We start from the raw sequence: 55,854 nt of genomic DNA, 5'->3' as shown, positions 1-55,854 counted from the left end.
TGGGAGTAGCCGCTCTTGATCAGCTGGCGGTCGACGGTGAAGCTGCGCAGTTCCCCGCCGCCGAATGCCTTGGTGAGGTCGGTGACCCCGGATAGCGGGGTTCCGCTCATATCGATCTGCCGGAACAGCTGGATCAGCGCGTCGGACAGCCCGGGGATGGACTGCGCGTGATCGGCCAGGTTCGACACCAGCTTGGTGTAGGGCGTCAGGTTGACCACCGTCGGCGTCGGGGTGTCGATCGGGCGTCCGGAGGCGTCGGCGGGCCGGTAGACATTGCCCTTCAGGACGGTGCCGTCACTCATCGTGATGGGGACGTCCCACTGGATGTGGATATTCGGGTACTGCTGCGGGGCGTCCTGGGTCGCCAGCCAAGCGGCTCCGGCCAGGCCGCCGTCGGGCCCGATCGGCGGCACGGCGGCGGCGCCACTGGTGAGGAAGGGGGCGAGCACGGTGACGGCGAGTGCCGCCACTGTGGCCCGCAACGCGTGCTTCATTGGACGTGATCCACCTCTCGGCTGGTCGAACGGACGAGAGTGTACCGACCTACTTGTCGGTAAGAACAGCGGGTAACACCAACTTTGTGCGGAATGACAATTCACATAACCTGACGAGATGCCGCAGTCCCCGTCTTTTGCGCTGGCCACGGCGATCGCGGCGCACAGCGTGCAGCGGAATCCTGCCTCACCGCAGGAACGGTAGACGTCGCCGCTGCCGACTGGCGTCCACCCTTCCGGCGTGTCGCACGACACTCCTTTCCGGGCGGAAAGCGCCGAAAAGACAACGCGCTGCCACCGGATGGTGGCAGCGCGTTGGGATTCGCGTTTGCGGAGGTTACTTACCGCCCTGGCCCGCGACGGCGGCGGCGCCGGCGGCAGCCGCTTCCGGGTCCAGGTACTCGTGCGGACGCACCGGGCGCAGGTTCTCGTCCAGCTCGTAGCGCAGCGGGATGCCGGTGGGGATGTTCAGGCCCGCGATGTCCTCGTCGGAGATCCGGTCGAGGTGTTTGACCAGTGCGCGCAGCGAGTTGCCGTGTGCGGCGACCAGCACGGTCTTGCCGGCGAGCAGGTCCTTGGAGATGGTCGACTCCCAGTACGGGACCATCCGGTTCACCACGTCGAGCAGGCACTCGGTTTTCGGGACGTCGATACCCGCGTAGCGCGGGTCGCCCTCCTGGCTGTACTCGTTGGCCGGATCGATCGGTGGCGGCGGGGTGTCGTAGCTGCGGCGCCACAGCATGAACTGCTCGTCGCCGTACTTCTCCCGGATCTGCGCCTTGTTCTTGCCCTGCAGTTCGCCGTAGTGACGCTCGTTGAGCCGCCAGTCGCGGACCACCGGAACCCAGTGCCGGTCGGCGGCGTCCAGCGCGATGTTCGCGGTGGAGATCGCGCGGCGCAGCAGCGAGGTGTAGACGATGTCCGGCAGGATGCCGTGCTCGGCCATCAGCTCCCCGGCACGCTTGCCCTCGGCGATGCCCTTGTCGGTCAGGTGCACGTCCACCCAGCCGGTGAACAGGTTCAGGGCGTTCCATTCGCTCTCGCCGTGGCGCAGCAGCACGAGGGTGTACGTCATGCCGTCATCCTCCCATGCGCGCTCGGCCAGGTCGCATCGGTTCCCCGCCACCGCCCGACGGGCCTGGGCGGGGATGCGCGAAGTCAGACCGTTCGGTCCGTGGCGAGCACACCCGCGCCCACCAGCGTGGCGCCGTGGGTGATGCGGGACAGTTCCACGCGCAGTTCCCGCAGGAAGTTCAGCCGGGCGTGCTCGTCAACCGCGGCGCGCAATGGATCCCACAGCGGCGCACCGGATTGCGCGAAGCCGCCGCCGATCACCACCCGGTCGATGTCGAGCAGGGCGGCGGCGGAGGCGATGGCCGTGCCGAGCGCGGTGCCCGCCCGGTGCAGCGCCGCGATGGCGATCCGGTCGCCCGCGTGCGCGTCCTCGGCCAGCCGCGCCCCGGTGACGCCCGGCCACCCCTGCTCGCGCGCCCAGCGCACCGACGACATGCCGCTGGCGACGGCCTCGACGCACCCGACCCCGCCACAGCCGCACGGCGTATCCCAGCCCGGTACGACGATGTGCCCGACATGCCCGGCATTGCCGGTGCGCCCGAGCAGCACTTTGCCGTCCGCGATCAGCCCGCCGCCGATCCCCGACGACACGGTCATCGCCAGGGCATCGGGCACCCCGCGCAGCGCGCCGACGCGGTGCTCGGCCAACGCCAGGCAGGCGCCGTCCATGGCGAATCGAATCGCGGCCGAGGGAAACAGCTCCTGCACGGCGGCGACGATCCGGAACCCCGCTTTCCACTCGGGGATGTTCAACGGCCCGGTGACACCGGTCCGCACGTCTACCGGCCCGGCGGAACCGATCCCCACGGCCACGACCGGCTCCGTACCCGCCACCTCGAGCAGCAGTTCGCGACAGGCGTCCCACACGTCCGTCTGCGGCACGTCCACCCGCCGCACGTCGCGAATCTCATAGCCGGGGTGCACTATCCCGGCCGCGAACTTCGTCGCGCCGATATCCAGAGCGAGTACCGCCAACGCCGTTCCCCTTCGCCGATCCGAGCCACCAGAGATTGTCGCTCAGGGCAGGGACCGGCGCGCCGGATCCGGCGCGCGAGGTACTCAGGGCTGGTCGGCGGAATCGACCAGATGCTCGAAGGCGCGCAGATTCTGCAACGACTCGCCCCGCGAGACACGCCACTTCCATTCGCGCCGAATGGATTCGGCGAAACCGAGTTCCAGCAGCACGTTGAAATCGGCGTCGACCGCCTCGAGGATCTGGCCGAATACCCGATCCAGTTCGTCGGGGGTGACGGCGTGCGCGGCCATCCGGCCGACCAGGTAGATGTCGCCGATCCGGTCCAGCGTGTAGGCCACGGCGTAGAGCCTGCGGTTGCGGCGCAACAGGAACTTGTAGACGCCCTCGAAGTTCTCGTCCGGCTTGCGGCAGACGAACGATTCGATCCGGATCCCGTGCTTGCCCACCGTGAGCATCACTGTGGTCTTGAGCTTGCGCTCGCCGGGCAGAACGACGACGAAGGTCTCCTCGCCGGGCCGGGTGTACTCGATCTCCCTTTCGCGCAGCGTCTCGTCGATGAGCCGCGCGATCGCCTGTACCTCGTTCACCGGCGTACTCCCATCCGGCGCCGCCACAGCGCCCGCGACCTGGCCTGGCTGGTCTCGCCGAGGAGCGCGGCCGTCCGTTCGCCGGCCAGGTCGGTGCGCTCGCCGGAGACGCGGTCGTCGGCGTCGTCGCGCAACACGCTGTGCGCGAGGCCACGACCGCCGAGCAACTCGCGCTCCTCACGGAAACCGGCCAGCGCCGCGGAGTAGCTGGCAAGCAGACCGTCGGCGGTGTGCGCCCAGGAGAAGTTCGCGGCGTGCGCGACGGCTCGCTCGCTCATCCGGTGCAGCCGGTCCGGGTCGTCGAGCAGCAGGCGCAGCGCGTTCGCCCAGTCCGAGGTGCGGTGTCCCGGGACCAGCAGGCCGGAGTCCTCGTGCCGTACGGCCGTGCCGAGACCGCCGACGTCGGCTGCGAGCACCGGGGTGCCGCTGGCCTGCGCCTCGATCGCCACCAAGCCGAAGGACTCGTTGTAGCTCGGCACCGCGACCAGGTCGGCGGCGCGGTAGACCAGCACCAGCCGGTCCGGCGGCTGCGGCGGCAGGAAGCTCACCCGCTCGGCGATGCCCAGTTCGGCGGCCAGCTCGATCAGCGCGTCGGGTCGCTCCAGGCCGCTGCCGGACGGTCCCCCGACGATGAGTACCCGCAGCGAACGCTCCGGAGCGTCGCGCAGCACCTCAGCCGCGGCACGCACCAGCACGTCGGGCGCCTTCAGCGGCTGGATGCGACCGACGAACGCGACGATCTGCTCGTCGGCGGCCAACCCGAGCGCCGCGCGCGCGGCGGCCCGGTCGCCGGGGCGATAGCAGGCCAGGTCCGCGCCGGGAGGCACCACATCGATCCGCTCGGCGTCGGCGCCGTAGAGCTCGACCAACTGGCGGGCCTCCTCGGCGGTGTTGGCGACCAGCCGATCGGACTCCGCGATCACCTGCTTCTCCCCGATCTCGCGGGTCGCCGGTTCCGGGCAGTCGCCTTCGGCCAGTGCGGCGTTCTTCACCGCGGCGAGCGTGTGCGCGGTGTGCACCAGCGGCACCCGCCACCGGTCCCTGGCCAGCCAGCCGACCTGACCGGACAGCCAGTAGTGCGAGTGCACCAGGTCGTAGTAGCCGGGCAGGTGCCTGGCCTCTTGGCGCAGTACCTCCGCCGTGAACGCGCACAGCTGCGTGGGCAGATCGTGCTTGTCCAGCCCTTCGAACGGCCCGGCCACCACGTTGCGCACGAGCACGCCGGGCGCGGCTTCCTGAACCGGCGGGACGTTCGAGGCGGTGGCGCGGGTGAAGATCTCCACCTCGGTGCCGCGTCGAGCCAGCTCAACGGCTGTTTGCAAGACATAGACGTTCATACCGCCCGCGTCGCCGGTCCCTGGCTGGGCGAGTGGTGAGGTGTGCACCGATAGCACGGCGATACGGTTCGGCCGTAGGTCCAGGCGCTGACTCACACTCTCCATAGTGCACGGCGCCGTGCGGGTCTCAGACGCCCTGACCGCACCAAGTGAGAGCTATCACACAGCAGATGCCACGGATCACAGCTCAGCGGCGAACGTGCTCACCTCGGCGACGAACCGGGAGCGATCCTCGATGAACAGGCCGTGCTGGGCGCCGTCCCAGAACGACGCGCGCGCGTCCGGGACGGTATCGGCGATGTAGCGGCCGTTCTCGATCGGAACGATCCGATCATCGGTCCCGTGCATGACGAGCACCGGAATATCCAGCCCGCGTAGCGTTTCGGTGTTGTCGACGGTTCGGTAGAAGAGCGCTTTGCGCACCCTGGGTGCAGTGGCGAGACTGGCACCGAACAGACGCTGGGCATCCGGCCCCTTGTCCGCGCCCGGGCCGGTGTTGGCATCGCCGAACGCACCGAAGGCCCGCACCGCGCGGCCCGCGCTCTCCTCGAAGACGCCTGGAATCGCCTCCCGCATGAGGCTCCCGGTCGCCGCGCCCGGCACACCCGGGCCGATGTTCGCCATCGAGCCGCTGTAGACGACGCCGGCGACGGCATCCGTGCCGTAGGCGGCGAGGTAATCCGACAGCACGATCCCGCCGTAGGACCAGCCCAGCAACACCGCGCCCGTCGCGATGTCCTCGGCGGCCAGGACCGCCGCGACGTCGGCGGCCCAGTTCTTCGGATCGTCGTAGCCCGCGGCGGGCGCGTCGGAGTAGCCGTGGCCGCGCAGGTCGACGGCGACTACCCGGAAGTGTGCGGCGAGGTCGTCCGCGGACGCGCCCCAGCAGAGCAGATTCGCCGACCAGCCGTGCAGCAGCACCAGCGGGCGGGCGTCGTCCGGCCCGCTCACCCGGTAGACGATGGTCGTTCCGTCCGCGCTAACCACATCCCGAATAGGCATGGCACCGAGGCTAACCGTGATCCCGGGCGACGGCTCGGCCCTGGCAAACACCGCGCACTTAGGATCACGAGCATGAGTACTCGCACCGCCGTCGTCACCGGAGCCAGCTCGGGAATCGGAGAAGCCACCGCCAGGGAGCTGGCCGCGCAGGGCTACCACGTCTACGTCGGCGCCCGCAGGCTCGACCGGCTGCACCGCCTCGCCGACGAGATCGGCGGCACCGCACTGGAACTCGACGTCACCTCCGAGGAGTCGGTGCGCTCGTTCACCGACACGGTCGAGCGTGTCGACGTGCTGGTCAACAACGCGGGCGGCGCGAAGGGCCTGGCTCCGGTCGCCGAGGCCGACCTGGACGACTGGCGCTGGATGTGGGAGACCAACGTACTCGGCACGCTGCGCGTCACGAAGGCCCTGCTGCCCAAGCTGATCGATTCCGGCGACGGATTGATCGTCACCGTCACGTCGGTGGCCGCGTTCACCGCCTACGACAACGGCTCCGGCTACACCTCGGCCAAGCACGCGCAGGCCGTGCTGCACCGCACCTTGCGCGGCGAGCTGCTCGGACAGCCGGTGCGGCTGACCGAGATCGCCCCTGGTGCAGTGGAAACCGAGTTCTCCGTGGTGCGCTTCGGCGGCGACGCCGAGCGCGCCGCGAAGGTGTACGAGGGCATCGACCCGCTGGTCGCCCAGGACATCGCGGAGATCATCGGCTTCGTGGCGTCGCGGCCCCCGCACGTGAACCTGGACCAGATCATCGTGAAGCCGCGCGACCAGGCCGACCCGGGCCGATTCGCCCGTCGCGGTTAGGGGCGCCCGTCCTCAGCTGAGCCGTTAGCATCCCAGGGACCGAACGCAGGACATCGGATGGGAGTGGTTCGGCGCATGTTCAAAGGCTTCAAAGAGTTCCTGATGCGCGGGAACGTCATCGACCTCGCGGTCGCCGTCGTCATGGGCACCGCGTTCACCGCCGTGGTGACCTCGGTGACGAAAGGCATCATCAATCCTTTGCTCGCCGTCTTCGGCAGCACCAATGAGCTGGGCCTCGGCGTGCAGCTGATTCCATCCAAACCCGCCACCTTCATCGCCGTCGGCCCGATCATCACGGCGGCCATCGATTTCGCGATGGTCGCGGCGGTGCTGTACTTCGTGCTGATCCTGCCGATGAAGACGATCAAGAACCGCTTCGGCACCACCAAGGCGGCCGAGCCCACCGAGATCGAGCTGCTGATCGAAATCCGCGACCTGCTCGCCGAACGGCACGAGGCGGTCCGCGCCGAACGCGCCGCCGACCACCACATCGAGCAAGAGCAGGAGCCGAACACGGTCGGTGCGCCCAAAGACTTCAGCTGACCGGGCCCCGTGCCGCGGCTACGACCGTGCCTCAGGAGCGCGCAGTGGCCCATGGAAGCGCGGTCGATGAATGCCACGTTTGCTCCCAGCGCCATCAGCATCAGCCCAACCCTCGTTTTCAAGCGGAGCGAGACCGAGCATTGCCCGTTCGCGGCCCGGCTCGCGTCCGAGTGGCCGACGCGCAAGCGACGCAGTCGCAAGCGGCGGTCGCTCGGACGCGAGCCGCGAACACGCAGCGCCGCAGGCGCTGCAAATTGACAGAGCTCAGCGGCCGCCGGCCGGCTGCGGCGGTACCGGCGTGGCCGACACCACCGCCGAGGGCGCGCCCTGCAACGCCGACATGCTCTTCCAGGTGTTCCAGTCGATGGTCCAGTCATAGAGATCGCCGTCTGCGGCGGAGAGCGGGATCGACGTACCGGTCACCTCGACCGGATCGCCGTAGAGCGCGGTGGGGAAATAGGCCTGCGCGTCGGCGGGCGAGAGGTTGATGCAACCGTTGGTGACGTTCGCCGAACCCTGTGCGGAGAGCGATTCCGGATTGGCGTGGATGAATTCGCCATTGTTGGAGATGCGGACCGCCCAGCGTTCGCGGACATTGGTGTAGTACGGCGGATTCGACATCATGAAGTCTTCGTATTTCTCGGTGACCACGTGAACGCCGGACCGGGTGACGTTGCGCGGCTCATTGCCCTCGCCATAGCTGACCCCGAAATCGAACACTGTCTGTCCTTCGCGGACCACCTGCATGCGGTGGCTCGGCGCGTTCGCCTTGACGATCTGGCTGCGGCCGATGCGGAAGTCCGAGGTCAGATCGGAATAGCCGTAATTGCCGCCCCCCAGGTCGAGTCCGTAGAGCCGCGCCGAGACGTGCACGGTGGTGCCCGGCGTCCAGTAGTTCTTCGGACGCCAGTGCACCCGCGAACCGCCGTCGTCCGGAAACCAGGCCCACGCGCCCTCGGTGGGCGGGTCGGTGGTGACCGTGAGCGCCTTCTCCACCGCGGCCTTGTTCGACACGGATGACTTGAACTGCAGCACGATCGGCGCGGCGATGCCGACCTCCTGGTTGTCGCCGATATTGATGGTCGTGGGAACTGTGCTCTTCGGCGCGAGCGTGCGGAACGAACCCTCGATGGGGATCGGCTTGCCATCGGTCCCGACCGCGGTGCCCGACCAGGTGTAGGTGGCGTCGTAGCCGAGCGGCTCGGTGATGGCGTAACCGCGCTTGTCCGGGGCGAGTTCGCCGCGGACCTGCTTGCCCGCGGCGTTGGTCAGCGCGATCTGGTCGATCGTCCCGTCGCTGATCGTCACCGAGACCGGCGCGGTCGGGTTGACGTTCGCGGCGTCGTCGGCGGGAACCAACGTCGCCTCGGCGATCGGACCGGCGTCGCGGCCGCCCGCCGCACCGCGGTCGATCGTGCATCCGGCCACCAGCGCGACGACTGCCAGCAGCACGGCCGACACCGCGGCCACCCGGCGGGGCATCATCGGTCGGTCGCTCATTTCGTCGAATCTACGCGCGGCGCACGGCCGGACACGTCCGCGCAGCGTGTGGCGTCGCTTTCAGTCGATCACGCTGACGATCACAATGTGACGCCGACGGTGACCGGTTCCGGTTCCAATCGGATCCCGAAGCGGTCGGCGACGCCGTCGCGCACCGTTCTCGCCAGGGCCACCAGATCGGCCGCGCTGGCGCTGCCGCGATTGGTCAGCGCCAGAGTATGTTTCGTCGACAGCCGGGCCGGCGCCTCGGCATCGGGGAATCCTTTCGCGAAACCCGCCCGCTCGATCAGCCAGCCGGCGGAGAACTTGACCCCGCCCGCCGCCGGGTAAGTCGGCACCGTGACATCGCCCACCTGGGCGGCGATCGCGGCCCGCACCTGCGCCACCCGGTCCTGGGCGACAACCGGGTTGGTGAAGAACGATCCCGCGCTCCAGGTGTCGTGGTCGGCCGGGTCGAGCACCATGCCCTTGCCCGCGCGCAGCCGCAGCACCGCTTCCCTGACCTGCGGCGCGGGCCGGGACTCCCCCACCTCGGCGCCCAGCGCGGTGGCCAGCTCGCCGTAGCGCAGCGCAACGCTGGAACCGTCCGTGCGCAGCGCGAAATCGACCGCGAGCACCACGGCGTCGTCGCGGTGCTTCAGCACGCTGGTGCGATAACCGAACCCGAGCTCGTCGGGCGCCACCCAGCGGATCTCGCCGCTGGCGCGGTCCAGCAGACGCACTCGGCGCAGCAGGCTGGCCACCTCGGCGCCGTACGCGCCGACGTTCTGCACCGGCGTCGCCCCCGCCGAGCCGGGAATGCCGGACAGACATTCCAGCCCGCCGAATCTGGCGGCGACTGTGGCGTGCACCACGTCGTCCCAGTTTGCTCCGGCCTCCGCGACTACGCCGTCGGCACCGATCTCCACGCCTGTGGTGGCGATGCGGACCACAACGCCGTCGAAACCGTCATCGCCGACAAGCAGATTCGAGCCACCCGCCAGCAACAGCACCGGGACCCCCGCGGCGTCCAGCGCGCGCACCGTCGCGACCAGCGCTTCGGTCGTCGCGCACTCGGCGACCAAGGCGGGTCCGCCGACCCGCAGCGTGGTCAGCTCCGCCAGCCGCACGTCCTCGCGCAGCCGCGCGCCGGTGTCGGCGAGCAGATCCGACAGCACCAAACGTGAAGTTCGCACGCCACACGGTAGCGTGCAGTGCACTGCCCGAGCAGCTCCGATGCCACCACTCGTGTAGTTCGCGCGCCGCACGGTAGCGTGTGGACCCATGGCTACACCGCTGGCGTATACGGCCCGCTACTCGCATTCTCCCGCTACCGTGCGCGCGGCCTTCGCGAACGAGCTGTACTGGAAGGACCGCATCACCGAGGTCGGCGGCCCCAACGCCCGCCTGGAGTCGGTCACCATCAGCGGTGACGAGGTGCGCGTCGAGATGGTGCAGGCCATCGCCGCGGAAAAGCTGCCGCCCGCGATCACCGCGGTACGCCCCGGTGACCTGGTCATTCCCCGCGTCGAGCACTGGAGCGGCGACACCGCCACCTTCGAAGCGCGCGTCGACGGCGCGCCCGCCCAAGTGCGCGGCACCGTCACGCTCTCCGCCGACGGTTCCGGCACCACCGTCGCGGTCGAGGGAACCATCGAGGTGAAGATCCCGCTGTTCGGCGGCAAGATCGAGAAGGCGATCGACGAGCACCTCACCGAACTGCTGAAGAACGAGGCGGAGTTCACCGAGAACTGGATCGCGTCGCACTGATTCGCACCGAAAACGGGCACTGGGTCCGGCCACATCCCCCAATGCCCGCATTTGTGTGACCTCCGCAGACCCCCCGCCCGCCGAAGTACCTGTTACCGGACCCAGTAATCTGTGAGCCCATGGCACGCCGACTGGACTACTCCGCCCGCTATCCGCTGCACACCACAAAAGAGCTGTACGCGGCGCTGTCGAACCGTGACTACTGGGAAGCGCGGATCGAAGAGATGCGGAAGTACACCCCCGGCAACGAGGTGGTCAAGCTGGAGGCGGGCGACGGCGGCATCAACATCGAACTGCACCACATCCTGCCCCGCGAGATGCTGCCGGAGATCGCGCAGACGGTGCTGCGCAAGGACATGGTGATCACCCGCAAGGAGACCTACGGCGCCTACGCGCCGGACGAGATCACGGGTAAGTACTCGGCGTCGATTCCAGCCGGACCGGGCAGCCTGGGCGGCACCATCCGCCTCTTCCCGACCGAAACCGGTTGCACCATGCGCTTCTCCTCGGAAGCGAAGGTCTTCATCCCCATGGTCGGACCGCGACTGGAGCAGCTGATGCTCGTGAACCTGGTCGACCTGTTCCGCGGCGAGGCCGAATTCACGGTTCAGTGGTTGGAAGAACACCACCCCACCCGCTGACCAAACCGGTCGGCACGATCACCCGTGGCACCACCGCCGTCAACCGCCTCCGCCGCAGCGATCGCCGACTGATCAACGACGAGTTCATCGCCGCCCGGCTGCGCGAGGCGGCCGATCCGCTCGTGGTCGACCTCGGGTACGGCGCCAGCCCCTGGACGACGTTCGAGCTGGCCGCGCGGCTGCGCATCGTGCGCGCCGACGTGCGCGTGGTGGGTCTGGAGATCGATCCGCAGCGTGTGGTGCCCGGCCGCGACGGCGTGACCTTCGCCCGTGGCGGATTCGAACTGGCGGGGCTGCGACCGGTCCTGGTGCGGGCGTTCAATGTGTTGCGGCAGTATCCGGAATCCGCCGTACCGGAGGCGTGGTCGACCATCCGTTCCGGGCTGGCGCCGGACGGTCTGCTGGTCGACGGCACCTGCGACGAAGTGGGCAGGCGCTGCGCATGGATCCTGCTCGACCGGGACGGCCCCCGTTCCCTCACCCTGGCCTGGGATCCATTCAGCGTGGAGCGGCCCTCCGCCCTCGCGGAACGGCTGCCGAAGGCGTTGATCCACCGCAACATCCCGGGGGAGCCGATCCACGAGCTGCTCACCGCCGCGGACCGCGCGTGGGCCCGCGCGGCGCCGCTGGCTCCCTATGGTCCCCGGGTCCGCTGGCGCGCCGCCGCGCAGGCGCTGCGCGAGGAAGGTTTCCCGATCCGCCACTACCGTCGCCGCCTGCGCGACAACGTGCTGTCGGTGCCGTGGTCGGCCGTGGCGCCGGTCGGTTGATGCCCGTCAGGCGACGGCGAGCGCGCGATACACCCGTGCCGCGGCGCGGGGCTTCAGCCGCGCGCCGGCCTCGGTGATCTCCTCGCCCGCACAGCGGTCGATGGCGACCGCGTCGGCGACCACCTCGTTCAAGGCGGCCTGTCCGATACCCGCCTCGGCCAGGTCGAGCACCGTGCGCACCGGGGTGGTCACCAGAAACGGCCCGGCCGATTCCACGTCGGCGCCGGTCAGCGAGCGGCGCACGACCACCAACCGGGACGGCGCTGGCGGGTGGCCCGCGCGCACCGACAGATGCAGGAACCGCGGACACAGCCTGCCCAGGCCGTGCAACTCGGCCGCACTGTGATGGGAGACGACCGCCGCGCCGTCGAACCAGGCCGACCACATCGCGTATTCGTCGAGCGGACCTTCCGGCCATCCGGCCAAGCGCAGCAGGCCGCCCGGCGCCGCCCTGGTCACCGAACCATCGCGGAGCCCGTCCCGCACTCGCCCCGCACACCCGATGCGCAGCACCTGCCGGGCGGTGAAGAAACCGGCGTGCCGACCGGCCCATCGGCGCAGGACACGCCATTCTTGTTCCGCGGATCCGTTCGCGCGGCTTGCCGCATCGCCAGCCATGCGAACCAGGCTACGCTCGGCATTTGTGCTGGATGTCACATTCGGACCCCTCAATGCCTCCACAGAAACGGCACAGAAAGGTCGGGAAGAATCGCCACCATGAGTACGAACACGCCGTCCACCTCGACGATCAACCGGCGGCCCCTGCTGATCGCCCTGACCGTGGTAGCGATTCTGCTCGCAACGGTCCTGGTCGGCGGAGAGGCATACGCCAGGCACACGGTGGCGAGCTGTATCAGCTCGCAATTCGAGAAGGAGATGGGGTCGAAGATCGACGTGCGATTCGGTCCCAAGCCGATGCTGATCACCTGGATCGACGGCAAGGTGCCCTCGGTGCGGGTGAACAGCGACGACACCAAATTCGGCCCCGCCGTCGGGATGGTGGTCCATGCCGTCTTCCGCGACGTCGAGCTCGACGACCGCAAGGGGAGCACGATCGGGAGCTCCTCCGCGGACGTCACGTGGAGCAACGAGGGCATCAAGGAGACGCTCGGCGGCCTGGTCACCGGAGTGACCTCGTCGGAGAGCTCGGGCATGCTGACGCTGGCCGTGCTCGGCGGCCTGGCCGAACTTCAGCTGAAGCCGCAGATCCAGAACGGGATGGTCGAGGTGGAGACGATGTCGGCGCAGCTGCTTGGCATCGGTGTGCCCCCCGACCTGGTGCAGAGCATCGTCGATATTCTCACCCGGAGCCTGCAGAGCTACCCGCTCGGCATGTCGGCGACCGAGCTGAAGGTGACCGATTCCGGCGTCGACGTCAAGCTGGCCGGTGGACGCACCCCGCTGGAGTCCGCGAGCAACGGTTCCGGGGCCAGCTGCTGAATTCCCAGTGGCGCAAGACATTCGCCGGGAGGGTCGAATGCCTCCGTCGCGAAACAGCTTTCGGCTGACGGTCAGGCCGGAAAGCCGTCCAGCACGTCGCGGGATTTCGACAGCCCCAGCCGGGTCGCTCCCGCGGCGATCATCTCGGCCGCGGTCTCGGCGGTGCGGATACCGCCACTGGCCTTGACGCCGAGCCGCCCGCCCACCGTCTCCGCCATCAGCCGCACCGCGTGGGCACTGGCGCCACCGGAGGGGTGAAATCCCGTGGAAGTCTTGACGAAATCCGCTCCGGCGCGCTCGGCGACCCGGCACACCTCCACGATCGCCTGATCCGGCAGGGCGGCGGATTCGATGATCACTTTCAGCAGCGCCCGATCCCCGACTGCCTCGCGCACCGTGACGATGTCGGCGAGCACCGCCGTGTAGTCCCCGGCACGCGCCGCGCCGACGTCGATCACCATGTCGACCTCGGCCGCTCCCTGATCCACCGCGAGCCGCGCCTCGGCGCCCTTCACCAGCGAATGATGTTTCCCCGAGGGGAATCCGGCGACCGTCGCGACCACGAGCCCGGGCGCGCGCAGCGGCAACATGGACGGCGACACACAGATCGCGAGTACGCCCAACCCGCGCGCGTCCTCGACCAGCGCGGCGACCTCGGCGGGGGTCGCCTCCGGCGCCAGCAGCGTATGGTCGATCATGGCGGCCACTTCGGACCTGGTCAGCGACGCGGAATCTGCCATGGGGTGAGAGTCTGGCACACCGAACGCCATACCCCGTTCCGTGGGCGAATTCCGTTGCGCACCTGGACGCGCTTCACGCACACTCGTAGCTGATGGCGCATCGGAAAGCGTGACGCCACGGTCGACTGACTAACGTGTGCGGATGGGCCCTACTTCGTTCGGGAGGAGACGACCGTGCTGATCCGTCGCGAACGCGCCGACGACGCCGCTGCGATCGCGGCGGTGCATCGCAGCGCATTCGCACCGCGCTACGCCACCGCCATCGATCCCGACGGCGCCGACGCCGGTGACCGCGGCAGCGCGGATCCACCCGAGGTGGGCCTCGTCGAACGGCTGCGCAGCGACGAGGGCTGGATTCCCACGCTCTCGCTGGTGGCGATCGAGCACGACAGCGTGGTCGGTCACCTGTGCCTGACCAGGGCCACCGTCGGCCCGTTCCCCGTGCTGGCGCTCGGCCCGATCGGTGTGCTCGCCGGCCATCAAGGAGCGGGCGTCGGCTCGGCACTCATGCACGCGGCTCTCGGAGCCGCCGACGCCCTCGACGAACCGCTGGTCGGCCTGCTCGGCAGCCTGGAGTTCTACCCCCGCTTCGGCTTCGTCCCCGCCGCCCGCCTCGGCATCACTCCCGACGAACCCGCCTGGGTCAGTCATTTCCAGGTCCGCTCACTGTCGGCCTACGACTCGCAAATAGCCGGCGAATTCCACTACGCGGACCCGTTTTACGATCTCTGACCCGGTTTTCCATGCCCACAGGTCGATGACCGGCCCTCAGGCAGCCTGGAACGGTGCGGTGTATTTCCGAAGCCGCGGCAAATCCTCCGCAGCACACCTGGGAGGATGGGGCCATGAGTTCCGCTCCACCCGTTCAGGACGACCGTCGCTATGTATTGACTCTGGGGTGCCTGGATCGCCCCGGCATCATCGCGGGAATCACGTCGTTCATCGCCGAATTCGGCGGCTCGATAGTGGAGGCGGGCTACCACTCCGACCTCGACACCGGGTGGTTCTTCACGCGTCAGGCGATCAAGGCCGAGACAGTGCCGTTCTCGATCGAAGAACTGCGTGACCGATTCGCCGCGGTGGCGGCCGATCTCGGTCCGGAAACCGAATGGCAACTGCTGGATTCCCGCGAGCGCCGCCGCGCGGTCCTGCTGGTCAGCAGGGATGGCCACTGCCTGCACGACCTGCTCGGCCGCGCCGCCAGCGGCGAGCTGCCCGCCACCATCGAGGCGGTGATCGGCAACCATCCGGATCTGGCGGCGATGACCGAGGCGCACGGTGTGAAGTTCCATCACGTGCCGTTCCCCAAGGACCCGGCCGAGCGCGGCCCCGCGTTCGAGGAGGTTCGCGCCTTGGTGGACGCGCACGACCCGCACGCGGTGGTGCTCGCCCGGTTCATGCAGGTGCTGCCGGCCGAGCTGTGCGAGCACTGGGCAGGCAAGGCGATCAACATCCACCACAGCTTCTTGCCCTCGTTCGTCGGCGCTCGCCCCTATCACCAGGCGTTCGCCCGCGGCGTGAAACTGATCGGGGCCACCTGCCACTACGTCACCGCGGAGCTGGACGCGGGCCCGATCATCGAGCAGGACGTCATCCGGATCGACCACGCCGACGAGGTGCGCGACATGGTCCGCCAGGGCCGCGACATCGAACGGGTGGTGCTGGCGCGCGGCCTGCGCTGGCATCTGGAAGGACGCGTCCTGGTACACGGCCGCCGCACAGTCGTCTTTTCCTGACCACCGGCCGGACCGGCCGAGTAGTCAGCCCACGAGGTCGGCGCGGGTGCGCGGGCGCACCGCGGCGAGCAGGCGCGCGAGTTCCTCGTTGAACCGTCCATAGGCCTCGACGTTGCCGAGGTGGCCGGTGGGCAGCACGCCGTAGCGCATCAAGCTGCCGGTCTGCCGGAGCATCTCCACGATCCGCTCGGAGTGGACCGGCGGGGTCATGTCGTCGAATTGGCCTGCGAGCACCGTGGTCGGTACCACCAGATTGCGCGCCGCCTCCCCGAGGTCCATCGTGGCGAGCAGGACACCGAACCTGGAACGCACCCACGCCGGACACGAGCGCACGATGGCCATGCTGAACGCCAGCATGTCGCCTTTCGCCGTGGTGGTGAGGATCTGCCGGGCGAACAACCAGCGCACCGGCGCGATGGGCGGGAAGACGATCGGGGTCCCGAGTCCGAGCCTGCCGAACAGGAACGGCAACGGCACCTTCAGTTGCAGCAGCCGCAGCGGCCGGTTCAACAGCGGTACCAGCGTGGTCTCCAGGATCAGCCGGTCTGCCGCCGTATTGACCAGCAGGGCCGCCAGCGCCTGCTTCTCGACCCGCTCGGGGTAGCGGCCCGCCCATGCCTGCACGGTCATGCCGCCGAGGCTGTGGCCGACCAGCACGGCCCGCTGTCCGGGCGCGAGCGCGGCGTCGAGTACCGCGGCCAGATCGTCGGCCAGCAGGTCCATGTTCAGCTTGTCGGAGCCGTACTCGCTCTCGCCGTGGCCGCGCTGGTCGTAGGCGATCACGCGGTACTCGCCGGCGAAGGCGTTGATCTGCGGGTTCCAGTACTCCAGACAGCAGGTCCAGCCGTGAATCAGCACGATGACCGGCCGATCGGACGGGCCATAGGCGTGCACCCGCAGCAGCGCGCCGTCCCGGCCGTGCACCGGGATCACCTCAGGGGCCGTCGTAGGGAGATTGAACGCCGCGGTCCGGTAGGTACGGGAACGCAGCTCGGCGCTGTGCGCGTCGCGCAAGCCCCGGAGCAGGGCCCGGAAGCTCGTCAACGCCGTCGGCAGCATGGCACGCATCGGACACTCCTTTGTGTTACTGATAGATACAGTAACCCCGATTTGCGCCGCTTGCTAGTGCAAGCACCCGTACCAGTCCGCGAACTACTCCCTCACCAGCGCGGACCCCGCTGAACTTCGTCCACCTTGGGCCGCACGTCGGCGAGGTAGATGCCGGTCGCGATGATCGCCGCGAACGACAGCAGGCCGAGCCCCGCGGGCGAGAGGAGAAGCACCAGCACGGCCGCCCCGAGAATCGCCAGCCAGATCGGCTTGGTCAGTTTGTCCACCGCGGTGAACGCGTCCGGACGCTGACGCACGGCGTGGATCAGCGCGAAAATCGTCGCACCGAGCGCCGCCAGCCAGAGCACCAGCAGGATCATCCCGGTCAATCCGTGCACCATATTCACCCCAACAATGATAGGCGTACCTCCGCCTCCGCTCCGGCCATGCGCGGGACTGAGGACGGACTACGTCCGGCCGCGTCCTCTATGCGTACTCCGCCTCCGCTCCGGCCATGCGCGGGCCTGAAGACGGACTACGTCCGACGGCGTCCCCTATGCGTACTCCGCCTCCGCTCCGGCCATGCGCGGGCCTGAAGACGGACTACGTCCGACGGCGTCCCCTATGCGTACTCCGCCTCCGCTCCGGCCATGCGCGGGCCTGAAGACGGACTACGTCCGGCCGCGTCACGGACTGCTCCACCAAAACGCCCCCGTACACCACGAACGGGTGCACGGGGGCGTCGAACGGTTTATCCGCGGGAGGTCAGGCCTTCTTAGGGGCGGCCTTCTTGGCGGGAGTCTTCTTCGCGGCGGTGGTGGTGGCCTTCTTGGCCGGGGCCTTCTTCGGCGCGCCGTTCGTGACGGGAGCAGGGGTCTCCTCGGTGGTCACGTCGACGACTTCGGCCTCGACGACCGGATCCGCCTCGGCGGCGTCCTCGGCCTTGGCCGGGCGGCCGAGCAGCCCGTTGACGCGGTCGAGCACGTCCTCGGCGCGGCTCACCGCGTCGTCGTAGAGGCTTTCGACCTGGCCGATCCGCTCCTCGACGCGTTCGTTGGCGCGCAGCCGCTCGATGGTCTCCTCGCCCCGGACGGCGAGGTCGGCGTAGGCGTCGAGCACCTGGCGGTAGTACTTCTCGGCCCGCGCGCGCAGCTCCTCGGCGGTGAACTTCTCGCGCAACTCGGCGAGGTCGTCCGGCAGCTCCGAAGGCAGCCCCGACAGCCGCTCACGCAGCGACTCGAACTGGGCCTGCACGTCGGCGGGCACGTTCGCGAAGCGCTCGCGCGCCTCGTCCACGCGGGTCTGAACGTCGGCGGCGGCCGCACGATCGCGAACCTGCGCGACGACGTCGTTGACGGCGGCATAGAGGGCGTCACCCGCGCCGACGGTGGCGAGCAGTGGCTTGGTCACGGTGGCGTTCTTCTCGGTCATGATGTTTCGTTCTCCTGGCGTGGCGGAGTGTCGGTTGTCGTGCGCGGAACGTCGCTGTCCCAAACGTCCCCCCCTGCCTCGTTTCCTCCGTTTTCCCGGCGAAACGATTCATAGATGTCCAGCAGCACCTGCTTTTGCCGCTCACTGATCGACGTGTCGGCAAGCAGGGCATCCCGGACCGGACTGTGCGGCCGCTGCTCGAGATAGCCAGCCCGTACGTACAAGACCTCCGAGGAGACCCGCAGCGCCTTCGCGATCTGCGTGAGCACTTCGGCGGACGGATTGCGCAGTCCGCGCTCGATCTGACTGAGATACGGATTGCTCACCCCCGCCAGCTGGGCGAGCTGGCGTAGCGAGACTTGCGCGGCTTCTCGCTGCGCCCTGATGAAGCCTCCGATGTCGTGCGCCGCGCTGGCGACGCGACCCCCTCGTTCGCCGACATCGGACGAGTGCTCGTCCGATCTGTCGGTGTACTCGGCGGAAACCTCGGGCTGGTCTGCCATCACTCACCTTCTGGCGGTTGTACGGGTTCGATTCTAGGTCAGGGTGCTAGCTATTGCAAGCAGTGTGCTAGCAGAGTCTCGGCAAACGGCCCGCGCACCGCGGATCAGCCGCCGAACATCAGATGGGAGATCGTGTAGATCGCCAATCCGGCAAGCGAACCGACCACGGTGCCGTTGATGCGGATGAATTGCAGGTCCCGGCCGACCTGCAATTCGATCTTCTTGCTCGCCTCGTCGGCATCCCACCTGGCAACCGTGTCGGTGACCAGAGTGCTGATCTCATCCGCATAGTTGCCCACCAAGTAGCGGGCGCCCCGGTCGATCCAGCCGTCCACCTTCGCGCGCATGTCGGCCTCGTCGCGCAAGCGCTCACCGAGCTGCTGCACGTTCTCGGCGACCTTGCGCCGCAGCGTGCTGTTCGGGTCGTCGGCCGACTCCAGGATCAGCCGCTTGGCCGCCCGCCAGGTGGCCTCGGCCATTCCGGTGATCTCCTCCCGGCCCATGATCTGCGCCTTGACGCGCTCCGCCTTCTTGATCATGGCGTCGTCGTATTGCAGGTCTTCGGCGAATTCCTCCAGGAAGCGGTTCGCCGCCAGCCGGACCTCGTGCTCGGGGTTGGAACGGATCTTCCAGGTGAACTCGACCAGCTCCCGGTAGATCCGCTCGGAAAGCAGGATGTTGACGAACTTCGGCGCCCACTGCGGCGCGTCCCGCAGCACGATGCGGTCGATCGTCTCCTGTGAGCCGAGCGCCCATTGGTGCGCGCGCTCGGCGAGCAGATCCAGCAGCGCCTGCTGCCGGTTGTCGGCGAGCAATTCCGCGAGCACCCGCCCGATCGGCGGGCCCCACAGCGGCTCGGCGATCCGTTTGACGATGGTGTTGTCGATCACCTGCTGCACGTCTTCGTCACGCAGGACCCCGACGACGGCGCGCAGAATCGTCGAGCTCTCCTGGGCCACCCGGGCGGCGTGTCCGGGGTCGGCCATCCAGCGCCCCACCCGCCAAGAGACCTGCGCGGACTTCAGTTTCGTCGAAACTACTTCCGGTGCAAGGAAATTCGTACCGACGAAGGTGCCGAGGCTGGCGCCGAGCTGGTCCTTCTTGCGCCGGATGATGGCGGTGTGCGGGATGGGCAGGCCGAGCGGGTGCCGGAACAGCGCGGTCACCGCGAACCAGTCGGCCAGCGCGCCGACCATGCCCGCCTCCGACGCCGCCCGCAGGTAGCCGACCCAGTCGCCACCCGCGCCGCGGGATTCGGTCCAGCGGCAGAACAGGTAGATCGCGGTGGCCAGCGCCAGCATGCCGGTGGCGAGCGCCTTCATCCGCCACAGGTCGCGGCGCTTGGCCGCCTCGTCGAGCACGGCGGCGAAGCCGAGGGACGCGGCGGCAGGCGCGGCGCGGGCGTCCAGCACCGCGGTGTTGCCGGGAGCTTTCTCCATGCCTCCCATTCTGCTGTGCTTCGGCATCTGGGCGAGCCGGCGAGTGGCACTCGACACGCCAGGCCCGCCCGACGCTGTGGTTCCCGCCGCATCCGGGCCCAAACGCGCATATCACGGGTATTCGCGACCTAAGCTGGTAGCCACCGGAGCAATTACGAACGAGGGAGCCCACGCTGTCCACCGAAGACCTTGTCGACATCGGCGAGCGACCGACGGCGGTGCGCGGCGGCCGGATGGACGGCCGCAAGCGCCGGTGGCGGCAACACAAGATCGATCGCCGCGAGGAACTCGTCGACGGCACCCTCGCCGCTGTCCGCGCGCGCGGCAGCAACGCGGGCATGGACGAGATCGCCGCGGAGATCGGCGTTTCCAAGACCGTCCTGTACCGCTACTTCTCCGACAAGAACGATCTGGTCCACGCGACCATGCAGCGGTACATCGAGACCACCCTGATGCCGCGGGTGTACGGCGCGATCAGCCTGGATGCCGACGAATACCAGCTGGTCCGCTCGGCGCTGGCCGAGTACGTCGGCACCGTGGACGAGGACCCGGAGGTCTATCGCTTCATCATGGGCAACGGCGCGGCCGACCAGTCCTCGCTGGCGGAGTTCGAGAAGCTCTTCGCCGAGGTGGTGTGCACCGTGATCACCGAGCGCGCCCTGGAGCGCGGCGTCCAGACCGAAGGTGCGGCGCTGGCATCATATGTGCTGGTCGGCGGCATCCAGCTGGCGACGCACTGGTGGTCGACGAACAAGTCGCTGTCCCGCGAGGACGTCATCGATTACCTCACCATGCTGGCCTGGAGCGCCATCGAGGGCATGGCCCGCGCCGGCGGTTCACCCGCGGTGTTCAACGCGCAGCCGCACGTGCTGCCCACGCCCGAGACTCCTGCGGCGGACTGATCCGGGCCGATCGCCCAGGTGCTAGCTGTACCGCTAGCAAAAGTTCATCAGCCCTCTCGACTTTGCCGAAACGTTGGCTAGTCTGAAGCCGAGCGGTGCGCCGAGTGCGCTGCGTCACCGCAAGCGCCGTACTCGACGGCGGTCCGCGCGGACCCTGGTCACGCGAGCTACCGCCCGCGTGTCCGTCGCTGACGACCGCGGCACCAACGGAGGTACCTCGATGGCGAAGCAAGTGCCGACCTCTCGGCTTGCTCGTGGCACCAAGCTGGGCGCGGTAGCGGCGAGTTCGGTGCTTCGCACACAGCGGACACGGCTGACCATGCGGGGCAGGTCCGAGGCCGTCCGCGCGAAGATGGCCGAGGAATCCATGATTCGCACCACCGAGCAGGTGGTCATGGTGCTGGGCACCATGAAGGGCGTGGCGATGAAGCTCGGGCAGATGATGTCGGTGCTCGACCTGGACCTTGTGCCCGAGAACCACCGGGAACGATTCCAGAAACGCCTGGCTGTGCTGCGCAACGCGGCGCCCACGGTCTCCTTCGCGGCCATGCGCACGGTGATCGAAGAGGATTTCGGCAAGCCGCTCGACGCGGTGTTCGCCGAGTTCGACGCCGAGCCGGTGGCCGCGGCCTCGATCGGCCAGGTGTACCGGGCGCGGCTGCACGACGGCCGCCGAGTCGCGGTGAAGGTGCAGTATCCGGGCATCGACACCGCGGTGCGTGCGGACCTGAAGAACCTCGCGATGTTCCGGCGCGTGCTGCAGTCCGCGATGCCATGGGTGACGCCCGCGGTGCTGGACGAGCTGCGGCTGAACATGGAGGGCGAACTCGACTACCGTGCCGAGGCCGCGACGCAGCTGCAGATCGCCGAGATCTACACCGAGCATCCGTTCATCATCGTGCCGCGGTCGCTGCCGGAGTTCAGCACCACTCGGGTGCTGGTCACCGAGTACGTGGAGGGCAAGGGCTTCGAGGAGATCCGGCAACTGCCCGAGGCCGAACGCAACCGGATCGGCGAGATCATCTACCGGTTCTACGTCGGTTCGCTGTTCGCCTTCAACGAGTTCTGCGGCGACCCGCACCCGGGCAACGTGCTCTTGGCCGAGGACGGGCGGGTCGGCTTCCTGGACTTCGGGTTGTTCAACCGGATGGATCCCGAGCATGTGCGATTCGAGGTGATCTGCCTGCGCGCCGCCGCCGAGGACCGCGCCGAGGACCTGCGGCAGTTGATGATCCAGCGCGGTGTGATCGATTCGCCGCAGGAGATCGGCGCCGAGGAGTGCCTGGAATACGTGCTGGCCGCCTCGGAATGGTGCTTGGTCGACGAGGAGCTGACCATCACCCCCGAGCTGGCCAGTGGTGCCTTCCTGCTCGCGGTGGACCCGAGAGCCAGCGAGTTCACCGGGATGAAGCAGCAGAATCTGCCGCCGGAGCACCTGTTCTCGCGCCGCGCGGACTTCCTGACCTTCGGCATGCTCGGTCAGCTCGGCTGCACCGCGAACTGGCACCGGGTGGCCAGGGAATGGCTGTACGACGAACCACCGGTCACCGAGCTCGGCCGCGCGCACCACGCCTGGCTCGCCGACCATCCGCCCGCCGCGCCGAAGCGGTCGCGCGCGCGGAAGAAGACCACCAAATAGCCGCCGACCGGCGACCCGACCCAGAACGGAAGACCATGGCAGACGCACGGGAATTCGACCTAGTCCTCTTCGGCGCGACCGGCTTCGTCGGCAAGCTGACCGCGGAGTACCTCGCAGGCGCCGCACCGGAGTCCGCTCGCGTCGCACTGGCCGGGCGGTCGCTGGACAAGCTGACCTCCGTGCGTGCTGGACTCGGGCCGAAGGCCGCCGATTGGGGCCTGGTGGTCGCCGACTCGACCGACCAGACCGCGCTGGACGAGCTGGCCGCGCGGACCAAGGTGGTGGTCACCACCGTGGGTCCGTACCTGCGCTACGGGATGCCGCTGGTCGCGGCGTGCGCCAAGGCCGGAACCCACTATGCCGATCTCACCGGTGAGCCGCTGTTCATTCGCGACGCCATCGACGCCTACCACGACCAGGCCGCCGCGACCGGCGCGAAGATCGTGAATTCCTGTGGCTACGATTCGATTCCGTCCGACATCAACGTGTACCAGCTCTACCGCCGCTCGGTCGAGGACAACACCGGTGAGCTGGTCGACACCACGACCGTCGCCTCGCTCAAGGGCGGCGCCAGCGGCGGCACCATCGATTCCGGACGCGCGATGATGGAGGCGATCGCCGCCGACCCGGCCAAGGGCAAGGTGCTGTCCCACCCGTATTCGCTCAGCCCGGACAAGTCGCGGGACCCCGACGTCGGCCGCCAATCCGATCAGGCGCTGTCCCGGGCGAGCGCGATCGATCCGAGCCTGGACGGCTGGGTGAGCACGTTCGTCATGGCGGCGCACAACACGAAGGTCGTGCGCCGCACCAACGGGCTGCTCGGCTGGGTGTACGGCAAGAATTTCCGCTACCGCGAGGTGATGAACGCGGGCAGGTCGCGGCTGGCGCCGCTCATCGCCGCGGGTATGGCAGGTGGCATCGTGGCCGCCATGACCGTAGGCGCACTGCTGTCGCGGTCCTCCGCGGGCCGCAAGGTGCTCGACCGGGTGCTGCCCGAGCCGGGGACAGGACCGAGCGAAGAAGCCCGGGCCAGCGGCTGGTTCACCATGAAGACGTTCGCGCACACCACCTCCGGCACGAAATACGTGGCGACCTTCGCCGGCACCGGCGACCCTGGATACCAGGCCACCGCGGTCCTGCTCGGCGAGAGCGGCCTGTGCCTGGCGTTCGACGGCGACAAGCAACCCGACCTCGCGGGCATTCTCACCCCCGCCGCCGCGATGGGCGACGCGCTCGCCGATCGGCTGCGTGCGGCGGGCATGACCATCACAGTCGACCGCGCCTGAGGCACATTCTCGGTGAATCTCGCTCGCAAGACCATGAACGCTCCGGCCTTGGCCGCGGTGTACGAACGGGCCTGGCGGCCGACCGTGTTCTATCTCGCCAGCGGCCGCACCACGGCGGCGGACCGGCGCGACGCGGTCGCCACGCTTCGGCTGCGCGGCCCGCAGAAAGTGCTCGATATTGCTTGCGGGCCGGGCAATTTCACCAAGTACCTGAGCAAAGCGCTGTCCGGTGACGGCTACGCGGTCGGCGTGGACTATTCCGCGCCGATGCTGGCGCGCGCCGTGGCCGACAACGCCGGACCTCGCGTGGGCTATCTGCGCGGCGACGCGCGCACTCTCCCATTCGCCGACGAAACATTCGACGCTGTCTGTTGTTTCGGCGCTCTATACCTGATTCCGGACCCGCTCACCGCGGCCCGCGAGATGATCCGGGTCTTGGCGCCCGGCGGCCGGATCGCCATCACCACCAGCCACCGTGCCGACAATCCCATCGGCGATATGAGCCGCGTTATCGGCGGTTGGAGCGGTCTGCGCGTCTTCGACGCCAAGACCTTCCCCACCCTTTTCGCCGACAACGGCCTTGTGGAGATCGACCAGCGCATCCATCGGATGTTGCAGTACGTCAGCGCGACGAAACCCGCATAGTTTCGACCGCGGGCTGAACGCTCCCCGAAAGTGTTCAGTTCGTGGTGACGGACCGGACGAGGACCTCGAGCTTGTCCACGGTCTGGTCGAGCGCGCGGGTGCTGTGTTCGACCCCGCACATCGCCACCGTGCCCTCCACCGCGGCCACGATAACCGTGGCGGTCTGCTCGGCATCGACATCACCGGCGCCATGGTCGCGCAGCGATCCTGCCAGCAACGCGGTCCAGTTCTCGAACGCGGCCGCGGCGGCGCGCTGCGGCCGGTCGTCGTCGACGGGATCTTCGATGGCGACCGCCAATACCGGGCAGCCGACCTGGAAATCGCTGTCGATCAGCACTTTTCGCCACATGTCCGCAAACGACCGCAGAGCTGCGACCGGCCCGGCCGCAATGGGCGGTCGGCACACCCCTTCCGGGTCAGGGTGCGGGCGGGGTACCGAGATCCACCATGCGGTGGAGGATGGCGGGAGCGAGCGCCAGCTCGAATTCCGTTCCGCTGCTTTCGAAGACGAAGGCGAGGTAGTTGTCGCGGGGTAGCGGAGCCAACCGGACCGAGCAATGCTCCCCCACGATCACCCAGCCACCGATGGTCAACTGATCGGACATCGCAACTCCCACCCTTCGACGCTTCCGATAACTGGACTATGCCAGTTGCACGCAAGGGGTGTCAACGGCGGAAATCGGCCGCTGAGCTGGTGGAATACTCCTGTTGGAGAATCCACCGGCCGGGCGGGTGGACGGCCGCGCAGAACTCCAGGGCGCGGCCGTCGGCGTCGAGACAGGTGCGGTGGACGACCAGCACCGCGGCCGGAGACGACAGCGCCAGATGACGGCGCTCGTCGCCAGTGGCGAGGCGGGCGCCGATGCGCTCGCGTACGACCGCGGTACCGCGTCCGACGGCGGATTCCAGGTAGCGCAGGCCCCTGCCGGGCAGGCGCTCGCGGGTGAGCAATCCAGCGGTGGATTCGGCGAATTCGTGGGGATACCAAGAGGTCGTCAGCGTTACCGAGCCATGAGTGTTGATGCTCAATTCTTTTCGCATCACAGCACGCACGCAGGACGGGCCGAGCTCATCCGCGACCTCCCGCGGCGCCGTGACCACCGCCGCTTCCAGCACCGTCACCGAGTCGTCCTCGGCGAACGGCGGTCCGTATCGCGGCGCGTTCTCCCGCATCAGGGCCCGCCGATCGGTCACATACGTGCCCGACCCGCGGCGGGACCGGACGATTCCCTGCTGGCGCAACGTGTTCAGCGCCTTCGCCGCGGTAGGCCGGGCGACCTTCCATTGGGCGGCGAGTTCCCGCTCGGAGGGCACCTCGGCGCCGGGAGCCAGCTCGCCGCGCTCGATGAGCTCACGCAGATGCGCCGAGATCTGCAGGTATTTCGGGAGTTCGTCGTCGATTTCGGCCATCATTCGCCTCCCCTGCCCCGCGAACCATTGTCCAGTCTAACAACGGGTCCTTCGGAAGTCCGGGAGCGCCCACCGAGGCGGTCCGCGCCGCGATACCTGGCGGTAGAGTGCGAATCCAGTACAGCGCGGTACGGACAGGACCGAGCGGAAGGGGGCTTCCTGATGGCAGTACCCGATACCGGACAAGGGACGGCGCGAAAGCTGTACGCGGCGGCCATCGGCGAGGGCGGGGGCGAACCATTCGAGCTGGACACCGCGGTCGCCGAGAATCTCGCCGCCGCATGCGACAAGCTGGTGGACGATCTGCGTCGTGCCATGGACGACGGGCAGCTCGTCACGGACGTAGCCGGCTTCCCGGACCTGTCGACCGGACAAGCCCTCACTCGCGGCTTCGCCGACAAAGGCAGGCAGTACCTGGACACCCTGGCGGCGTTCCAGGAAACGGCGCTGCTGTTCAAAGCCGCATACTTGGCGGCGGCGAACCGGCTGGCCGACGCCGAGGCGGCGAATCAGGCCGCGCTGCGGTTGATCACCGAGTACCTGGAGCCCCGGTGAGCCCGCGCTGGTGCGTCCGGACCGACTGAGGGGGAGGATCATGGCAGACTCCGCGGCACGCGCGGCCGCCGACGGAATCCGGCGGCAACTGTCCGAATTCGACGGCGGGGCAACGGATCCCGCCTACGCGCCGGACCGGGAACTGTTCGGCGCCTACACCCACCAGCAGATCTGGGACCTGGTGCACGAGGCGCTCGACCCGGCGGCGCTCGGCCGGACGGCCGCGGCATGGCATGCCAACGCCACGGCGGTTGCCGAAGCGTTCCAAGCCTTTTCCGATGCCGCCAACCGCGAGTTCGCGCGCTGGTCCGGCCGCGCCGCCGATGCCGCGGTGACCGCGACCAGGGAGTTCGTCCGCGCGGGCGGCGAGGCGCACGATGTGTGCCGGGCGGTCGCGCGGCTGATGGAGTTGAATAGCGATGCCGCGCAAACGGTCCGGGGTGCGATCACGCCGCCCCAGCGGTACGAGCCGCTGGCCGACCCGGCCGCCGAAGCGGTTTACGGTGGAAAACGTAGGATGGAACACGATAGTGCGGCGGCAGACATCGAGGCGGATGTCCGGGACACGATGACTTACGTCTACACCCCGACCATGCCCGCCACCGGCGACCGCGTTCCGCAGTTCCCCCGGCCGCAGGAGCCTTCGGCGGCGAGCAATCCCACCCCCGCTGATCCCAGCACCGTCCGCGGAGGCGGCGCGCGGTGAAATGGGTGCTCACGCCAGACGAATTCACGCATGTCTGGGCGAACGAAACAAGCCTGGACCGCAGGCCCTACCCGGTCAACATGGTTCCCGCGGCCACCGTGCGCACGGAGTCCGAGTATCGCGCACTGCGCTTGCCGCAGCGTTTCGCCCGTCAAGCCGACCCCGACCTGGCCGCCGCGCTGATGCTGTGTGCGCGCAACGACGCGACCACCATCACCGTCTCCGGCGAACGGGGCGCCCTCTCGCGAGACGGGAACGCCACGCAAGTCGAACGGATTCTCGCCTTCGCCGCGGTGGTGCACAACCACGCGGGCATCCTGGTGGCCTCGCCGGAGAAAGTGACCGTGCTGATGTGTCATGCCCGCGCTGTGGGAGAACGCCTGGTGCAGATCATCGGCTCCGCGCGGGCGGGCAAGCTCGCCCCGATGCGCGAGCCGCAAGACGCGGTGCTGAGTCCTGATCGCACTGAGCCATTCGTCACCAACGGCCACCGCGGCGCGGCACGATTCCGCCAGACGCTGCGCAAACCGGTCGACGGACGCGGCTTCATCACCGTGACGGTGCAGCCGGACAATCCCATGTCCCCGCCCACGCGTCACCGCACCTGGCTGGACTTCACCGGCGACGGCCGCTACCTGCTCACCACCGCACACGACCTGATCCTCGCCCCGGTGTCGGATGAGGAGTTCGCCGCTCAATTGCTGCGCTTGGCGCACGTCTGAAGGGCGGACGCTGTCGTGTTGCCGCGGGCCCGGCGAGGGACGAACTCCGGTGCTCACTTATGGCTTGATCGGCTGCAATGGCGTGGTTAGCTGTAGGTCATGGCCAAGCAGTGGACGGTGGCGGCTACCGAGGCCCTGAAAGCCGATGGATTGCAGATCGCCGAGCTCGACACGTCAGCGCGGCCGGGATTCACCGGCGACAAGGAGGCGGGCCTCGAGTTGCTCGTGGAACGAAGCCAAGTGCTGTCGGAACTGCAGGAGAAGCTGTACGCGAACGGCCGCTCCGGCGACAAGCGCAGCGTGCTGCTGGTGTTGCAAGGGATGGACACCGCGGGCAAGGGCGGCATCGTCCGGCACGTCATCGGCTCGGTCGACCCCCAGGGCGTCGACCACACGGCGTTCGGCGTGCCGACTCGGGAGGAGCTGCGCCATCACTATCTGTGGCGCATCCGCAAGGCGCTGCCACGCGGCGGCCAGCTCGGCGTATTCGATCGCTCGCACTACGAGGACGTGCTGGTGGTGCGGGTGCACAACCTGGTGCCGCCCACGGAATGGGAACCGCGCTACGACGAGATCAACGCCTTCGAGCGTGAACTGGTCGACGAGGGCACCACGCTGGTGAAGATCGCCATGTTCGTCTCCCTCGACGAACAGAAGAAGCGGCTCGCCGAGCGCTTGGAGCGCCCGGACAAATACTGGAAGTTCAATCCCGCCGACATCGACGAACGTGCGCACTGGCCCGCCTACCAACAGGCATACCAGGCGATGCTGGACCGTACCTGCACCGAATACGCGCCGTGGTACGTGCTGCCCGCCGATCGCAAATGGTTCTCCCGTCTCGCGGTCACCGAACTGCTCATCGACGCGCTGGAGCGGCTGGAACTCGACTGGCCCGCAGCTCAATTCGACGTCGAGGAGCAGAAACGGCGCCTCGCGCGGGCGTAGTGCCCGCTCAGGAGACCAGTGGCCGTACCTCCTCGGCCACGAAGCGCAGGAACGCGGCGGTGTCCGGATCGTCGGCGGTGGTCTGCAAGACGACGGTGTCCGCACCTGCCTCGGCCAATCGGACAACGGCTTCGGCGACAGCGTGCGCGTCACCTGCGACGCCCGCACCGGGCGCGTGAGCAGGAGTGCGTTCGGCTGCGAGGCGGCCCGCGGCGTCGGGGCCGGTGACCGCGAGCAGATTCGCCACGATGTGGTGGCGGTCGGTCCGGCCCGCGGCGGCGCGCCCCTCATCGATCAGCTTGCGGGCAACGCGGACGCCGTCGGCGTCGGTGATCGAATCCAGCAGTGTGCCGTCGGCGTGCTCGCCGCACAGCCGGATCGAGCGCGGACCGCGCGCGCCCGCGTAGACCTTCGGCGGCGCCGCGGGCGGCCAGTCCAGTGCCACATCGTCGAGGTGCACGTAGCGGCCGGATGTGGTGACCCGCTCACCGGCCAGCAGCGCACGCAGCGCGCCCAAATGCTCGCTGAGCAGCGTCACCGGCGACTCGACGCGCGCGCCGACCTGCTCCATCCAGGTCTGCACACCATGCCCGATACCGAGGATCAGCCGGTCGGGGAACAGCCGGTAGAGCGTCGCGGCCTCCATGGCGGTGAGCGCGACGTTGCGCAACGGCACCGGCAGCAGCCCGATGCCGACCCGCACCCGGTCGGTCCACGCGAGCGCCGCCGCGGCAGTGGCGATTCCGCTCTCCAGGAAGCAGTCCTCCCACAGCCACAGCTCCTCCAGCCCCGTCGCCTCGGCGACCCGAACCGCCTCGCGGAGCGACTCGGGCGGATTTTGCGGACGGAACACAGCACCGAGAACAGTCACCCGACATTCCTACCCGCCACAACGGGCCGGCGCAGGCATATTCGTCTGCTGGTGCCGGTGTCAATCCCCTGGACATAAACGATTTTTGAGATTTTTCGGTGCTGCGGTCCGTGACCACGGGCGGATAGGCTCGGGCAACGAGTTGCCGAGCCACGCCAAGGTGGTATCGCGGCGGCCAGGACTAGGAGTGGGAACATGGCATCGACAGAGCCGATCGGGCCGCTAGCGGGCCGTACCGCGATCATCACCGGGGCCAGCCGTGGGATCGGCCGGGCGATCGCGATCAGATTCGCGGCGGAGGGCGCGAACGTCGCGATGATCGCCCGAACCCAGGAGCCGCACCCCAAACTGCCCGGCACGATCCACACCGCGGCCGCTGAAGCGGAAGCCGCAGGCGGCGACGTGCTGCCCCTGGTAGCGGATGTGCGCGACGACAAGGCGCTGGCCGATGCGGTCGATCAGATCGTCGAGCGGTTCGGCGGCATCGACATCCTGGTCAACAACGCCGGATCGGTCGATCTCACCGGCGCCGAGCAGATCGGCATGCGCCGCTACGACCACATGCAGGCCGTCAACCTCCGCGCCCCGTTCCTGCTGTCCAAGCTGGCGCTCCCGCATCTGCGCGCCTCGGCTCGGGGCGGGCGCAACCCACACATCCTCACGCTCTCCCCACCGCTCAACATGAACCCCGACCACATCGGCAACGGCGTCGCTTACACCATCTCCAAATATGGCGTCAGCCTTGCTTCCATCGGCTTGGCGCATGAGTTCCGCCCGTTTGGTATCGCAGTGAACTCGCTGTGGCCCCGGACGAAGATCGACACCGCGGCGGTACGCAATCTGCTCGGCGGCGCGGAAGCCGTCGCGGCGTCCCGGACCGCCCACATCTGCGCCGATGCCGCTCTGTTGGTGGTGACCAGCCCCGCTGCGACCTACACCGGTCAACTGCTCTTGGATGAGGATGTCCTCGCTTCCCATGGTGTCACCGACCTGGACCGTTACCGCGTCGTACCGGGCACCGGCACGCTCGCCAACGATCTCTTCGTCGACGCGTAGACCGCTAGAAAATCGTGCTTCACCGGCGCCTCATGCCGGTGCCTGCAGAACCAGCTGATCCCAGGGCCGGGGAGGGTATTTGAAGATTGATGCGCGCATCAGGTGCGTCACGAACTCCTCGCGGTACGGGTCCCACAGCACCACGTGCTGGTTGGTCACTTCGTCGTCGGTCGGAGTGCTGCGATACATCTCCATGAAGGCTGGCTCTACCTGGCAAGCTTGCACGATCTCATCGATCTGACGCTGAGGCACAGCTCCGGGCGCAAGGGTTCCGAACGCTGCCGCCATCAGCCGGGCGCGCAGCGTGATGCGATAGCGGAGGTCGAGATGTCGATGGTGATCGATCGCGCTCTGTTCTCGCTGCCGCCGGAGCAGCGCACCGCGTTGGTCGCGGTGGACGTGGAAGGGTATAGCGTGGCCGAGGCGGCCGCGCTGCTGGGTGTGGCGGAAGGAACAATCAAAAGCCGGTGCGCGCGGGCGCGACAGCGGTTGCAACAGCGGCTGGAATTTCTACGTGATCCGGGGAACCGCAGCTGACCCGGCTGCGTCATTAACAGTGACGAGCCACGACACGATGTAGAGGCAGTCTCCCACCAGGGTTGGGTGAAGGGATGGGCTGTGCTGACGGAGGCGGAGGTGTGATGGCGACCGGGGGTTCGCGGCCTGTGTTCACGGCCGAGTTGCTCGCCGACCTGCACGCCGACAACCTCACCCCGGATCAGCGTGCGCAACTGTGGCCGGAGGTGGCCCGCGATCCGGAAGCTTTGAATTTTCTGCGGTCGCTGGATGCGGTCAGCGCCGAGCTGCGAAACCTGGGCCGGGACGAGCGCGTCATCCACGCCATGCCCGCCGATGTCACCGACCGGCTCAAACAGTTCCTCGAGGAATTGGATCCACCCGGAAAAGATGCCACGATCCCTCCCCTGGCCACCGCGCAGGACGACACGCCCAATCGCTCGGCCACCGCACCGCCTTCCTCGTCGCCATCCGAGTCGATCGGCGAATCCGAAAGTCAGCCAACCGTTTCGGAAGCGCGGGCCCAACTGGTCACACTCGCCGAGCATCGCCACCGCCGCGGTCGGGTGCGCTGGCCGGCAGCGGCAGTGATCCTCGCCGTCACCGCCGTCGGCGGGATTGCCTCGGTGCTGCGTGGTGGCGACGATGCCGCACCCGCTGCCCAGCCCACCACCGCTACCGACCAGCTCGGTGGGGAACTCACCGCCACCGCCGCGCTCTCCGCCCTCGGCCGCCACACCGTCACCGGCTCCCTCGCCAACCCGGCCGCCCTGGACCGCTGCGTGCAAGCCAACGGACTCGACCGCACCGTCCTCGGCTCCACCGACATCACTTTCCGCGGCCAGAACGCCGTCCTCATCCTGCTCACCGGTCCGCGTCCACCCACCATCACCGCCCTGGTCGTCGGGACCAGTTGCGGCGCAGTAGGTCCGCAACGCCGGGCAGTGCAGGACATCGGCTGACACCCCGCGAAATCGCCCACCAGCACCCAGTGGACGCAAGCTCCGGGTTGGCCGCATGAAGGTGCGTCGACGTGGCGCAAACGATTACCGGGCGCGGGTGACCCTCCGGCCGCGCGCTCGGCGGTAGCTACCCGCCATGTTCGACTCCCGCGGCTTCGGTGTCGGGGTCGCGTTACATGGCTGTCGAAGGCGGCCGCGGTCCGCCGCGCGTCCGAGAAATCGTCCCAACGCCGGGGTAGTCCAGGGCTGGGCGTCGTGCCAGTTTCTTCAGTGCGTTCCTGGACGCCCGGCCCGGTCAGCTCACGGCAGGGCATGGGGGAAACGGGACCCGTGCCGATGTGGCGTCCAACTAGTATCACCAACCCCTCCCGTGTTCACGAATTCGCGCCAGCAACAGCGGATCTGGACGCCGAGCGCGTCGATCTCCTCGGGTGCGAGTGGCGCGAGCATTGGGGCGGCGGCCCAAGCCGAGCCGCTTCCATACAGCAGCGGCAGGTCAATGCAGTGGCAGGCGCCGTACGGGTTGGCCGGGTGCAGCTGGCCCATGCGGTAGCAGTAGACGGTCGCGCCGGCGTCGGACAGCTCGTCGGCGAAGCGGAAGAGGCCTTGCTCGAAGGCCTTTCGCCCGATCAGTCGCTCCATCGCGCGGGTGGTCCGGTTGCCGAGCAACGGCAGTCGCCGGACTTTGCCGAACACCGGATGCGGGCCGCCGTAGAACGCCCGCGCCTCCTCGGCCGTACAGCCGACCACCACCCGCAGGCCGACGGCCGCGTCGCGCACCGCCTGTCGCCAGGTGCGCTCGTCAGGCAGCGGATCCGCGTCAGCTACCGGCAGGAAGGGCGGTGCCGAGTTCAACCCGCCCGGTCCGGCCATTCGCCGGACGGTACGGCCCTGGGCGGCAAGGAGTTCGGGGACCGGAGCGGTGAACGGGTCGGCGTCGAGTTCGGCGAGGAACATCGCCCCCACCCGTTCGGCGCGCTGGTGGCTCTGGAATCCGATGCCGAACGGTGCGCTCTGCACGATGGCCTGAGCGAACAGCGGTCTCGCTTCCGCGATGCCCAGCAGCGCGACCACCGACTGCGCGCCCGCCGACTGCCCCGAGACGGTGATGCGCTCCGGATCGCCGCCGAACTCGGCGATGTGTTCACGCACCCACCGCAGAGCCGCGACCTGGTCACGCAAACCGAGATTGCCCGCTGAAACGCCGGGCGCTCGCAGGTATCCGAGTGCGCCGAGCCGATAGCTCACCGACACCACGACGATGCGGGTCTCGCGCACGAGCTGGTCGGCGTCGTACAGATTCCACTGTCCACTGCCCGCGAGATACGCGCCGCCGTGCAACCACACCAGTACCGGACAGCTGCCGGGTTCGACGCCCTCCGGAGTCGTGACGGTCAACGCCAAGCAATCCTCGGATTGATCCAGCGGATCCGGCCGCCCCATCACGGGTTCGAGCCGCCCCGGCAGCTGCGGCGCAATGGCGTACCGCCGGGTCGCGTCGTACACCCCGTCGTGTGGTGCGACCGGCTCCGGCGCACCGAATCGCTCTGCCCGCGCATAGGGGATCCCGCGAAACACCGCTACCCCGCTGAGGGCTTCGCCCCGCCAGCGCCCTGAGGGCGCGACCACGTTGTCCATGCCACTCTCGCCTTCTATCGCAAGTCGACTTGCGATAGAACCACGCTAGGCACCGGAGGCGCACAACGCAAGACGACTTGCGATAATTGCGGCATGGGCCAACCTTCGGCACAGATCCGCGGAGCCCGGCTGCGGAAGGCCGTGATCGACGCGACGCTCGCCCGCATCGAGTCGGTCGGCATCGGCAACGTGCGCGTCGCCGACGTCGCCGCGGACGCGGGCGTGCACGAGACCTCGATCTACCGGCGCTGGAAAACCCTGCCCAGGCTGCTCCTGGACGCGCTGCTGTCCCGGATGGCCGAGGAGATTCCCCTGCCGGACACCGGGTCGCTGCGCGGCGATCTGGAGCGATTCATGACCGACCTCATCCGGTTCGCGGAGACGCCGTCGGGCGTGGCCCTGATCCGCGGCACGGTGATCGGCGACGCCGACCCGGACGTCGACGCCACGCGGCGGGAGTTCTGGATGCGGCGGTTGTCGGTATCGGAGGAGATCATCCGGCGTGGCATCGCCCGCGGTGAGATCGCGTCGACGGCGGATCCCCGGCTGACCATGCTCACCCTGGCTGGTGTGGTCCACCTGCACGTCACCCAACTCGGCAACGCGCTGCCTCCCGGACTGGCTTGCGACACAGTCGATCTCGTCTTGAGCGGAATCACACCGCGCTGAACGCAGTGCCGCCGGGCCAGCCCGGGAACGCCATGCCAGCGGTTGCGATGTGCACGTCGTAGCGGGGCGCTGGTTACGGTGTCCGATCGGCGCGTTCTACACGGCCCCACCAGAATTGGTGGCACAGCAACAGGGTTGGTGGCACAGCCTGCGGGTAACTTCCTGCTCGATCGATATCCCCTTCGTCGATCGAGAAATATGAAAGGTACTTGGGAATGAAACGCTTTGGGATGATTGCCGTCACCATCGGCGCAGCGCTGTTGGCTACCGGGCTCGGCACGGCTACCGCGTCCGCGGGACCGATTCCGCTCGAGCAGCCGACCGAGACCGCCGACACACAGTCACCAGCCCAGCCGGTCGTCGGCGCGCTGGAATCGCTGAGCTCCTCCGCGGGGCGCACCTTCGGCTGCATCATCAATCCGCACGCCACCCCCTGCTGGATGCGCTGAGCGGCTTCGCGGGAGCGCTGGCCGGAACGCCGCCGTCGACGCCACGCACCGCAAGTTCTGGCTATTGTCGGCGTTCAGACGCTGCCCCGACCCTGGCGCGCGAAGCCATGGAAATAATCCGGGACGGAATCGCACCACGCTGAACGCGGCGCCGCACGGACCGTATTTCGGAATCTCTCAGGTAAGCCGACCATGATGGCGGCTGTAGCCCGGCCACCGGCAGACATGGCCGGCGCAACTACGATCGTGGCGGCAGGAACCGTCCGGCGAAGCGAAAGGCGTGGTGAGCGCACGGTGAGCAAAAACCAGGGTGGGAAGTCGAACCCGCTGCTGGCGGCGGAACGCGCCGACCGCAACCGCAAGATCCTGATCCAGGTGGGTGTCGCGGCCGTGCTGATCGGTCTGATCGCGGCCATCGGCATCGGCATCGCGGTCAAGCAGGCCCGCAAGAACGATCCCGGCCCCACCCCGTCCATCGCCGCGACCGGGAACCTGAACTCCGGCGGCGTTCCCGGCTCGATCACCGACAACGGCTCCGTCCGGCTCGGTAAGCCGGACGCGAAGGTCACCGTGCGCGTCGTGGCGGACCTGCAGTGCCCCGCGTGCAAAGCCTTCGAGGCGGCCAACGGAAAGGTTCTGGAAGACGCGGTGAACAACGGCACCGCGGTCGTCGAGTACAACATCATCGCGTTCTTGGACAAGGCGTCCACCACGCGGTACTCGACCCGCGCGGCGAACGCCTCCTACTGCGTCGCCCAGGCCGACCCGACGAAGTACCAGGGCTGGCTGAAGGCGATGTTCGCCCAGCAGCCGCCGGAGGGCGGCGCGGGTCTCACCGACGACCAGCTGATCCAGATCGCCAAGAGCGCGGGCTACACCGACGACGCGGTCGCCCAGTGCATCAGCGGCCACACCTACGACAAGTACATTCAGGCCCGCACCAAGGACGTGCTGGAAAGCGGCATCCAGTCGACCCCGTCGGTCTTCGTCAACGGCAAGCAGATCCAGACCGCCCAGGAGCTCATGGCCCCCGGCGGCCTCGCTCCCGTGATCAGCGCCGCCGCGGCCCAGTGATCACCGCGGGGCCGCGGGCAGCGTGGATCCTGCTACTCGGCGGGCTCACCGGCTGGTTGGCGGCGGTGGCGTTGCTCGTCGAACGGATCAAACTGTTCACCGACCCCGGCTACACCCCCACGTGCAGCATCAACCCGATCCTGTCCTGCGGGTCGGTGATGGTGACAGATCAGGCCAGGGTGTTCGGGTTCCCGAACCCGCTGATCGGAGTCGTCGGATTCTCCGTCGTGGTCACCCTCGGCGTGCTGTCGGTGGCCGGAGTGGGTTTCCCGCGCTGGATCTGGGGCGGACTGTGGCTCGGCACCGTGTTCGGCGTCGGCTTCGTCTGCTGGCTGATCTTCGAGAGCCTCTACCGGATCAACGCGCTGTGCCCGTACTGCATGGTGGTCTGGGCGATCATCACGCCGCTGCTCGCGGTGAGCATCGACCAGTTGTGGGGTCGCTCCGGCGGCCCGCTGGGTGTGCTCGCCGAGTGGCGCTGGACCCTGGTCGCGGTGTTCTTCGCGGTGGTGCTGCTGCTGGTGTTCCTGCGTTTCCAGGACTACTGGCTGTCGCTGGTCTGACCGGCCGGATCAGTTCGGTGGACCCGCGGTCAGCACCACCGGAACCGTGCGCTCCCCGCCCGCGCCGATGACGCCCAATCGGACGGTGTCGTTCGGTTTGCGGGTATTCAGCGCGGCCCGGAGGGAAAGCACGCTGGTGACGGCGCGATCGTCGACCGAGGTGATCACGTCGCCCGGCCTCAGCCCCGCGGCGTGCGCGGGCATGCCGTAGATCGCCACGTCCACCCGGGCGCCCGTGCCGGTGGGCAGCGCGTTGGAGATGAGCACACCGAGGGTGGCCGTCGGGCCGATGTGCACCGTATCGGTCGGGGTCCCGGATCGAATCTGCTGGACCACCCGCATCGCCGCGTCGATCGGCACCGCATAACCGTTGGGTGCGCGCTCCTGGGCATTTTCCGGGTCCCCCGACGCCGCGGCGATGACCCCGACCACGGACGCGTTCCGATCGACCAGTGCCCCGCCGGACTGTCCCGAGGTGACCTCCGCCGCGACCTCCAGCATGCCGCTGAGCGCTTTGCGCGACAGATCGGCGACGTTGACCGCCACGATCTCGCTGTCCAGGTCGGTGAGCGGGCCGTGCACCGCGGTCGGCGGGCCGCCGGTCCCGCCCGCGTTGCCGATCGCCAGGACCTCGTCGCGCAGCCGCAACCCGGCCGAGCTGCCGATGGTGGCGGTCGTCAACGCGGCCGCGGGAAGGTCGAGCAGCGCGATGTCGGCGCCGGAGTCGTAGCCGAGCACCACGGCGTCGTAGACGTTCCCGCTGCCGACGTCGGTGACGGTCACCGTGTCCGCGCCCTTGACCACGTGGTGGCTGGTGAGCACCTCACCGTCGGCGGTCAGAACGATGCCGGAACCCGCCGCGCCGGGGCCGGCCAGCTTGGTGGACGCACTGATATTGACCAGCGCCGGTTGCACGGCCGCCGTGACGAACGCGGGATCCAACGGCTCGGAGAGGGCAGGCGAGACGGAGGCCGCGGTCCCGGCCGGGCCGGGCACGTTCCGGCTGGGCAGTTCGCCGCGATAACCGAGAAACGCGGCCATGGTGAGCACGAAGGTGATCACCATGACGAGCACGCGCCCGCCCCCCTGCGCTCGCCGCGCGATGATCTGCTGCCGTCCTTCGTCCATGGCTCTCCCGCCTCGGCCGAATCGCTGCCCGTTTCCATTGTCACCGCAGATCACCGGCGAAGATCACCGAACCGGAGATCCGGCCGAAGAATGGTTGTGACCAGGTTGTTTACATGTCATGGTTGGCAACCGCACCCATGCGGCGGTAGGCATGTATCCATGAGTACCGCTGCCGCCTACGCCCTGTCCGCCCCCGATGGCTCGTTCGAGAAGATCACGATCGAGCGCAGAATCCTGGGGCCGCACGACGTGCTGATCGACATCAAGTACGCGGGAATCTGCCATTCGGACATCCACACCGCGCGGGACGAGTGGGGCGGCACCCGGTACCCGTGCGTGCCCGGGCACGAGATCGCGGGCGTGGTCGCCGCGGTCGGATCCGCGGTGACGAAGCATCGGGTCGGCGACCGCGTCGGCGTCGGGTGCATGGTCGACTCCTGCGGAGTCTGCGCGCCATGCCTCGCCGACGAGGAGCAGTACTGCACCGCAGGCACGACGATGACCTACAACACCCCCGTCGATCCGGCGGTGCAGCCGGGCGGGCACACCCTCGGCGGTTACGCGACGCAGGTCGTCGTCACCGAGAACTTCGTGGTCCAGATCCCGGAGGGGATCGGGCTGGACGTCGCCGCACCGCTGTTGTGCGCGGGCGTCACGCTGTACTCGCCGCTGCGGCACTGGGACGCCGGGCCGGGCAAGAAGGTCGCGATCATCGGCATGGGCGGGCTCGGGCACGTCGGCGTGAAGATCGCCGCCGCGCTGGGCGCCGAGGTCACCGTGCTCAGTCACTCGCTGAGCAAGCAGGACGACGGCAAGCTCTTCGGGGCGAGCGGCTACTACGCGACCAGCGACAAGCAGACCTTCCGCGACCTACGCGGCCGGTTCGACCTCATTCTCAACACGGTCTCGGCGGATCTTCCGCTGGACGACTATCTGCGGCTGCTCAACCTCGACGGCACCCTGGTGATCCTCGGCCTCCCCGAGAATCCGTTGCGCGTCAAGCCGTTCACCCTCGCCGGATACCGGCGCTCGCTGGCGGGCTCGATGATCGGCGGCATCGCGCAGACCCAGGAGATGCTGAACTTCTGCGCCGAGCACGGTATCGGCGCCGAGATCGAGCTGATCTCCGCCGACGAGATCGACGGCGCCTACGACCGGGTGGTGGCCAGCGACGTGCGGTATCGGTTCGTCATCGACGTCGCCACTATGTGACCCACCTCGCCTGACCCGCGTGGCCACGCGTTCCGGGCGATGAACGGGTCGCCGCGTGGGTACGTTGGCTTTGTGCCTGTGGAGGACAAGGACGAGACCACACAAGCCGCCGAACCCGAGGACGGCGCCACGCGCATGCCGCAGTGGTTGCCGCGCGCGTTCCTGCTCGCCGCGGCGACTATCGCGGGACTGTTCGCGGCGGGCTGGGTGCTCCAGCGCTTGCAGGGCCTGCTGACAATTCTGCTCGTCTCGCTGTTCCTCGCGTTCGCCATCGAGCCCGCGGTGAACTGGCTGGCCGGGCGCGGGATGCGCCGCGGTCTCGCGACCGGGCTGGTGTTCCTCGCCCTGATGGCACTGGTCGTCGCCTTCCTGTGGACGCTCGGCGCGCTGCTGGTGGAGCAGGTCACCACCTTGGTGAAGAACGCGCCCGAGTACGCCGACGGGGTGGTGGACTGGATCAACCGCACGTTCAAGACCGAGCTGTCCAGCACCGACATCCAGAAGTACGCCACCGAGTGGAGTTCGACCCTGGAGGGTTACCTCACCGGATTGGCGGGCGATGTGTGGGGCATCGGCGCCGCCGCGATCGGCGCGGTCTTCCAGGGTCTCGGCATCCTGTTGTTCACTTACTACCTCGCCGCGGAAGGCCCGCGCCTCCGCAATGCCGTCTGCTCGTTGCTACCGCCGCGGCACCAACGACATGTGTTGCGTGCCTGGGGCATCGCTGTGGACAAGACCGGCGGCTACATCTACTCGCGCGCCCTGCTCGCGCTCATCTCGACGCTCGCGCATTACGTGATGCTGCGGGTGCTGGACATGCCGTCGGCATTCGCCTTGGCGCTCTGGGTGGGTGTGGTCTCGCAGTTCATCCCCACCGTCGGCACCTATCTCGCGGGTGCGCTTCCGGTGATCGTCGCGCTGGTGCAAGGCCCGAGCACCGCGCTGTGGGTCCTCGGCTTCATCGTGCTCTACCAGCAGTTCGAGAACTACGTGCTGCACCCGCGCATCACCGCGAGCACGTTGGACATGCACGCGGCCGTCGCGTTCGGCGCGGTGCTGGCGGGCGCGGCGCTGCTCGGCCCGACCGGCGCGCTGCTCGCCATTCCGGTGACCGCGACGGTGCAGGCGTTCTCCAGCGCGTATATCCGCCGCTACGACGTCGAGACCGCCGAGGAGACCGACGCGCGGCGGCGGCCGCCGAAGCGGCGCCGAACGTGGGCCAGGCAGTTGACCCTTCGCCTGGCGCGCGGTAACCCGCCGGCCGCTGAGTAAGAACCGGTTCTTCCCATAAGTGGCCAGACACTCGCCAGCCGATGTAGAACTCTTCGAAAACGATCCGCACCACAAGGTGCCGAGGCTGGATGGGAACAATGCTGAAGCGGCCGCCGGACCTGGCCTTCGACCTCGGCAAGATGCACTTGCGGCGCAACGACCTGGCGGCCGCGCGCGAGGCATTCCAAACCGCCGTCGCTTCCGGGCACCCGGAATGGGCTCCGCTTGCCGCCGCCGAGCTGGGCGACCTGCTCAGCGCGCTGGGCGACAAACCGTCCGCGGAGGGCGCTTATCACGTGGCGGTCGATTCCGGCCACACGGACGCGGCGCCGCGGGCCGCGTACCACTTCGGCCTGCTGCTGGCCGAGCGAGGCGATGCCGCCGCGGCCGAGGCGATGTATCAGCGCGCGGCCGAATCCGGGCACCCCGACGCGGCGCCGCGCGCATGGATCAATCTCGGCTATTCGCGGGCCAAGCGCGGCGATTCGGACGCGGCGCGCACGGCCTACGAGCACGCGATCGCTTCCGGTCCGGGCGAGATCGCCCGGCTCGCCTTGTCCAACCTCGCCTACCTGTTGCGCACCGAAGACGATCTGGACGGCCTGAAAGCCGCTTACCGTCCCGTCATCGAAGACTGGCCTGCCGAGCAGGCGCTGGTTGCCGCGGGCGACCTGGTTCAGCACCTGAGCGACGCCGGGGACTTGACCGGAGCCAGGGAGGCCGCCCGCTTCCTCGCTGAATCGGATGATCCGGCCGTCGCTGCGCGGGCCAGTTTCGACATCGGGGTGTTCAGCAGCAGGCTCGGCGACGCGGAGACCGCGCTGGCGGCCTTCCAGCGCGCACTCGATTCGACGGACGCCGAAGCACGCACACGAGCGGCGGACGCGCTCGCGCCGGTCTACCACGAGCGGGCGGCGACCGTGCTGCTGGAGACCGACTGGGCGGGACTCGGCCATGCCCATGGCTCCGCCGCCGATGCTCCCGCCATCCTCGCCGACCTGATCGGCGACGACGCCGATGACCGGTCACGCAGCATCGACTTCCTGTATTCCGCAGTGCTGCACGAGGATTCGATCTATTCCGTCACAGCGCCCGCGATCTCGATCGTGCTCGGCGCCCTGCTGCACGAGCGCACCGACGTGAGCTACGCCCGCGCCTGGCTCAGCGAGCCACAGCCGCTGCGCCTCGAGTTGTTGAACTGGCTGCACGAGGTGATCGCCACCGCCGCATGGCAATCGACCGCCGACGCTGACGACGCGCTCACCCCGGCCGACCGCGCCGCCGCGGCGGCCTGCGTGGCGCTGTTCCCCGACATTCGCTTGGCCGCCGCGGCCGCGCTGGCCATGACGGACACCGACTCCGTCGCCGATGCCGCCACCGAGGTGCTCGCGACGCTCAGCTCACTGTCCGCGGTCAGCGGGTGATCGCGAGGCCCGGCTCGGCCACGGTGATGCGACGGCGACGGGACGGGACCATCGAGGTCGGATGCGAAATGCTCCAGGCCGCGCCCTTGCAGATCATCTCCTCGAGTCGCGCGGCCGCTTTGCCGGTGCGAGTGGAGGGGCTTGGGCTGATCGTCGGTGTCGGCCGGGCCGAATATCCGGTCCCCGGCGAAGATCGGCTCGGGCAGCCACTGGCTGTGGCTGATCGCTGCGGGCAGCGGCCGCGAACTGTGACGCACGTCATGGTCGCGGATTGTCACGTTCTCCGGTGCTGCCCTGTCCCATAGCCGACCCCGAACGAACGAGCCCCGCAGGGAGCGAGCGATGAACACCTCCACCGCCCACGAGATCGTTGTCCTCGGCGCCGGCTACACCGGCCTGATCGCCACGGCTCGGCTGGCCCGCTACACCCGCAAGCTGAACACCCGCATCACCCTGGTGAACCCCGCACGCCGCTTCACCGAGCGGCTGCGCATGCACCAGGTCGCCGCGGGCCAGGAACTGACCGACTTCCAGATCCCGGACCTGCTGGCGGGCACCGGCGTGGAATTCCACCAAGCCACCGCCACCGCCATCGAAACCGCCGAACGCACCGTCACCCTCGACGACGGGTCGGTCCTCTCCTACGACACGCTGGTCTACGCCCTCGGCAGCGCCACCGACACGAGCATCGTCCCCGGCGCGGCGGATCACGCGTGGACCCTCAACGATCCCCGTCTGGCACACTACTTCTCGCAGCGGCTGCCCGAGATCGCCGCCGCGGGCGGCACGGTCACGGTCTGCGGTGGCGGGCTCACCGGCATCGAGGCGGCCGCCGAAATCGCCGAGGCGCATCCCGGGCTGACCGTCAACCTGGTCAGCGTGGCCGAACCCGGCTCCATGATGGGCGAGAAGGCCCGCGCCTACCTCAACCGTGTCCTCGACCGGCTGGGTGTGGCGCGCATGGTCGGCGCGAAGGTCACCAAGGTGCTGCCCGACGCCGTGCGTCTGGACACCGGCGAAGTCGTCGGCTCGGACCTGATCCTGTGGACCACCGGCGTGCGCGTGTCGCCGCTGGCCACGCAGGCCGGAATCGCCACCGACGCCAAGGGACTCGTCATCACCGACCCCACCCTGCGCTCGGTGTCGCACCCCGAGATCCACGCCATCGGCGACGCCGCCCTGGTGCGGCAGGCCTGGGGACAACTCCACGGCACCTGCCAGAGCGGCGTGGTCACCGCCGACTACACCGCCACCGTCATCGCCCGGCTGTTGCGCGGAAAGACGGTGCAGCCCTTGCGCTTCGGCTACTTCCATCAGCCGGTGAGCCTGGGCCGCGAGGACGCGGTCATCCAGTTCACCAACGCCGATGACACCCCGAACCGGTGGTACCTCAAAGGCAAAGCCGCGGTCATCTACAAGGAACAGGTCAGCAGCACCCCGCCGGTGGCCGCCAAGCTGAGCCGCTACGTGAAACTCCCGGTGCAACTGTCGGAGGGCGGCCGTGCCACCCGCAAGACCGCGTGATGATCCGGGGCGGAGCTGCGCCTAGCTCACTCGGCGGTTTCGGCGGATTCGACACGCCTGCGGATGCGGCGCGCCGCGGCGACCATGTTCCGCAGCGACGGCTCGAGCTGCCAATAGTGGCGAGTCTTCAAACCGCCGTCCGGATTAGCCCACAATCGCTGCGGCGTCACCGCTTCGGCTGCCGCGGTGAGCAATTCATCCAGCTCGTCGATGTCCGGAATGCGCGCGGACCGGCTCTCGTACACGCCGGGGCCGACGCCGTGGCTGAGCCCGTGCCCGGAGGCGCAGTCTTCCTTCAGCGCCCGCAGCACCCAATCGATGGAGCGGGTCGCCACGATCGCGGTGACGTCGGCGTCGAGTTGCTCGATCGCGTCGACCACCTCGGCGCGGCCGGAATAGCCGATGTGCGTGTGGATCTGGGTCTCGGCCTGCACACCGGAGGTGGCCAGCCGGAACGCGCCGACGGCCCAGCGCAGGTACTCCGCCCTGCCCTCCGGGCGCAGCGGCAGCATCTCCCGGATCGCGGGCTCGTCGACCTGGATGATCGAGATGCCCGCCTTCTCCAGGTCCACCACCTCGTCACGGATGGCCAGCGCCACCTGGTCGGCGGTCTCGTGCAGCGGCTGGTCCTGCCGGACGAACGAACGGGCGAGCATGGTGACCGGCCCGGTCACCATGCCCTTGACCGGCTTGTCGGTGAGCGACTGCGCGTAGCTGATCCACTCCACCGACATCGGCGCGGGCCGCGACACGTCGCCGTAGAGGATCGGCGGCCGCACGCAACGGGATCCGTACACCTGCACCCAGCCGAAATGGGTGGTCGCGAAGCCGTCGAGCAGCTCGGCGAAGTACTGGATCATGTCGTTGCGCTCGTGCTCGCCGTGCACCAGCACATCCAGCCCGATGTCCTCCTGCAGCCGGATCGTCGCCTCGATCTCGGCCTCGATCCGCTTGCGGTACTCGTCGTAGGACAACCGTCCCTGACCGAGTTCGTAGCGCGCCTGACGGATTTGCGTGGTCTGCGGGAAGGACCCGAGCGTGGTCGCGGGCACCGGCGGCAGGTTCAGCTTGCGCTGTTGCGCTTCCCGGCGCACCTCGTAGGGCTCGCGCGAGCGCATGTCCGACGTGATCGCGTACACCCGTTGCCGCACCGCGTGCTTCTGCTTGAAGTGCACCTCGGTGGGCCGCTTGCGCCACTTCTCCGACGGACCCTCGGTGAGCGCCTTGGCGAGCGAAACCACTTCGCCCACCTTCTGCTTCGCGAACGCGAGCCGGTCGGCGACATTGCCCTCGATGTCGTATTCGATGAGCAGGTCGTAGGGCACGTGCAGCAGCGTGGTCCCGGTCGAGACGACCAGGTCCGGACACACCTGGGCGAGCTCGTTGAGGTATTCCAGCGTCACGTACCGGTCGGCGCGCCACACGTTGCGGCCACTGATCACGCCCGCGTACAGGCGCTTGCGACGGATGCCGGGCACCTTCGCCAGATCCTCCGGACGCATCCGATGACTCGCCAGGTCCAGGCCGATCGCCTCGACACCGGTATCGGCCAGGATGGTCAACGCTGCACCGAAATCGCCGTACTGCCCGGTGACCAGCATGCGCGGGCGCAGCGGCGCTTTGGACAGCCGGTGATAGGCGGTCTCGAACGCGGCCAGTTCGGCGGGCGTGCGCTCGCTGGTGAACGCGGGCTCATCCAGCTGCACACACGTGGCGCCGCGCTTGGCGAGAATCTCGAAAAGCTCCTCGTAGACCGGCAGCAGCTTGTCCAGCAGGCTCAGGGTCTCGAACCCGCCGGGTTCGCCGGGGATGTGCCCGGCCTTGGACAGCAGCAGCAGCGAAACCGGGCCGAGAACGACCGGCCGCAGCTCGATGTCTTGCTGCTTGGCCCGGTCGAATTCGTCGAGCAAAGCCTCGGGATGCAACGAGAACTCGGTGTCGGCGTCCAGTTCCGGCTGGCGGTAGTGGTAGTTCGTGCCGAAAAACCGGACCAGCTCCAGGGGCGGCAGGTCCGGGCGTCCGCGCGCCATCAGGAAGTAGAAATCCAGCGGGTGCAGGTCTTCCCGGTACGGCTCGAACCGCTTGGGCACCGCGCCGAACAGCAGTGCGTTGTCCAGCACGTGGTCGTAGAAGGAGAAGGTATTGCCCGGAACCTGGGTCAGGCCGGTCGCGGCCAGCTCGTTGAACTGGGTCTCCTGGATCTCGCGCCCGACCGCCAGCAGTTCCTCGCGGTCGATTCCACCGTGCCAGTAGGACTCCAGCGCCCACTTGAGCTCGCGGTGCGGCCCGATCCTGGGATAGCCGAGAATGCTCGATCCGTAGCCGTCGGTCACGTTCACCATGAGCGGGATTCCCTTTCGATCACCTGCGCGACGCCGCCGGTACCGGCGGGTACACCCAGCGCAACGCCCTGGATATTCAGCCGAGCGCGCACACGGCCCGGCCCTTTGCAGCTTATGCCGATTGTCGTCACCGGCTCAGCAACACCGAGTTCTGCTTGGTTCTCCCCATCGAGATCCGGAACCGCTGGTCCGGCTGTGTAGCCGAACCACGGACACCGGCCGGTCGATCGGAGTCTCAGCCTCCCAACTGCGAGTTACCGCACCGCCAAGGGGGACGCTGTGTGGGCGAACGCCGATACCAGCCGTCCGGCGACCACCTTCCCAGCCCCGCCGGTGCGTGGTCTTACGAGCACCGTTCGTGGCCTGTCTCGCGGCCGAGTGTCCGATGCGCATGCGCCGCAGGCGCGAGCAGCGGACGCTCGAACGCGAGACTTCCCGGGGCCACGAACACGCAGCGCCGCAGGCACTGCAAATCGAACACAGTCAGCGGTTGTTGTACTGGTAGAAGCCCGCTCCGGTCTTCTTGCCCAGCAGCCCGGCCTCGACCATACGCATGAGCAGCGGCGGGGCCGAGTACAGCGGCTCCTTGAACTCCGCGTACATCGAGTCCGCGATGGACTTCACGGTGTCCAGGCCGACCAGGTCGGTCAGCGCCAGCGGGCCCATCGGGTGGGCGCAGCCGAGCACCATGGCCTTGTCGACGTCCTCCTTGGTGGCGAAGCCGGATTCCACCATACGGATGGCCGACAGGAGGTACGGCACCAGCAGCGCGTTGACCACGAAGCCGGAGCGGTCGGCCGAGCGCACCACCTGCTTGCCGAGCACGTCGCCGGCGAAGGCCTCGGCCCGCGTGGAGACCGACTCGCTGGTCTTGAGCGTGGTGACCAGCTCGACCAGCGGCAGCACCGGGACGGGGTTGAAGAAGTGCATGCCGACCACGCGCTCGGGGTTCGCCGTGGCGACCGCGATCTTCATGATCGGGATGGAGGAGGTGTTGGAGGCCAGCACCGCCGACGGGTCGGTGACGACCTTGTCGAGTTCGGCGAAGATGCTCGTCTTCACCTTCTCGTCCTCGAGCACCGCCTCGACCACCAGCTGGCGGTCGGCGAAGTCGCCCAGGTCGGAGGTGAAGCGCAGCCGCCATGCGGCCTGCTCGCGCTCGCGCTCGGTGATCTTGCCGCTGCTCACGCCACGATCGAGGGACCGCAGGATGCGGGCGCGGCCCGCGGCAGCTAGTTCCCGGGTCTGCTCGTACACCAGCACGTCGACGTGCGCGCGTGCACACACCTCCGCGATTCCTGCGCCCATCTGTCCGGCGCCGATGATCCCGACGCGTTGGATCTTTTCGCTGCTCACGTCCCGCTCCTGCTGGGTTGTCTGGCTCTGGGGTGGCTGGTCTGCGAAGGTGCCGCTCCGGTATGAGCGAGCGCCCTTCGATGGTCCAAGGTATAGGGATGCCCTCCCCGCCGGGGCTGTTCAGCGGGGAGGGCAGTACACCCCTACCGGAGTAGAGGATGGTCGGTATTCACGTCGGGAAACCTCGCTTCCCTCGGTTAGCACCGGCTGCCGCGCCCGTGGGCGCGGCCGGTCGGATCAGTGGAACTGGCCCTCTTCGGTGGAGCCCTTGAGCGCCGCGGTGGAGGTGTTCGGGTCGACGGTGGTGGCGATGGTGTCGAAGTAGCCCGCGCCGACCTCACGCTGGTGCTTGATGGCGGTGAAGCCACGCTCGGCGGCGGCCTTGAACTCGCGTTCCTGCAGGTCGACGAAGGCGGTCATGCCCTCGCGGGCGTAGCCGTAGGCCAGGTCGAACATGCCGTAGTTGAGCGAGTGGAAGCCGGCCAGGGTGATGAACTGGAACTTGAAGCCCATCGCGCCGAGCTCACGCTGGAACTTCGCGATGGTCGCGTCGTCCAGGTGGGCCTTCCAGTTGAAGGACGGCGAGCAGTTGTAGGCCAGCAGCTGGTCCGGGAACTCGCCACGGACGGCCTCGGCGAACTTGCGCGCGACCTCGAGGTCCGGCACGCCGGTCTCCATCCAGATCAGGTCCGAGTAGGGGGCGTAGGCCTTGGCACGCGCGATGCAGGGCTCGATGCCGTTCTGCACACCGAAGAAGCCCTCGGGGGTGCGGGTGCCGTCCAGGAACTCACGGTCGCGCTCGTCGACGTCCGAGGTGATCAGGGTGGCGGCCTCGGCGTCGGTGCGGGCGATGATCACCGACGGCACGCCGGCGACGTCGGCGGCCAGACGCGCGGAGGTCAGGGTGCGGATGTGCTGCTGGGTCGGGATCAGCACCTTGCCGCCCAGGTGGCCGCACTTCTTCTCGGAGGCCAGCTGGTCCTCCCAGTGCACACCGGCGGCGCCGGCGGCGATCATGGCCTTCTGCAGCTCGTAGGCGTTCAGCGCGCCACCGAAGCCGGCCTCGGCGTCGGCGACGATCGGAGCCAGCCAGTTGGCGACGGAGGTGTCGCCCTCGACCTTGGCGATCTCGTCGGCGCGCAGCAGCGCGTTGTTGATGCGGCGGACCACGGCAGGAACCGAGTTGGCCGGGTACAGCGACTGGTCGGGGTAGGTGTGACCGGAGAGGTTCGCGTCACCGGCGACCTGCCAACCGGACAGGTAGATGGCCTTCAGGCCGGCGCGGACCTGCTGGACCGCCTGGTTGCCGGTGAGGGCGCCGAGGGAGTTGATGTAGTCCTCGTTGTTGACGAGATCCCACAGGATCTCCGAGCCGCGGCGAGCGAGCGTGTGCTCCTCGACGACGGTGCCCTGCAGCTTCACCACCTGCTCCGCGGTGTAGTTACGGGTGATGCCCTTCCAGCGCGGGTTGGTGTCCCAATCCTGCTGGATCTCCGCAGCGGTCTTCGGGGTGCCGGTGGTCGACATCTGTGACTCCACTTCCTCGTTCAGTCGAATGCCCAACGCTCGAGCTGGCAGACAACTCGAACTGCTGGAGCGGCAATTCGCAGGCTTGCTATGGCCTGGGGGTGTACTTCCACACGATGGCACACGAAGAAATGGGCGTCTACCTGTTGCTAATGCGAATCTGAGCTAGGTTTCCCACCCCCTTTGCTAACCCTGCAAAATTTGCCACCGGATTGCAAAGGTTAAATCTACCCATCGGTAGCTCTGACGTGCGGTTTTAGCGTAACGCTCGTACTGTTAGCGGACCGCCAGCGGGGCACGCATGACACGTCCACCCATTCCTGGCTGTGAGCACCTTCACAAGTCGAGTGTGGTCCGCATCACCAGAGTGCGGGGACAGGACCGCGACGTGCCTCTGTGGTCCCGGCAAAGGGGCCGGGGAGAAGTGTCTTTCGAAAGCTGCGGGGGCAGTAATTCCAAACGAGAGTTCACCTCGTGGACGAACGTCGCCGGTCTCATCCGCTGAGAGTGATGCGCTGCTCGTATTTGGCGAGTTGGCTAGGAGAAGCGGTTGCCGGATGCCGGCCGACCTGTCAACACCTCGGGAGGGAGGACCAATGGATCTAGTTACGCAGTTCGAGAGCCTGGAGAAGCGGAGCTCAGCCGGGCTCACGCTGGTGCGGGCCGCGGCCACCGAGTCACGGGAGAAGCTGGAGCAACGCATCGGGCAGGCTCAGGTCGACGTCGAACGGACGGATGCGAAGCAGGAGGTCGGTGAGGCTGCCAGACAAAGGCAGGGCAAGTGGGCTCAGATGAGAGCCGATGCCAGCGCGAAGATGGAGGACATCAAGGCCAAGATCGACAAACGTAACGACCAGATCGACGCGGACATGGCCGCCACGGAGGCCGACTTCGCAGAGGCCGACGCATCCGACGCGATCGCCTACGCCGGATGGGTCGTCGACAACGCCAGGCTCGCGGTCCTGGATGCTCTGGACGCCCGCGCGTACGCCGACGAGCGTGCGAAAGCAGCAACCCGGAACCCGTAGACACGGATGCACAATCCGGGAGGGCCATCCGCAAGCGCCCCCACGACGGACGAACGGCCTCGACATGCCTTGTCGTTGCATGTCTTACCCCCCTGCTGGTGGGAGGACATCGCCGGGCATCGTCAGGCCGGTCGTCGGGAATGGTAATCGGCCCACAACCTGCGTCCGCCAGCCGCCACAGAGGAGCCCGAGGTGAGCGACAGCGACTACGCCCTCATCAGCGACCACGGCCTCATAGGAGACCTGCAGACGGCTGCCCTCGTCGCGAAAGACGGGACGATCGATTTCTTTTGCGCCCCGCGCTTCGACTCCCCGAGCATCTTCGCCTCCCTCCTGGACGCGCGGAAGGGAGGGCGGTTTCGGATCACGTCGACACGTGACGACACCACGACCAACCAGATCTACTTCCCGCAGTCGGCGTGCCTGATCACTCGGTTCATGAGCGAGGCCGGGATAGCGGAGCTCGTTGACTTCATGCCCGTCGACAAGCCGACGAGCGTGAGCCAGAACCACAAAATCGTCCGGGTAGTGCGGTGCCTGCGGGGTGAAATACCCTTCCGTTTGGAGTGCGAGCCGCGCTTCGACTTCGCCCGAAAGCTCCACGAGTTGTCGCTCACGAGCGAAGGCGCCGTCTTCCGCGCGAACGGGCAGGATGTCGTTCTGCACGGCGCCGCCGGCGTGGAGCGCGCGGGTGACGATGGCGTCCGACTCGACTTCAGCCTCGAGGCCGGTGAGATCAGGGGGTTCTTGCTGGAGACTGCAGCAAGCCGAGCGCCACAGCCGGTTTCCCATGGTGAGACGATGGCGCTGTTCGACGGCACCGTCAGGTATTGGCGGGGCTGGCTCGGCAAGTGCACCTACCAGGGCCGGTGGCGGGAGATGGTTCACCGCTCAGCCATGTCGCTCAAGCTCATGACCTACGCGCCGACAGGTGCGCTCGTTGCTTCGCCGACCGTAGGTCTTCCCGAGCAGCTCGGCGGGGAGCGAAACTGGGACTACCGCTACACCTGGATCCGGGATGCCTCGGCGTCGGTTTACGCACTGGTGGGCCTGGGCTACATCGACGAGGCCACGGCGTTCCTGGAATGGGTCTCCGATCGGGTCTCGGAGCAGGTCGGCGTGGATTCCGGGCCGCTCAAGATCATGTACCGAGTGGACGGGTCCTCGGATTTGACCGAGGAGACCCTGCACCATTTCGAGGGCTACAAGGGGTCCCGCCCGGTACGGATCGGGAACGGGGCGGCCGACCAGCTCCAGCTCGATGTCTACGGCGAGGTGATGGACGCGATAGCCCTGGCCGAGCCGTACCAGGCGATCGGCTACGAGGATTGGCTCGAGCTCACGAAGGTCCTCGACTGGTTGTGTGAGAACTGGGACCAGCCCGACGAGGGCGTCTGGGAGACACGCGGCGGACGACAGGACTTCACCTACGGCCGGGTGATGTCCTGGGTGGCCCTGGACCGGGGCATCCGCATGGCGGAGTCCCGGGGACGGCCGGGCGACGTGCGGCGGTGGGCATCCACGCGTGACGCCGTCTCCCAACAGGTCATGAGGAAGTGCTGGAACCCCTCGCGACGCGCCTTTACCCAGCACCCGGGGACCCATGTGCTCGACGCCTCCAACCTCCTGATGCCCCTGGTCGGCTTCGTCGCCCCCAAGGACCCGCTCTGGTTGTCCACGTTGGACGCCATGAATGAAGAGTTGGTCACCGACAGCCTGGTCTACCGCTACAACCCGAGCGCCTCGCCCGACGGTCTGCGGGGATCGGAAGGGACGTTCTCGCTGTGCTCGTTCTTCTACGTCGACGCCCTGACCCGCGCCGGCCGCCTGGAGGAGGCCCAGTACGCCTTCGAGAAGATGCTGACGTATGCCAACCACCTCGGGCTGTACTCGGAGGAGATCGACCCGAGTGGTCACCAGGTCGGCAACTTCCCCCAGGCATTCACCCACCTCGCCCTCATCCACGCGGCCCTCGACCTCGACGCCGCCCTCAACTTCGGACCTGGACCGGTCTTCCAACTCCCGGGCGGGTTGCGTCCGACCACCGTCCTCGACCTGGCGGCCGGACAGCTCCGCCAACCCAGGGACCAGCTCGGGCAACGACCAGAATGAGATGATTCCTCCAGCAGGAGCTGATGGTTCGGCAAGGGTGAATTGGGGATGGCACTCTAGTCGTGGGCGATCGCGCATCCGGAGAAATCGGCGATCCTGCTCGCGGTCTCGATGCGGGACTCAGGGAGTTCGATCATCGCAGGCCACACGCCCGCCCTCACCACTTCGAGACAGAACCTAGTCGGCCCGCGCGCTGTCTGATGTGGATCAGGCAGTGCGCGCAGCGTAGTTGGGTGTGAGGGCGCTCATCGTGCACAACCAGGCGCCGTCCTCGCGGACGAACACCTCGGTGACCCACTCATCGGAGCTGAACGGCTCACCGCGCCAAGCTCCTTTGTTCGTCCCGTGCGCGAGGATCACCGCCACCTCACCGAATACCCGCACTTCAAGCAGTTCGAACTCCATCTCCGAATGAGTCAGATCGCCGGAGGCGACGAGCGACAGGAACGTTTCCCGGTCGCCGGGGCCACCTTCTGGGCCGGTCAATATCCAGTCGGAGGTGGCGAAGCTGCCGATGGAGTCGGCATCGTTGGCGACAATCGCCGCCGCCCATTTGTCGAGCAGAGCCTGGAACCCAGTCTTGTCATCCATACGCCAAGGATCGACCGATCCGCTGCTCCTGTCTTGTACGAATGGAACTACCTGGAATATCGCAGCCCTCACAGCCGAGGCCGGGCATTTGATCGTGTCGGGTGCGCGGCACGGGTGGGCCCGCCGGTCGGCGGACGCTAACGAGCGAATGCCTTCGCCAGCGCACCACTTCGAAGCGCCACGATCCACAGTAGGAAAATGGTTGCTGCCGAGTGGTCCGACAACAGCCATTTCTCTACGTTCGAAGATCACATCCGGGATGACGTTGCGGCTGGGGACGACCGCTGACCGGCTCAGCCGCGGTATTTCGGCAATTTCCTCGGCCAGCCCAATTCCCGCTGTGCAGACAGCAGCAGCGAATCCGACTGCCGGACCGACCCTGCGGCATCCCGTGTCCACGCGCATCTTGGCCGGTGCTGGCCCCGGCCGCCCCACCGACGGGAAACCGCACTTTCCAACGCTAAGATCGGCGGTTCCATCAAGCGGTATCGAATCAGGATTCCCAACAATGACTTTCAGACCGCAGTCGCAGGGATATCAGCAGTCGCAGGTGTGGGTGCCGGAGGAGGCGGGGGAGAACCGGCTGGCTCTGGCCGCGGTAGCGGACAGCTTGCTGGTGTTGTTCGTCGGTCTCGGTGTCTCTCAGCGCGTCTTTCCGGACACCGATGGCGCTCTGGCGTTTCTCGCGGCCTGGGTGGTGTGCGTGCTCGCGCTGTCCTTCGTCAACCATGTGGTCGGCACCCTGCTGTTCCGAGGTAGTGTCGCCAAGCTCCTGTTCGGGATGCGCGTGCTGCGATGGAAGGACGGGCGGCGCCCACGCTTCTGGCAGACGCTGTGGCGATGGCTGTTCGGCTTCGTTCTCATCGCCTTGCAATACGTCTTGGAGGGCGAGAGTGTGGGGCAGGCGTGCGGCCTGCGAACTGTGCGCAGGCGTGATGAGCTGCGCCGTACACCGTGAACGCCGCACTGGCATGCATCCACCACCCAGAGCACCAGAATTGGGGGCATAGAGCCGATAGCACCTGGTTCGCGGCCGCCCTAGAGTCGATGCCGAGTCCGTGCCGTTTACGACGGATCGGTGCTGTGCGCCATATTCTCTGTGCCCGTGGGTGGTCCAATGAAGTCCGGAGAGAAGGAGATTCCGTGAAAACACGTACGTTGCTCGGTGCTGTTGTTGCCGCGGCGGCTGTCTCGATGGCAGGCAACGCGGTTGCCGCGGCCGCGCCGACGCAGATCGCGAATCAAGATCCGGCGGACTATCTCGTCGGCGACACTGTGTATTTCGCCTACGCCAGTTCGAACTGCGCTATCCGGCCGAACGGTGATGTGGGGTGCGATATCCCATTCGGCACGAACCTGTACGGCTTCACCATCTACGACCTCTCCATTGATCTGCCGTTCCTGCCCGCCCATCCGACGTTCGGTCTGGTCGGTGCACACGGCCGCGCAGGCAGCCGACCTATCGCCGGAACTATCAACTACGCGGGCGCGAGCTGCACCGGCGGCGGCCGAGGCGCGCTGACCTGCACCTCGAAGGGCCACAGCTTCAGCTTCGGCTGGTCGGGCACCCAGATCAGCTGACGGACGTCAACCGGCACCAGGCGCGTGTTGGAGGTGATGACCGCTGCGTGTATGCGTTTGCAACGTTCATGCAACCCCCTCCCCGTGTCTGGTCTCGACTGTCCTGCCGCGTCACAGTGTGCGAAATGACATATGCCACCGGATCAGAGGTCGATAAAGCGTTGTCTGGAACTGCCCGACGGCGTGCCGATGCACCACGAAGACCATGGTTTCGGCCGCCATACAACGATCTGGTCGCACAAGTGACCGACGGGGTGCGACGGCTGCCGGCACCGGCGGGAGAGGACTGGTGACGCCACAACCGGACCAAGGCACGCTTCCGGTTCGGGAGGCGCTATTGGCGGCGTGCCGTGGTTGGCCGCCGACAACCGACAGCCCGATCCTGGCGGCGGCCGTTGAACTTGCTGAGCTGCACGAGATCCGGATGAACGGACCGGACGGTGAAGCATGGCAGATCGATCGGGCGCGGCTGCGGTGGGTAGCCGCCATCGACCACTTGGTCGCCTCGAGCACACCGGCTCCGTCTCCGGACGCACCTTTGCACACCGAGACGCTGGGACAGATCATCGACCGAATGGCCCAGCTCACAGCACTTGCGTTCGCCATGCTGATCGACGGACTGGAGACGGCTTTCCACGCCGTCCATACCCAGCTCAATGATCTGGCGAAAGGCTACGAAGACCTCGCCGCCGAAGTGCTCGCCGGAACCAGGCGCCTACCCGTTCGGGACCCCCACCGATAATGCCGCCTCCGTTCGTCGCACGGCTCACCGCCGCCCAGTGTGCGGCCGAACGGCGGACTACCGCGAACCAGGCAATCGAGAATGCGCGATTCCGGCAACGAGAGAGATGCGAGGAATCCAGCAAATCAGGCCGACGGGCCCGCCGGGTGTACCGTGCGCCAGTGTTCGGCGATGTCGATGCGCCGGGTGACCCACACCTGGTCGTAGGACTGCACGTGGTCGAGCAAGCGCTCCAGTGCGGCGGTGCGGGCGGGACGTCCGATCAGGCGGCAGTGCAGCCCGATCGACAGCATCTTCGGGCTGCCTTCCGCGCCTTCCCGATAGAGCACGTCGAAAGCGTCGCGGACGTGGGCGAAGAACTGCTCGCCGGTCGGAAAGCCCGCGGGCGAGGCGAAGCGCATGTCGTTGGTGTCGAGGGTGTACGGCACCACTAGGTGGTCGCGGCCCTGCACCCGCACCCAATACGGGAGGTCGTCGGCGTAGGAATCGGCGTCGTAGACGAACCCGCCGTGTTCCACCACCAGTTCCCTGGTGTGCGGCGAATCGCGGCCGGTGTACCAGCCCAGAGGTGCGGCGCCGGTCAGGTCGGTCAGGATGCGCACGGCTTCGGCCATATGCGCTCGTTCGGTGTCGCGGTCGGTCAGCTGGTAGGACTTCCAGCGCAGCCCGTGGCAGGCGATCTCGTGGCCGAGTTCCCGGAAAGCGGCCGCCGCCTCCGGGTTGCGCTGTAGGGCGCGGGCGACGGCGAAGACGGTCAGCGGCAGCCCGCGGCGCTCGAAGACGCGCAACACCCGCCACAGTCCGGCGCGGGAGCCGTATTCGTAGAGCGATTCCATGCTCATGTGGCGGTTCGGGAACGCTTCCGCAGGTGTCATTTCCGACAGAAACGTCTCGGAATGTGCGTCCCCGTCGAGGACGCTGTTCTCGCCGCCCTCCTCGTAGTTGAGCACGAACTGGACCGCGATCCGCGCGTCGCCCGGCCACTGCGGGTCCGGCGGGTTCGGGCCGTAACCGACGAAGTCCCGGACCTGACCGCTCATGCTGTGTCCCTTCCCGCATGAGCGGAGCCCTCCGTGGTCACGCTCCGCTGCCGCCTTCGGGTCTGACCACTCATCCGCCGAGCTCTCCGTACAGTCGCAACCGCGCCAGCCCACCGTCGGGATAGATGTCCAGGCGTACCTCTTCCACCGACGCGGCCATCGGCGGGATCGGGAATCGGTGTCTGGTGTCGGGCAGCAGCGCGGTGCGCGGCAACAACTCCAGTTCGGTGCCGTCGGTGGTGCGGCCGGTGAGCCGGGCCGCGCCCGGACTGTTGCCCAGGAAATAGGAAGTGTCCAGCTCGGCGAGGCGGATCAGCCCCGGCCCGGCCAGACGGATGCGCACCCAGTCGTTGCCCTCGTCCCTGCGGCGGGCGGTCTCCCAGCCGTCGCCCATGGACCGGGCCAGGCCGGGATAGAGCAATTGATTGGGCGAACTGTAGAAACGGTTGGAGCAGTCCAGCACCAGCGCGCCGTTCTCCAACGCGGCCAGGTCCAGCGGCCCGAGGCCGAGCAGTCGCGGATCGGGTCTTCCCTCGCCGTGCACCCGC

Annotated in this window: 60 protein-coding genes (2 of these 60 only partly in view); 32 read left to right on the top strand and 28 right to left on the bottom strand. The window is 68.0% G+C overall.

Annotated elements, in window-relative coordinates; genetic code table 11:
* The 6 genes from IU459_RS10575 to IU459_RS10550 form a co-directional block, all read right to left on the bottom strand.
* Positions 1–494: the beginning of a CocE/NonD family hydrolase gene (locus IU459_RS10575; protein ID WP_195129300.1), read on the bottom strand. It extends 1,561 nt beyond the left edge of the window; the window shows 494 of its 2,055 coding nt (coding positions 1–494); it begins with the start codon at positions 492–494; the stop codon falls past the left edge of the window.
* A 337-nt stretch (positions 495–831) separates the two neighbouring features.
* On the bottom strand, positions 832–1,569 hold the full coding sequence (locus IU459_RS10570) for a phosphoglyceromutase (RefSeq protein WP_195129299.1): 738 nt from the start codon (positions 1,567–1,569) through the stop codon (positions 832–834).
* Between the two features lie 83 nt (positions 1,570–1,652).
* The gene (locus IU459_RS10565; protein WP_195129298.1) at positions 1,653–2,543 is read right to left on the bottom strand and encodes an ROK family protein; all 891 of its coding nucleotides are present in this window, start codon (positions 2,541–2,543) and stop codon (positions 1,653–1,655) included.
* 84 nt (positions 2,544–2,627) lie between these two features.
* Positions 2,628–3,131 (bottom strand): YbjN domain-containing protein, encoded by a 504-nt coding sequence (locus IU459_RS10560; RefSeq protein ID WP_324198823.1) that lies wholly within the window; start codon positions 3,129–3,131, stop codon positions 2,628–2,630.
* Positions 3,128–4,573 carry a D-inositol-3-phosphate glycosyltransferase gene (mshA, locus tag IU459_RS10555; protein ID WP_195129296.1) on the bottom strand — a complete coding sequence of 482 codons (1,446 nt, stop codon included), beginning with the start codon at positions 4,571–4,573 and terminating at the stop codon, positions 3,128–3,130. Before mshA ends, IU459_RS10560 begins: the two co-directional genes overlap by 4 nt.
* A 75-nt stretch (positions 4,574–4,648) precedes the next feature.
* A complete protein-coding gene (locus IU459_RS10550) occupies positions 4,649–5,470 on the bottom strand; it encodes an alpha/beta fold hydrolase (protein ID WP_195129295.1) in 822 nt (273 codons plus the stop codon).
* 72 nt (positions 5,471–5,542) lie between these two features.
* Between IU459_RS10550 and IU459_RS10545 the strand changes: the two genes are divergently transcribed.
* Complete coding sequence (locus IU459_RS10545) at positions 5,543–6,277, top strand: SDR family NAD(P)-dependent oxidoreductase (RefSeq protein ID WP_195129294.1); 735 nt, start codon at positions 5,543–5,545, stop codon at positions 6,275–6,277.
* A 75-nt stretch (positions 6,278–6,352) separates the two neighbouring features.
* Positions 6,353–6,820, top strand: coding sequence for a large conductance mechanosensitive channel protein MscL (gene mscL / locus IU459_RS10540; protein WP_195129409.1), 468 nt, complete (start codon positions 6,353–6,355; stop codon positions 6,818–6,820).
* Between the two features lie 264 nt (positions 6,821–7,084).
* Here the strand turns inward: mscL and IU459_RS10535 are convergent, their stop codons facing one another.
* Both IU459_RS10535 and IU459_RS10530 read right to left on the bottom strand, forming a co-directional pair.
* Positions 7,085–8,320 (bottom strand): L,D-transpeptidase, encoded by a 1,236-nt coding sequence (locus IU459_RS10535; RefSeq protein WP_228837685.1) that lies wholly within the window; start codon positions 8,318–8,320, stop codon positions 7,085–7,087.
* A gap of 80 nt (positions 8,321–8,400) precedes the next feature.
* Positions 8,401–9,441: a UDP-N-acetylmuramate dehydrogenase gene (locus tag IU459_RS10530; RefSeq protein ID WP_195129407.1), complete on the bottom strand. Its 1,041-nt coding sequence runs from the start codon at positions 9,439–9,441 to the stop codon at positions 8,401–8,403.
* Between the two features lie 142 nt (positions 9,442–9,583).
* Here IU459_RS10530 and IU459_RS10525 point away from each other — a divergent pair, with 142 nt between their 5' ends.
* The 3 genes from IU459_RS10525 to IU459_RS10515 all read left to right on the top strand — a co-directional run bounded on the left by IU459_RS10525 (position 9,584) and on the right by IU459_RS10515 (position 11,480).
* Positions 9,584–10,069, top strand: coding sequence for a DUF2505 domain-containing protein (locus IU459_RS10525; protein ID WP_195129293.1), 486 nt, complete (start codon positions 9,584–9,586; stop codon positions 10,067–10,069).
* Positions 10,070–10,188: 119 nt separating this feature from the next.
* A complete protein-coding gene (locus IU459_RS10520; RefSeq protein ID WP_195129292.1) occupies positions 10,189–10,710 on the top strand; it encodes a DUF2505 domain-containing protein in 522 nt (173 codons plus the stop codon).
* Positions 10,680–11,480 carry a class I SAM-dependent methyltransferase gene (locus tag IU459_RS10515; protein ID WP_324198822.1) on the top strand — a complete coding sequence of 267 codons (801 nt, stop codon included), beginning with the start codon at positions 10,680–10,682 and terminating at the stop codon, positions 11,478–11,480. The genes IU459_RS10520 and IU459_RS10515 overlap by 31 nt, the downstream gene beginning before the upstream one ends.
* Positions 11,481–11,486: 6 nt before the next feature.
* Here the strand turns inward: IU459_RS10515 and IU459_RS10510 are convergent, their stop codons facing one another.
* A complete protein-coding gene (locus IU459_RS10510; protein WP_195129291.1) occupies positions 11,487–12,098 on the bottom strand; it encodes a hypothetical protein in 612 nt (203 codons plus the stop codon).
* A 99-nt stretch (positions 12,099–12,197) separates the two neighbouring features.
* On the opposite strand from IU459_RS10510, the gene IU459_RS10505 reads away from it, so the two are divergent.
* Positions 12,198–12,920, top strand: coding sequence for an LmeA family phospholipid-binding protein (locus IU459_RS10505; protein ID WP_195129290.1), 723 nt, complete (start codon positions 12,198–12,200; stop codon positions 12,918–12,920).
* Positions 12,921–12,991: 71 nt separating this feature from the next.
* On the opposite strand, the gene deoC is transcribed toward IU459_RS10505, so the two are convergent.
* Entirely contained in the window at positions 12,992–13,660 is a 669-nt protein-coding gene (deoC, locus tag IU459_RS10500) for a deoxyribose-phosphate aldolase (protein WP_195129289.1), read from the bottom strand.
* A 174-nt stretch (positions 13,661–13,834) separates the two neighbouring features.
* On the opposite strand from deoC, the gene IU459_RS10495 reads away from it, so the two are divergent.
* Positions 13,835–14,392, top strand: a complete 558-nt coding sequence (locus tag IU459_RS10495; protein WP_195129288.1) for a GNAT family N-acetyltransferase — start codon at positions 13,835–13,837, stop codon at positions 14,390–14,392.
* Positions 14,393–14,505: 113 nt separating this feature from the next.
* Positions 14,506–15,396 (top strand): formyltetrahydrofolate deformylase, encoded by an 891-nt coding sequence (gene purU / locus IU459_RS10490; RefSeq protein WP_195129287.1) that lies wholly within the window; start codon positions 14,506–14,508, stop codon positions 15,394–15,396.
* Positions 15,397–15,420: 24 nt separating this feature from the next.
* On the opposite strand, the gene IU459_RS10485 is transcribed toward purU, so the two are convergent.
* From IU459_RS10485 to IU459_RS10465, 5 genes are all read right to left on the bottom strand, one after another.
* On the bottom strand, positions 15,421–16,464 hold the full coding sequence (locus IU459_RS10485; protein ID WP_195129286.1) for an alpha/beta fold hydrolase: 1,044 nt from the start codon (positions 16,462–16,464) through the stop codon (positions 15,421–15,423).
* A 92-nt stretch (positions 16,465–16,556) separates the two neighbouring features.
* On the bottom strand, positions 16,557–16,847 hold the full coding sequence (locus IU459_RS10480) for a DUF2516 family protein (protein WP_062968150.1): 291 nt from the start codon (positions 16,845–16,847) through the stop codon (positions 16,557–16,559).
* A gap of 364 nt (positions 16,848–17,211) precedes the next feature.
* Positions 17,212–17,877 carry a heparin-binding hemagglutinin gene (locus IU459_RS10475; RefSeq protein WP_195129285.1) on the bottom strand — a complete coding sequence of 222 codons (666 nt, stop codon included), beginning with the start codon at positions 17,875–17,877 and terminating at the stop codon, positions 17,212–17,214.
* Positions 17,874–18,380 carry a helix-turn-helix domain-containing protein gene (locus IU459_RS10470; RefSeq protein ID WP_228837684.1) on the bottom strand — a complete coding sequence of 169 codons (507 nt, stop codon included), beginning with the start codon at positions 18,378–18,380 and terminating at the stop codon, positions 17,874–17,876. Before IU459_RS10470 ends, IU459_RS10475 begins: the two co-directional genes overlap by 4 nt.
* 104 nt (positions 18,381–18,484) lie before the next feature.
* Entirely contained in the window at positions 18,485–19,819 is a 1,335-nt protein-coding gene (locus IU459_RS10465) for a DUF445 domain-containing protein (RefSeq protein WP_195129284.1), read from the bottom strand.
* Between the two features lie 233 nt (positions 19,820–20,052).
* Here IU459_RS10465 and IU459_RS10460 point away from each other — a divergent pair, with 233 nt between their 5' ends.
* The 4 genes from IU459_RS10460 (at position 20,053) to IU459_RS10445 (ending at position 24,291) form a co-directional block, all read left to right on the top strand.
* Positions 20,053–20,721, top strand: a complete 669-nt coding sequence (locus tag IU459_RS10460; protein ID WP_228837683.1) for a TetR/AcrR family transcriptional regulator — start codon at positions 20,053–20,055, stop codon at positions 20,719–20,721.
* 220 nt (positions 20,722–20,941) lie between these two features.
* On the top strand, positions 20,942–22,360 hold the full coding sequence (locus IU459_RS10455) for an ABC1 kinase family protein (protein ID WP_195129282.1): 1,419 nt from the start codon (positions 20,942–20,944) through the stop codon (positions 22,358–22,360).
* A gap of 35 nt (positions 22,361–22,395) precedes the next feature.
* Positions 22,396–23,646, top strand: coding sequence for a saccharopine dehydrogenase family protein (locus IU459_RS10450; protein ID WP_195129281.1), 1,251 nt, complete (start codon positions 22,396–22,398; stop codon positions 23,644–23,646).
* Positions 23,647–23,658: 12 nt separating this feature from the next.
* Positions 23,659–24,291 carry a class I SAM-dependent methyltransferase gene (locus IU459_RS10445; protein ID WP_195129280.1) on the top strand — a complete coding sequence of 211 codons (633 nt, stop codon included), beginning with the start codon at positions 23,659–23,661 and terminating at the stop codon, positions 24,289–24,291.
* Positions 24,292–24,325: 34 nt separating this feature from the next.
* Here IU459_RS10445 and IU459_RS10440 read toward each other — a convergent pair whose 3' ends face one another.
* The 3 genes from IU459_RS10440 to IU459_RS10430 all read right to left on the bottom strand — a co-directional run bounded on the left by IU459_RS10440 (position 24,326) and on the right by IU459_RS10430 (position 25,701).
* The gene (locus IU459_RS10440; protein ID WP_440446477.1) at positions 24,326–24,697 is read right to left on the bottom strand and encodes an LmrA/YxaF family transcription factor; all 372 of its coding nucleotides are present in this window, start codon (positions 24,695–24,697) and stop codon (positions 24,326–24,328) included.
* Between the two features lie 10 nt (positions 24,698–24,707).
* Complete coding sequence (locus tag IU459_RS10435; protein WP_195129278.1) at positions 24,708–24,896, bottom strand: hypothetical protein; 189 nt, start codon at positions 24,894–24,896, stop codon at positions 24,708–24,710.
* A gap of 61 nt (positions 24,897–24,957) precedes the next feature.
* The gene (locus tag IU459_RS10430; protein WP_195129277.1) at positions 24,958–25,701 is read right to left on the bottom strand and encodes a GntR family transcriptional regulator; all 744 of its coding nucleotides are present in this window, start codon (positions 25,699–25,701) and stop codon (positions 24,958–24,960) included.
* A 162-nt stretch (positions 25,702–25,863) separates the two neighbouring features.
* Between IU459_RS10430 and IU459_RS10425 the strand changes: the two genes are divergently transcribed.
* The 4 genes from IU459_RS10425 to IU459_RS10410 all read left to right on the top strand — a co-directional run bounded on the left by IU459_RS10425 (position 25,864) and on the right by IU459_RS10410 (position 28,629).
* Positions 25,864–26,256 (top strand): hypothetical protein, encoded by a 393-nt coding sequence (locus tag IU459_RS10425; protein ID WP_195129276.1) that lies wholly within the window; start codon positions 25,864–25,866, stop codon positions 26,254–26,256.
* 40 nt (positions 26,257–26,296) lie between these two features.
* Positions 26,297–26,962 (top strand): hypothetical protein, encoded by a 666-nt coding sequence (locus tag IU459_RS10420; RefSeq protein ID WP_228837682.1) that lies wholly within the window; start codon positions 26,297–26,299, stop codon positions 26,960–26,962.
* 5 nt (positions 26,963–26,967) lie between these two features.
* Entirely contained in the window at positions 26,968–27,684 is a 717-nt protein-coding gene (locus IU459_RS10415) for an ESX secretion-associated protein EspG (protein ID WP_324198821.1), read from the top strand.
* A 99-nt stretch (positions 27,685–27,783) separates the two neighbouring features.
* Positions 27,784–28,629 (top strand): polyphosphate kinase 2 family protein, encoded by an 846-nt coding sequence (locus tag IU459_RS10410; RefSeq protein WP_195129274.1) that lies wholly within the window; start codon positions 27,784–27,786, stop codon positions 28,627–28,629.
* A gap of 7 nt (positions 28,630–28,636) precedes the next feature.
* Here IU459_RS10410 and IU459_RS10405 read toward each other — a convergent pair whose 3' ends face one another.
* Positions 28,637–29,500 carry an LLM class flavin-dependent oxidoreductase gene (locus IU459_RS10405; RefSeq protein WP_195129273.1) on the bottom strand — a complete coding sequence of 288 codons (864 nt, stop codon included), beginning with the start codon at positions 29,498–29,500 and terminating at the stop codon, positions 28,637–28,639.
* 195 nt (positions 29,501–29,695) lie between these two features.
* Here IU459_RS10405 and IU459_RS10400 point away from each other — a divergent pair, with 195 nt between their 5' ends.
* A complete protein-coding gene (locus IU459_RS10400; RefSeq protein ID WP_195129272.1) occupies positions 29,696–30,556 on the top strand; it encodes an SDR family oxidoreductase in 861 nt (286 codons plus the stop codon).
* A gap of 30 nt (positions 30,557–30,586) precedes the next feature.
* On the opposite strand, the gene IU459_RS10395 is transcribed toward IU459_RS10400, so the two are convergent.
* Positions 30,587–30,844: a hypothetical protein gene (locus IU459_RS10395; RefSeq protein WP_195129428.1), complete on the bottom strand. Its 258-nt coding sequence runs from the start codon at positions 30,842–30,844 to the stop codon at positions 30,587–30,589.
* Here IU459_RS10395 and IU459_RS10390 point away from each other — a divergent pair.
* The gene (locus IU459_RS10390) at positions 30,776–31,093 is read left to right on the top strand and encodes a sigma-70 family RNA polymerase sigma factor (RefSeq protein ID WP_440446480.1); all 318 of its coding nucleotides are present in this window, start codon (positions 30,776–30,778) and stop codon (positions 31,091–31,093) included. The two genes, IU459_RS10395 and IU459_RS10390, sit on opposite strands and share 69 nt — an antisense overlap.
* A gap of 104 nt (positions 31,094–31,197) precedes the next feature.
* Entirely contained in the window at positions 31,198–32,034 is an 837-nt protein-coding gene (locus IU459_RS10385; RefSeq protein ID WP_195129271.1) for a hypothetical protein, read from the top strand.
* Between the two features lie 300 nt (positions 32,035–32,334).
* Here IU459_RS10385 and IU459_RS10380 read toward each other — a convergent pair whose 3' ends face one another.
* Complete coding sequence (locus IU459_RS10380) at positions 32,335–33,672, bottom strand: carboxylesterase family protein (RefSeq protein ID WP_195129270.1); 1,338 nt, start codon at positions 33,670–33,672, stop codon at positions 32,335–32,337.
* 93 nt (positions 33,673–33,765) lie between these two features.
* Between IU459_RS10380 and IU459_RS10375 the strand changes: the two genes are divergently transcribed.
* The 4 genes from IU459_RS10375 (at position 33,766) to IU459_RS10360 (ending at position 36,427) form a co-directional block, all read left to right on the top strand.
* Positions 33,766–34,341 (top strand): TetR-like C-terminal domain-containing protein, encoded by a 576-nt coding sequence (locus IU459_RS10375; RefSeq protein WP_195129269.1) that lies wholly within the window; start codon positions 33,766–33,768, stop codon positions 34,339–34,341.
* A 215-nt stretch (positions 34,342–34,556) separates the two neighbouring features.
* The gene (locus tag IU459_RS10370; RefSeq protein ID WP_195129268.1) at positions 34,557–34,790 is read left to right on the top strand and encodes a hypothetical protein; all 234 of its coding nucleotides are present in this window, start codon (positions 34,557–34,559) and stop codon (positions 34,788–34,790) included.
* Positions 34,791–35,084: 294 nt separating this feature from the next.
* Positions 35,085–35,864 (top strand): DsbA family protein, encoded by a 780-nt coding sequence (locus IU459_RS10365; protein ID WP_324198820.1) that lies wholly within the window; start codon positions 35,085–35,087, stop codon positions 35,862–35,864.
* Positions 35,861–36,427: a vitamin K epoxide reductase family protein gene (locus IU459_RS10360; RefSeq protein WP_195129266.1), complete on the top strand. Its 567-nt coding sequence runs from the start codon at positions 35,861–35,863 to the stop codon at positions 36,425–36,427. The genes IU459_RS10365 and IU459_RS10360 overlap by 4 nt, the downstream gene beginning before the upstream one ends.
* A 9-nt stretch (positions 36,428–36,436) precedes the next feature.
* Here IU459_RS10360 and IU459_RS10355 read toward each other — a convergent pair whose 3' ends face one another.
* A complete protein-coding gene (locus IU459_RS10355) occupies positions 36,437–37,555 on the bottom strand; it encodes a S1C family serine protease (protein ID WP_195129265.1) in 1,119 nt (372 codons plus the stop codon).
* A gap of 159 nt (positions 37,556–37,714) precedes the next feature.
* On the opposite strand from IU459_RS10355, the gene IU459_RS10350 reads away from it, so the two are divergent.
* From IU459_RS10350 to IU459_RS10335, 4 genes are all read left to right on the top strand, one after another.
* Positions 37,715–38,767, top strand: a complete 1,053-nt coding sequence (locus tag IU459_RS10350; protein ID WP_195129264.1) for an NAD(P)-dependent alcohol dehydrogenase — start codon at positions 37,715–37,717, stop codon at positions 38,765–38,767.
* A 72-nt stretch (positions 38,768–38,839) separates the two neighbouring features.
* Entirely contained in the window at positions 38,840–40,039 is a 1,200-nt protein-coding gene (locus IU459_RS10345) for an AI-2E family transporter (RefSeq protein WP_324198819.1), read from the top strand.
* A gap of 89 nt (positions 40,040–40,128) precedes the next feature.
* Positions 40,129–41,463: a tetratricopeptide repeat protein gene (locus IU459_RS10340; RefSeq protein WP_195129263.1), complete on the top strand. Its 1,335-nt coding sequence runs from the start codon at positions 40,129–40,131 to the stop codon at positions 41,461–41,463.
* Positions 41,464–41,805: 342 nt separating this feature from the next.
* Positions 41,806–42,987, top strand: coding sequence for an NAD(P)/FAD-dependent oxidoreductase (locus tag IU459_RS10335; RefSeq protein ID WP_195129262.1), 1,182 nt, complete (start codon positions 41,806–41,808; stop codon positions 42,985–42,987).
* Positions 42,988–43,013: 26 nt separating this feature from the next.
* On the opposite strand, the gene metE is transcribed toward IU459_RS10335, so the two are convergent.
* The 3 genes from metE to aceA form a co-directional block, all read right to left on the bottom strand.
* Positions 43,014–45,329: a 5-methyltetrahydropteroyltriglutamate--homocysteine S-methyltransferase gene (gene metE / locus IU459_RS10330; RefSeq protein WP_195129261.1), complete on the bottom strand. Its 2,316-nt coding sequence runs from the start codon at positions 45,327–45,329 to the stop codon at positions 43,014–43,016.
* Positions 45,330–45,812: 483 nt separating this feature from the next.
* Positions 45,813–46,685: a 3-hydroxybutyryl-CoA dehydrogenase gene (locus tag IU459_RS10325; RefSeq protein ID WP_195129260.1), complete on the bottom strand. Its 873-nt coding sequence runs from the start codon at positions 46,683–46,685 to the stop codon at positions 45,813–45,815.
* Positions 46,686–46,922: 237 nt separating this feature from the next.
* Complete coding sequence (gene aceA, locus IU459_RS10320; RefSeq protein ID WP_195129259.1) at positions 46,923–48,212, bottom strand: isocitrate lyase; 1,290 nt, start codon at positions 48,210–48,212, stop codon at positions 46,923–46,925.
* A 596-nt stretch (positions 48,213–48,808) separates the two neighbouring features.
* On the opposite strand from aceA, the gene IU459_RS10315 reads away from it, so the two are divergent.
* Complete coding sequence (locus IU459_RS10315) at positions 48,809–49,240, top strand: hypothetical protein (protein ID WP_195129258.1); 432 nt, start codon at positions 48,809–48,811, stop codon at positions 49,238–49,240.
* 192 nt (positions 49,241–49,432) lie between these two features.
* Complete coding sequence (locus IU459_RS10310; protein ID WP_195129257.1) at positions 49,433–51,352, top strand: glycoside hydrolase family 15 protein; 1,920 nt, start codon at positions 49,433–49,435, stop codon at positions 51,350–51,352.
* Between the two features lie 207 nt (positions 51,353–51,559).
* Here IU459_RS10310 and IU459_RS10305 read toward each other — a convergent pair whose 3' ends face one another.
* Complete coding sequence (locus IU459_RS10305; protein ID WP_195129256.1) at positions 51,560–51,943, bottom strand: nuclear transport factor 2 family protein; 384 nt, start codon at positions 51,941–51,943, stop codon at positions 51,560–51,562.
* A gap of 508 nt (positions 51,944–52,451) precedes the next feature.
* Between IU459_RS10305 and IU459_RS10300 the strand changes: the two genes are divergently transcribed.
* From IU459_RS10300 to IU459_RS10290, 3 genes are all read left to right on the top strand, one after another.
* Positions 52,452–52,901, top strand: a complete 450-nt coding sequence (locus IU459_RS10300) for an RDD family protein (protein ID WP_195129255.1) — start codon at positions 52,452–52,454, stop codon at positions 52,899–52,901.
* Positions 52,902–53,086: 185 nt separating this feature from the next.
* Complete coding sequence (locus IU459_RS10295) at positions 53,087–53,524, top strand: hypothetical protein (protein ID WP_195129254.1); 438 nt, start codon at positions 53,087–53,089, stop codon at positions 53,522–53,524.
* Between the two features lie 289 nt (positions 53,525–53,813).
* Positions 53,814–54,266, top strand: a complete 453-nt coding sequence (locus tag IU459_RS10290) for a DUF4254 domain-containing protein (protein ID WP_195129253.1) — start codon at positions 53,814–53,816, stop codon at positions 54,264–54,266.
* A 125-nt stretch (positions 54,267–54,391) separates the two neighbouring features.
* Here the strand turns inward: IU459_RS10290 and puuE are convergent, their stop codons facing one another.
* Both puuE and alc read right to left on the bottom strand, forming a co-directional pair.
* Positions 54,392–55,306: an allantoinase PuuE gene (gene puuE / locus IU459_RS10285; RefSeq protein WP_195129252.1), complete on the bottom strand. Its 915-nt coding sequence runs from the start codon at positions 55,304–55,306 to the stop codon at positions 54,392–54,394.
* A gap of 70 nt (positions 55,307–55,376) precedes the next feature.
* Positions 55,377–55,854, bottom strand: partial view of an allantoicase gene (alc, locus tag IU459_RS10280; protein ID WP_195129251.1) — the 3' end only. Its footprint extends 500 nt past the window's final position; 478 of the gene's 978 nt are visible here — the last part of the coding sequence; its start codon lies off the right edge, out of view — the gene reads right to left on this strand; its stop codon occupies positions 55,377–55,379.

Source organism: Nocardia amamiensis (assembly GCF_015477605.1).
Classification (GTDB): domain Bacteria; phylum Actinomycetota; class Actinomycetes; order Mycobacteriales; family Mycobacteriaceae; genus Nocardia; species Nocardia amamiensis_A.
The sequence above is the reverse complement of the archived record's forward strand: the minus strand, read 5'-3'. Positions and strand labels throughout refer to the sequence as shown.

Coding starts and splice junctions, on each gene's coding strand:
- IU459_RS10570 (WP_195129299.1), bottom strand. CDS start 1,569: ATGACGTACACCCTCGTGCTGCTGCGCCACGGCGAGAGCGAATGGAAC.
- mshA (WP_195129296.1), bottom strand. CDS start 4,573: ATGGAGAGTGTGAGTCAGCGCCTGGACCTACGGCCGAACCGTATCGCC.
- IU459_RS10550 (WP_195129295.1), bottom strand. CDS start 5,470: ATGCCTATTCGGGATGTGGTTAGCGCGGACGGAACGACCATCGTCTAC.
- IU459_RS10545 (WP_195129294.1), top strand. CDS start 5,543: ATGAGTACTCGCACCGCCGTCGTCACCGGAGCCAGCTCGGGAATCGGA.
- mscL (WP_195129409.1), top strand. CDS start 6,353: ATGTTCAAAGGCTTCAAAGAGTTCCTGATGCGCGGGAACGTCATCGAC.
- IU459_RS10535 (WP_228837685.1), bottom strand. CDS start 8,320: ATGAGCGACCGACCGATGATGCCCCGCCGGGTGGCCGCGGTGTCGGCC.
- IU459_RS10525 (WP_195129293.1), top strand. CDS start 9,584: ATGGCTACACCGCTGGCGTATACGGCCCGCTACTCGCATTCTCCCGCT.
- IU459_RS10520 (WP_195129292.1), top strand. CDS start 10,189: ATGGCACGCCGACTGGACTACTCCGCCCGCTATCCGCTGCACACCACA.
- IU459_RS10510 (WP_195129291.1), bottom strand. CDS start 12,098: ATGGCTGGCGATGCGGCAAGCCGCGCGAACGGATCCGCGGAACAAGAA.
- IU459_RS10505 (WP_195129290.1), top strand. CDS start 12,198: ATGAGTACGAACACGCCGTCCACCTCGACGATCAACCGGCGGCCCCTG.
- deoC (WP_195129289.1), bottom strand. CDS start 13,660: ATGGCAGATTCCGCGTCGCTGACCAGGTCCGAAGTGGCCGCCATGATC.
- purU (WP_195129287.1), top strand. CDS start 14,506: ATGAGTTCCGCTCCACCCGTTCAGGACGACCGTCGCTATGTATTGACT.
- IU459_RS10485 (WP_195129286.1), bottom strand. CDS start 16,464: ATGCGTGCCATGCTGCCGACGGCGTTGACGAGCTTCCGGGCCCTGCTC.
- IU459_RS10480 (WP_062968150.1), bottom strand. CDS start 16,847: ATGGTGCACGGATTGACCGGGATGATCCTGCTGGTGCTCTGGCTGGCG.
- IU459_RS10475 (WP_195129285.1), bottom strand. CDS start 17,877: ATGACCGAGAAGAACGCCACCGTGACCAAGCCACTGCTCGCCACCGTC.
- IU459_RS10470 (WP_228837684.1), bottom strand. CDS start 18,380: ATGGCAGACCAGCCCGAGGTTTCCGCCGAGTACACCGACAGATCGGAC.
- IU459_RS10465 (WP_195129284.1), bottom strand. CDS start 19,819: ATGGAGAAAGCTCCCGGCAACACCGCGGTGCTGGACGCCCGCGCCGCG.
- IU459_RS10460 (WP_228837683.1), top strand. CDS start 20,053: ATGGACGGCCGCAAGCGCCGGTGGCGGCAACACAAGATCGATCGCCGC.
- IU459_RS10455 (WP_195129282.1), top strand. CDS start 20,942: ATGGCGAAGCAAGTGCCGACCTCTCGGCTTGCTCGTGGCACCAAGCTG.
- IU459_RS10450 (WP_195129281.1), top strand. CDS start 22,396: ATGGCAGACGCACGGGAATTCGACCTAGTCCTCTTCGGCGCGACCGGC.
- IU459_RS10435 (WP_195129278.1), bottom strand. CDS start 24,896: ATGTCCGATCAGTTGACCATCGGTGGCTGGGTGATCGTGGGGGAGCAT.
- IU459_RS10430 (WP_195129277.1), bottom strand. CDS start 25,701: ATGGCCGAAATCGACGACGAACTCCCGAAATACCTGCAGATCTCGGCG.
- IU459_RS10425 (WP_195129276.1), top strand. CDS start 25,864: ATGGCAGTACCCGATACCGGACAAGGGACGGCGCGAAAGCTGTACGCG.
- IU459_RS10420 (WP_228837682.1), top strand. CDS start 26,297: ATGGCAGACTCCGCGGCACGCGCGGCCGCCGACGGAATCCGGCGGCAA.
- IU459_RS10410 (WP_195129274.1), top strand. CDS start 27,784: ATGGCCAAGCAGTGGACGGTGGCGGCTACCGAGGCCCTGAAAGCCGAT.
- IU459_RS10400 (WP_195129272.1), top strand. CDS start 29,696: ATGGCATCGACAGAGCCGATCGGGCCGCTAGCGGGCCGTACCGCGATC.
- IU459_RS10395 (WP_195129428.1), bottom strand. CDS start 30,844: ATGGCGGCAGCGTTCGGAACCCTTGCGCCCGGAGCTGTGCCTCAGCGT.
- IU459_RS10385 (WP_195129271.1), top strand. CDS start 31,198: ATGGCGACCGGGGGTTCGCGGCCTGTGTTCACGGCCGAGTTGCTCGCC.
- IU459_RS10380 (WP_195129270.1), bottom strand. CDS start 33,672: ATGGACAACGTGGTCGCGCCCTCAGGGCGCTGGCGGGGCGAAGCCCTC.
- IU459_RS10375 (WP_195129269.1), top strand. CDS start 33,766: ATGGGCCAACCTTCGGCACAGATCCGCGGAGCCCGGCTGCGGAAGGCC.
- IU459_RS10370 (WP_195129268.1), top strand. CDS start 34,557: ATGAAACGCTTTGGGATGATTGCCGTCACCATCGGCGCAGCGCTGTTG.
- IU459_RS10355 (WP_195129265.1), bottom strand. CDS start 37,555: ATGGACGAAGGACGGCAGCAGATCATCGCGCGGCGAGCGCAGGGGGGC.
- IU459_RS10350 (WP_195129264.1), top strand. CDS start 37,715: ATGAGTACCGCTGCCGCCTACGCCCTGTCCGCCCCCGATGGCTCGTTC.
- IU459_RS10340 (WP_195129263.1), top strand. CDS start 40,129: ATGGGAACAATGCTGAAGCGGCCGCCGGACCTGGCCTTCGACCTCGGC.
- IU459_RS10335 (WP_195129262.1), top strand. CDS start 41,806: ATGAACACCTCCACCGCCCACGAGATCGTTGTCCTCGGCGCCGGCTAC.
- metE (WP_195129261.1), bottom strand. CDS start 45,329: ATGGTGAACGTGACCGACGGCTACGGATCGAGCATTCTCGGCTATCCC.
- aceA (WP_195129259.1), bottom strand. CDS start 48,212: ATGTCGACCACCGGCACCCCGAAGACCGCTGCGGAGATCCAGCAGGAT.
- IU459_RS10315 (WP_195129258.1), top strand. CDS start 48,809: ATGGATCTAGTTACGCAGTTCGAGAGCCTGGAGAAGCGGAGCTCAGCC.
- IU459_RS10305 (WP_195129256.1), bottom strand. CDS start 51,943: ATGGATGACAAGACTGGGTTCCAGGCTCTGCTCGACAAATGGGCGGCG.
- IU459_RS10300 (WP_195129255.1), top strand. CDS start 52,452: ATGACTTTCAGACCGCAGTCGCAGGGATATCAGCAGTCGCAGGTGTGG.
- puuE (WP_195129252.1), bottom strand. CDS start 55,306: ATGAGCGGTCAGGTCCGGGACTTCGTCGGTTACGGCCCGAACCCGCCG.